Here is a 48,091-nt window from a genome sequence, read left to right as displayed (position 1 = left end):
TCCCCTCAAATATGCCATTCATAACATCTACAGAAATACCTATATACCTCATTGGATTTGACTTATCGCTATCTATTGGAAGCTCCACCTTCTGTATATACTCTCTCTCCTTGCCGTCAAAACCTTTGATTTTTTCTTTTTTAATAATATTTGGATTCTTAGGTTCACCTAAATCAGATTCTCCATTCACCTTGCTTTTAGGTTCAAAATACTGTAATTTAATCACCCTACCAGTATCTGAGCCAATTGTGACACCTTTTAAATCAAAAATCAAACTTTGTTTTCCAGAAGCCACTTTTAATATAGCCAGTCCTTCTATTGCTGCATTACCCATTGAGGTATCATTATTACGATTGAAATGCCTTAACTGAATTGGTACTTCGTACTCACCATCAGCTAAATTTTCTGGTTGCTTTGCAAAATCGGTAGCAATCATCTTTAAATCATTGACTGCAGCCTTAAGTTCTTTAATTGCGACCTTTTTTTCTTCATCACTGGCATCTAGCTTGGATTCAGCATCTTTTATGGCTAAATCCAAAGCTTTTATTGAATCAGTAGTTTTTAATACCCTTGTTACCGGTGATTTAGCATTTGTAAGTTCTTCTAAAAGTTCTAACTTATAACTATCAAAAGTCGTCTTCTTTAGTTCATGAATTTTTTTCTTTAAATCATTTAGTTGATTACGCACATTTTCTTTGTTTGTTTCTTTTTCTATTTCTTTATTAACAGCCTCTGCTTCCCTTTTCAATTTTTCTAATGAATTTTTTTCATAAATCAAGCTGCTATCTTTGCTAGAAAGGAAGGCAATCATTTCAGAATACTCTTTTTTCAAGTCTTCTAAATTTTTATCATCCTCTATTTGTGCTATAACAAACATACCTTTATTATTATTTATATCTAGTATTAGTTTGCTTTCTTCTTTTGAAATATATCTAACACCATTGGCATTACCAATTTTTATCTTTGTAAGTTCTCCGTCCTCACTTACCCTATACATGGCTATTTTTCCACTCTTAAGCTGAATAGGATACAGGTCTCTTCCTTCATTTAAATTGACTGATATATTTAATACATAGTTTCCTTTTCCATCATTAAATGCATCAGTTTTCCAATCCCCTTTCATTTTGGCTAAGCTTCCATTTGAATCAAGTAGTTTGTAGTCCAAAAGGGTAAAATTATGTAGCTTATCTTCGTTTATTTTTTTCTTTACTTTTTCATAAACTGGACCAGAATTAACCTCATCGAGCATAATTTCTGTATCATAATATATACAATTTTTAAATTGTTCAAATATATCGTATACTCCTATAGTAGCTTCATGATATTTTCCATTAAAAAACACTTTTTTCTGTAGAAAGTTACTCGTATTTAGTTGCTCATGTTTAACATTGAGTACAAGTGTATCTGATGGCTCGAATCCATCCGAAAAAGCCTTTACTTTTATTGTTGTGTTCTTTCCATAAAAAAGACTATCGGGCATCTTTCCTAATGGACCAAATTCATCAGGGTCCATACCCTTCATGGAAGCAGATGTATCTAATGCCACACGTCCCTCATTAATTGAAACTTCTCTTGCTGACTCGGATTCCATAGTAGGTTCACTTCCATCTAAAGTAAACTTATAATCTATCCTCTTATCCATATAGTCATTTTCTGTTTTAAAGTTAAAAGAAGCTGGATATCCTATTTTATTAGCATATTCTTTATTATCATTGAAGTCTACACCATATGACTCCTTTGCCTTTATTTTTAACTTTTTAGTACTTGTATTATTTTTATATAAATCTGAATATGCCTTTATCAATTCATCTTTATCCTTATATATTCCTAATGGCCATGTATATTTACTTTCGACAAGTTTATTCAATATAGCCTTATATTCTTCGTATTCTTTTAATTTAACTTCTTTTAACTTATCTTTCTTTATTTTAACAATACCATCACTAGTTTCTATATTATATGTATCTTGAATAGAAGGTTTTTTAATCTCTTTTTCATATATTTCCTTTAATATTGATTCAATCTTATTAGTTTTTTCTTTTGTGTCTGCAATCTTGCTAATTTCTTCTTTTTTAGAATCCAAATTTAGGTCTGAGGCATAGGCACTAGTATCAATTTGTTCAAAGACTACCCTTATTGCCTCTGAACAAACATCAGAAAAACTCTCTTCTACACTATCTTCGTCATCTGGATCTTCTGCAAATATATTTCCTTCTTGTTCTTTTGTAGGTATTTTTATTCTTTCTCCATCTTTTAATAGGATCCCCTTGTATGTTCCTTTCTCTGATAGTGAAATCGCTTTCAGATATTTAATTCCATTAACATACATTCCTCCCAATGGACCATTTAGTGCATCTTGGGCATCTTCCTTGCTAGTATCATCACTTATCAACATTATATGGTCGGAATATTTTTCCCAATTTATTTTTCCTATATTGTTATTCCTAAATTCCATATAGGAGGCTTGATCGTTGGGTATGTCAAGTCTTTGTCCGTCAACTAACAAGGTATTTGGTTTAACCTGAGATATGTTATTATCATTGTCCTCTACATTTTTATGAAGTAATGAAAATATTTGATTTATCTTAACTGAATCAAGGTTACCTATTTGACTCCTTAAATCCTCCATATCTATTATATATTCTGATAGCAACGTTTCTTCGTTACCAACATATGTTGCAGAATATAGAGTCGGTTTACTTTTTATATAAATATGATTTTCTAAGTTATCTAGTTCAATATTGATATTTTTAACTTCATACTTAAACTGTCCGACCTCCTTGTTAAATTCGGTATTTCCCTCCAATTCTAATATATTCTTAGGATATAGTTTCCCTTCAATTTCATCCAGTAGAATGTAATTATTATTTTTTATAACAATTGGTTTTCTTGATCTAAAATTTTGTTCTATCCTACTTGTAACGACCGGTATCTTTATATTATATTTTCCTGATCTATACACCAATTTCCCTTCAAGTGAAAACTCACCCTCTAGACTATTAGGTCCTGACCTCGGACTTCCAGGATTATGTTTCCTTATTTCAGCAACATCATAAGGCATCTTTTTATTATGAATAAAACTATCCTCATGATTTTTCAAATATAGTTTAACGGTGTACTCTTTATTTTCTTCTAATGTAATACTTGGTGTCTTGCCTGAATTATCATCAGCAAATGATACATCTTTTAGATAGACAAGATTAGATAAAACCATTGAAAACATCAAGACTAGTGTGATAATTCTTTTATTAATTTTTTTAACACTATTTTTCACGTACCTTCCCCCCTATTTAAGAATTAAAGGATTAAAGTATAGCTACAAATATTCTTTCATACATTATTCTTTACAACTATTTTTAATATATGATTATTTTTTAGTAAACTTCATAAAGCAATTTACATCTTTATGAATAAATCCCATTAATTCCATCTTTGCAGACACATTTTTAGCTGTAATAACTCCATTTGATTCAGTTAAAATAATATCATCAAAAACAAACAATGGTGCACTAATAGAATTTTTTCCATCTATAGTCATTTCTTTTATTTCTCCACTTACACCCAAATATTTCATTTTTTGAGTTTTAATCTGAAGCCTATATTTACCACTTTCTTTCTTAGTTATTATAGCCTCTACAAATGCTTTATCAACTTTACCCTTCATTGGCTGAGATGTCATATTATGATCATGATAAACATTTATAGTATATGCTCCATCACCTGGGTAAGAATTTCCCTCTGCATATACATTACCTAGAAATGCAAATCCCATTCCTGCAAAAATTAACAGGGCCATCAAACTATTAATTATTTTCTTTTTCATGACGAAACTCCTTTCCTTATCATATATTTGTAACCATGCTTATAATTCCAATTTAATGATATCATATTTTAACTAGAAATAACATTCATTATTTTTAGTTTTTTTCGATGAATTTTACTAAATATAGCTAAATACTTTAAAAAAATCATACTGTTTTCTGCAAATATATTTTTTCACTTGAAAAAAAAAGCGTAGAAGTTTTACTCCTACGCTCTAAAAAACTATATCTTTTATATACCACTCATCTAGACCATCCACATAGTTGCATTTAACAATCTTCTATACATGGATACATAGCCTAATTAGCTAAACATTCCATTCCCTGACAAATTCAATATGATTGACTACCTGGTCCCTACTAGGGCCTCCCAGGGATTGCCTACTTTCCACGCAGGCTTCAATAGCAATATTATCAAATATATCTTCCCCTATAAGGCCACAGTAGGCCTTGTAGTCATCAAGGCTGATATCTTCCAGACCAATGCCCTTTTCTATGCAATCGAAGACTATTTCACCTACTATCCTGTGGGAGTCCCTAAATGTCAACCCCTTTTTAACCAGGTAGTCTGCCAGGTCTGTAGCATTTAGGAAGCCTTGTCTAGTTGCCCTCAACATATTATCCTTCTTTACCTTAAGGGTTTTCATCATTGGCTTGGCAACCATCAGGGCCTTGGTCCATGTCTCTACACCATCAAAAAGTGCTTCCTTGTCTTCCTGCATATCCTTGTTATAGGCCAGTGGCAGGGCCTTCATCATAGACAATACAGTCAAGAGGTCTCCATAGACCCTGCCGGTTTTTCCCCTTATAAGTTCGCAGGCATCTGGATTTTTCTTTTGTGGCATCATGGAACTTCCTGTGCTGTAGGCATCATCCATCTCTATGAAGGCAAATTCCTGGCTAGACCAGATAATCAGCTCCTCACATAGCCTGCTCAAGTGCATCATTCCCACCGAACAAGCTCCAAGTAGGTCTATTACAAAGTCCCTATCACTTACTCCGTCTAGGGAGTTCATACTTGGTATTTCAAAGCCCAAGTCTTTTGCTGTCATATGCCTATCTATAGGAAAACTCGTTCCTGCCAGGGCCCCACTACCGAGTGGCATGGTATTGTGGATAGATTTCCATGATTCTAGCCTAAGTAGGTCCCTCCTGGCCATTTCTACATGGGCCATAAGAAAATGGGCCAGTGATATGGGCTGGGCTCTTTGAAGGTGGGTATAGCCAGGCATTATTGTATCAATATTTTCTTCTGCCATATTTACTAGAATATCTATCCATTCCTTCAATAGGCCTGATAGTTTGTCCACAGAATGCCTGGCATATAGCTTTAAATCCAGGGCTACCTGGTCATTTCTACTTCTTGCAGTGTGTATTTTTTTGCCTACTTGACCTATTTTTTCTATCAAAAGGGCCTCTATATTCATGTGGATATCTTCATGCTTGCTAGTAAATTCCACCAGGCCCTGGTCAATATCAGCTTCTATAGCCTCTAGACCACCAATTATTAGTCCAGCTTCTTCCCTGCTTATTATTCCAGTTTCAGCCAGCATTTTTACATGGGCCTTACTTCCCTCTATATCATAGTGGTAAAGCTTCCAGTCAAAGCCAATAGAAGAATTAAAGTCTTCCATAATGTTGCTAGTCTCAGATTGGAACCTTCCACCCCATAACTTCTTCATCTTAACCTCCTCAGTCAACCTGTCCTTATTTTTCTAACATATATCCCCCACATATGTATTTTGCCTAATTCTTTTTAACTATACTTTTTGGCTTCTTAACCTATATTTCCAGGCCACTTTTTGCCCTCATCCTAGCATTGGTCTTTAGTGGTAGGGAGAATAGGTGTATAAAGCCTTCTGCATCCTTTTGATCGTATACATCATCCTCACCAAAAGTTGCTATTTCTTCACTGTATAGTGAATATGGTGATTTTATTCCGGCTGGTATGCAGTTGCCCTTGTATAGCTTCATCTTTATCTGACCCGTACAAGTCTCCTGTGTTGAGTCTATAAAGGCATCCAGGGCCTGCTTTAGTGGTGTATACCATAGGCCATCATAAAGTAGCTGGGCATATTTAATAGCAATATGAGACTTAAAAGATGCCGTATCCCTGTCCAGAGTCAAGCTTTCCAAAAGTTGGTGGGCTTCCATTAGTAAGGTTCCCCCTGGAGTCTCATATATACCCCTGGACTTCATTCCTACCAGCCTGTTTTCTACCATGTCTAATATACCTATACCATGCTTGGCCCCAATTTCATTGGCCTTTTCAAGTAGGGCTAGTGGCTCATCAAACTTTTGTCCATTTATGGCTACCGGCTGGCCCTTTTCAAAGTCTATAACTATATATTCTGCCTGGTCCGGTGCATCTTCTGGCCTTGTGCATATCAGGCACAGGTCATCGATTGGTTCGTTTTCAGGATTTTCCAGATCTCCACCCTCATGGCTAAGGTGAAGGACATTCCTGTCCATGCTGTAGGGCCTCTTCTTAGTGACTGGTACCTCTATACCATGGTCTTTTGCATAGTCTATGGCATCTTCACGGGACTTGATATCCCATTCACGCCATGGGGCTATTATCTTTGTATCCGGGCTAAGGGCTGCTATTGATACCTCAAACCTAACCTGGTCATTACCCTTGCCTGTGGCTCCATGGCAGATATATTGGGCACCTTCTTTTTTGGCTACATCAACTAGGGCCTTGGCTATTAGTGGTCTAGCAACTGATGTTCCTAGTAGGTACTTGCCTTCATACTTAGAACCTGCCTTTATGACCGGCCAAACGAAGTCTTTGACGAATTCTTTTTTCAGGTCTACTATATAGCACTTACTGGCCCCACTCTTTAGGGCTTTTTCATATACTATTTCCAATTCGTCTCCCTGGCCTACATCACCACAAACTGCTATTACCTGGCAGTTTTGGTAGTTTTCTTTTAGCCATGGTATTATTACCGATGTATCCAGGCCTCCTGAATATGCCAATACTACCTTTGTAATTTCTCCATCATTTACAATTTCCTTATCCTTTGCTATTGCTCCATTATCTATATTTTTCATGTCTTTTCTCCACCCCTTCTTATTGCTTGCTCGCTAAATCTATATTCTTGTTTAAAATTTCCTCGTATTGTCCACTATCCTTTAATGACTTTATAGTCTTGTTGACTATGTCTAAAAGGGACTTGTTGTCTCCCTTTTTAATGGCTATGGCTGCCTCTTCCTTGTTGGCCTGACTTAGGTTGACATCTATTAATTTAAGTCCATCATACTGGTTGGCATTTATTTTTGCTACTACAGTGCTGGCTATGATTCCATCTATATTACCATTTTTCATATCAGCTATTAGGTCTGGTATGGCTGTTAGGGATTTTATTTTTGGAGCCTTCAATACATCCTTTGCATATATTTCCTGGACACTCCCCCTCTGTACTCCTAGGACTATATTTTTTAGGTCATCCTCTTTGCTGATATCCTTACTGAAATTGCTATTTACTATGATGGAATTTGTTCCTTCAAAGTATACATCTGAAAAGTCTACAGATTTTTTTCTTTCTTCCGTTGGTGTCATGGATGTAATTACCATGTCTACCTTGGAAGATTGAAGGGCCATTATAAGGGCATCAAAGTCCATGGCCTTGATTTCTAGCTCTACGCCGATTTCATCTGCTATTTTCTTGGCTAGATCTATATCTGCTCCCACTACCTGGCTTTTCCCTGACTTATTTACAGTGAATTCAAATGGTGGATAGCCTGGTGCAGTACCTACGACTAGCTTACCATTTGCCTTTATTTTACTTAAAACATCTGCCTTATCATTTTCATTAGAATTTTTTGTGGCTGTACACCCCACTACTAGTACTAATGACATTACTAGTAATATTAATTTACTTATATTTTTCTTCATCATACTCACTCCTTTAACAAACAAAAAAGCCTCTTGGGCATTATGCCCAAGAGACGAAAACTTCCGCGTTACCACTCTTGTTGATAGGATATCTATCTGCTAGAAAAATTATACTTTTCTAGCCTCTAAGTAGTTGGCTTGTGCAAAACTCCTATTTGCTATCCGGAATCGCAAATAAAAAAAGTCTCTTGGACAAAAAGTCCAAGAGACGAAAAATTTCCGCGTTACCACTCCTATTGATAGATATACTATCCTCTCAAACCCTTAAGGCGGGGAACCTGCTACAATACTATTATTTCCTATAGCAACCTCAAAAGCTCTCTTCACTTCAAACTTCAATATCGGACTCACACCATACTCCGACTCGCTGAAAATTCATCTGAGCTACTCTCTTTATCATCGGCTTTATTTAGTTGAGTATTATTATATTGCTTCTTGTTAAACTTGTCAACACCTTTTTTATTTTTTTATTATATCCTACTTTCCTATTGATAAAATTTTATAGTTACCCCACTCATCTTGTACCAAGTAAAATGTCCTCATATTTTATCATCTTCATAGGTTTCTAATACCTGTCCTTAGACTCTCTTTCTATCCTTCTCATTGCATCTTTTTTGGCCAGGTCTTGTCTCTTGTCATATAACTTCTTACCCTTGGCTAGCCCTAGCTCTAGCTTGACCCTACCATTTTTCAGGTAGACGCTCATTGGTACCAGCGAGTATCCCTTTATAGTCGTAGCACCAATCAGCTTCCTGATTTCTGCCTTGTGGAGTAGGAGCTTTCTAGTCCTAAGTGGGTCTACATTGAACCTGTTCCCCTGGTCGTAGGGGCTGATATGGACTTGTTTTAAAAAAACTTCACTATTGTCTACAGAGGCATAGCCTTCCTTTAGGTTAATCCTACCCTGTCTGATTGACTTGACCTCAGTCCCCTTTAGTTCTATACCACATTCATAGACCTCATCTATAAAATAGTCGTGTCTAGCCTTCTTGTTAGTTGCTAGAATCTTTTTTCCCGACATTGCTTACCACCTTCTATCATTTCAAAATCTATTTCTCTTGCATCTACATTTACCTTTACTAGCTCAACCTCAACCTTCTGGCCCAGCATAAAGGTCCTGCCTGTTCTTTGACCTACGAGTATACTTGCACTTTCAATATATTCATACATATCCTCAAGTGTTGATAGCCTTATTAGACCCTCAATTCCATTGTCAAGTTCTACAAATATACCAAAGCTAGTGATACTGGATATGTGTCCTTCAAACTTCTGTCCTGTCTTGTCTTCCATGTAGACTGCCTTATAGTAGTCGTCTACATCTCTTTCAGCATCAACGGCCTTCCTTTCCTGGATTGATGATTGGTTGGCTACGGATTCAAGGATTGCTTCATAGTGGGCCCTCCTCTTGTCGTTGAACCTACCATCCAGGTTTTCCTTTATTATCCTGTGTATCTGGAGGTCTGGATACCTCCTTATAGGGGATGTAAAGTGACAGTAGTACTTGGCAGCTAGACCAAAGTGCCCCTCACATGAAGGCGCATACTTGGCCTGCTTTAATGACCTAAGCATGATAGTCCCTATAGCCTGCTTAGTTTCCTTGTCCTCAATCTTGTTTAGGACATCTTGAAGGTCACTTGGCCTCACCTCAGATCTTCCTATACGCATAGAGTAGCCCCTGGCCTGGACAAAGTTTCTAAGAGTTAAAATCTTCTCCAGGTCTGGCTCCTCATGTATCCTGTAGACAAATGGGTACTTGAGCCAGTAGTAGTGCTCTGCTATAGTTTCATTGGCCAAAAGCATAAACTCTTCTATCAACTTATTTGATGTCCTTCTCTCATAAGGGACTATATTTATAGGGATGCCCTGGCTATCTAGCTGGATCTTAGATTCAGGGAAGTCAAAGTCTATTGCACCCCTCTTGAACCTTCTCTTTCTAAGTATTTCAGCTAGGTCACCTGCATTTTTAAAGCTCTCAAGAAAATCCGCGTACTTGACAGTCAGGTCAGAATCATTGTTTTCTAGGATTTCACTGACCTCGTGGTAGGTCAACCTGGCCTTGGACCTGATTACGGACTTGGCTATATCATACTTGACCACCTTGCCATTTTTTGGTTCAACCTCCATAATACAGGACAAACTTAGCCTGTCTACCATAGGATTTAGTGAGCAAATACCATTTGACAGCTTCTTTGGTAGCATAGGTATTACCTTGTCTACTAGGTATACAGATGTCGCCCTCTTTAGGGCCTCCCTATCAAGGGGTGAATTTTCTGTTACGTAGTGGGTAACATCTGCTATATGGACGCCCAGTCTATAGTTACCATTGTCTAAGAGGTCAACACAGATAGCATCGTCAAAGTCCTTAGAATCATCCCCATCTATAGTATATATTAGCTGGTCCCTAAGGTCCTCCCTGCCCTCTATTTCTTCATCTAGGACATGGTCAGGTATATTATCTACCTGGTTGATTACCTTTGGGTTGAAGCCCTCTACTAGACCATGGGCCCTGACTATGGAGTCTATTTCTACATACCTATCCCCCTTTTGGCCTAGCACTTCTATTATCTTGCCCTCTGGCTTCTTGTCCTCTTCCGTAGACCATTCAGTAACCCTACATACCACCTTATCATTGTTTTTTGCCCCACTAAAGTAGTTCTTAGGTATAAATATGTCCATGTCAAACTTCTTGTCATCTACTATGACAAAACCGAAAGACCCGTTGCTAACAAATAGGCCTACAAGGTCTTGCTTGGCCCTCTTTATTATCCTTACAACTAGACCCTCCGCCTTGTTATTTCCTTTGGCTGGCTTGGTTATTTTTACTAGGACCTCATCTCCATTGAAGGCACCCTTTCTAGATTCACCATCAATAAATACATCCTCAAAATCTTGCTTGTTTGAGACTAGAAAGCCAAACCTACTCTTAGTCCCCCTGTATGTCCCCCTTCTAAGATCAAAGGCTTCAAGGCTAGCCACCTTTTTCCTTGTATTTATAAAGAGGTCTCCTTCCTCGTTCATCTGGTCTAGGAGCCTGTAAAATTCTTTTTTATCGTCACGGTGCTCTACAAAAATCTTGGCCAGTTCATCCCTTCTTAAAGGCTTGTAGGATGGGTCATGTATTAAATCTAGCACTCTCTGTCTTAGCATATCTATAATTGCCAACACCTCCTTAGTCAACAACCTAATTTCACTTCTAGTATAACATATATATGGATTTATATACAAAAATATCGGCAACATCAAACTATTGACACTGCCGACCAATCTTCATTCTTATTAATTATTTCATTACCATTACTAGCGCTATTGCATTTATAAAAAATAATACTGAAATTATCTTTGTCATCTTGTTCAAAAAGGCTTCCTTACCCTTTGGCTTGAAATAAGCCTGTGAAGAACTATCTTCTATAAATACCTGAGGCTGGTTCTGCTTACTCTGTTGTGGTAAAACTACAATTATCATCACTATACTTAAAAATATCTGTATAGCCATTAATATATTTCCTAACATCACGTCCTCCTTCGTCATACTCTGCTTCTATAAAATCCAAGATTAATTATAACACATCAAGGGGGTAATTACAATATTTCTTTGACTTTTGATGTTTTTATTATTAATTTGATTCATGCCTAAAGCATATATATGAAACTTTGACCAAAATCAGGGGGCTGGCACTAATATCGGCATTAAAAAGGGGCCTAAATATTAGCCCCTCTTAAAGTTCATATCAAGTTCTTATTACTTGCTTAGGTTGTAGAATGACTTCAACTGTTCGTATCTAGCTGATTCACCAACAATTTCTTCAATTCTTAACAACTGGTTGTACTTAGCAACTCTATCAGTTCTTGATGGAGCACCAGTCTTAATCTGACCTGCATTTACAGCTACAGCTATGTCGGCTATAGTTGTATCTTCTGTTTCACCAGATCTATGAGATATAACTGCTGTATATCCAGCTCTCTTAGCCATTTCTATAGCGTCAAGAGTTTCAGTTAGAGTACCTATCTGGTTAACCTTGATTAGGATTGAGTTAGCCACACCAGCTTCTATACCTCTTTCAAGTCTTTCAGTGTTTGTAACGAACAGGTCGTCACCAACTAGCTGGATTCTCTTACCAAGTCTTTCAGTAAGTAGCTTCCATCCATCCCAGTCCTCTTCGTCTAGACCGTCTTCTATAGTGATGATTGGGAACTCATTTACCCAACCTTCGAATAGGTCTATCATTTCTTCAGAAGAAAGAACCTTTCCTTCTCCCTTTAATTCGTACTTCTTAGTGTCTGCATTGTACATTTCAGATGCAGCAACGTCCATACCTAGCATTATGTCCTTACCTGGCTCAAGACCAGCAGCCTTTATAGCTTCAACAATTAATTCTAGGGCTTCTCTGTTTGATTCAAGGTTTGGAGCGAATCCACCTTCATCACCTACACCACAAGCTAGTCCCTTTTCAGCAAGAACCTTCTTTAATGCGTGGAATACTTCGGCACCCATTCTTAGGCCTTCAGCAAAAGATTCAGCGCCAACTGGTAGGATCATGAATTCCTGTACATCTACGTTGTTGTCTGCATGTTCGCCACCGTTTAGGATGTTCATCATTGGAACTGGTAGCTGCTTAGCATTTACTCCACCTATGTACTGGAATAGTGGTAGTCCTAATTCATCAGCTGCAGCTCTTGCTACTGCTAGAGATACACCTAGTATAGCATTTGCACCTAGCTTACCCTTGTTTGGAGTACCATCTAGTTCTATCATTAGACCGTCTATTCCTGGCTGGTCAAAAGCATCAAGACCTTCAACCTCTGGAGCTATTATTTCATTAACATTGTCAACAGCCTTTAATACACCCTTACCGACGTATCTGCCCTTGTCTCCGTCTCTTAATTCAACTGCTTCAAAGGCTCCTGTAGATGCTCCTGATGGTACTATAGCTCTACCTAGGGCACCACTTTCTAATACTACCTCTACCTCTACTGTAGGGTTACCTCTTGAATCTAGAACTTCTCTTGCATAAACTAATTCAATAGCTGACATATTCTCTCTCCTCTCGTTATCAAAACGCTTATAATTTTTATCACTAATATTATATCACAAACTATTATCGATCACTTAATTTTTACCTAAATATTCGTTACCTTTTGTTTTTATTACAAATAAATTGATGGGTAAATTTGTAAAAGTTTCTCTAAAATATACTGAACGAATTATTTAATCAAAGAATGACCTGTCATTTCTTTTGGCTGGTCCATCTTTAGCATGGCCAGCAAGGTTGGAGCTATATCTGACAGTCTACCACCTGTCAATAGGTCTCTTCCCTTAAATTCATCCCCCACCACTATAAATGGCACTGGATTTGTTGAATGTGATGTAATTGGTCTACCTGTTTCAAGGTCTACCATTAGCTCTGCATTACCGTGGTCAGCAGTGATTATACCACTGCCTCCAAGGCTAATTACCTTTTCAAATAGTCTGCCAACGCATTCGTCAACAGTCTTTATAGCCTTTTCAGTTGCTTCGATGCTACCTGTATGGCCTACCATATCAGGGTTGGCAAAGTTAACAACAATCAGGTCATACTTGTCCTCATCCAAGGCTGCCAATAACTTGTCTAAAAGGTCATAGGCAGACATCTCCGGCTGTAGGTCATAGGTTGCCACCTTTGGAGATGGAATCAAGATCCTGTCTTCACCCTCGTAAGGCTTTTCTTTACCACCATTGAAGAAGAATGTAACGTGGGCATACTTTTCTGTTTCTGCTGCCCTTAGCTGCTTCATTCCCTTATCTGATATATATTGTCCTAATGTATTTACTATATCCTCAGGCCCATAGGCTACCTGGACGTCCTGGATAGTAGCATCGTACGTAGTCATACAAACAAACTTAGTTGGAACTAGGTTTCTCTCAAAGCCTGTAAAGTCTCTGTCTACTATAGCCCTTGTGATTTCCCTGGCCCTGTCTGGTCTAAAGTTGAAGAATACAACTGAGTCTTCAGCCTTAATATTTCCTATAGACCCATCTGGTCCCTCTATCACTGTTGGAACTATAAACTCATCGTTTACACCTTCAGCATATGATGCCTTTACACAGCCTGATGCTGATTTGGCTCTTGGTCCCTGACCTTCAACTATGGCCTGGTAGGCAAGCTTGACCCTTTCCCATCTCTGGTCTCTGTCCATAGCATAGTATCTACCGGCTACTGTGGCAAACCTGCCCAGTCCTAGTTCTTTCATATAGTCTTCTATCTGACCCACATATTCTATTGCACTCTGTGGATCTGTGTCCCTACCGTCTGTAAGGGCATGGACATATACACTTGTTAGACCCCTTCTTTTGGCCATATCTAGTAGGGCCCTTAGGTGGTCTATATGTGAGTGGACTCCACCATCTGACAATAGGCCTAGTATATGTAGGCTCTTGTCCTTGGCATTTTCCATTGCTGCAACCAAGGCTGGATTTTCAAAGAAGTCCCCATCCTCTATTGCCTTTGTTATTCTTGTTAGGTCCTGGTATACTATCCTACCTGCACCAATATTAGTGTGTCCAACCTCTGAATTTCCCATCTGACCGCCTGGTAGACCAACATCTAGTCCACTTGCCTCAATCAATGTATGAGGATACTTGGCAGATAGGGCATCTAGGTGGGGAGTTCCTGCCAAGGCTATGGCGTTACCCTCCTTATTAGGTGTATATCCAAAACCATCCATTATTGTTAATACTACTGGTTTTTTCATAATTATTACCTTCTATCTATTAAAACTTCAATAATCCTAGGAAGTCTGCTGGCTTAAGTGATGCACCACCAACCAAGGCACCATCTATATCAGACTGTCCCATGATTTCTGCTACATTGGCAGGCTTTACACTTCCACCATACTGGATTCTTACCTGGTCAGCAAGGTCTCCGTATACATCTCTTACTACCTGTCTAATATAGGCGATTACTTCGTTTGCCTGTTCAGCTGTAGCAGTCTTTCCTGTACCTATGGCCCAGATTGGTTCATATGCTATTACTACCTTAGCTAGGTCTTCAGCCTTCACACCAGCTAGACCAGCCACTATCTGACCCTTTACCTTGTCCATAGTCTTGTCAGCTTCTCTTTCCTCTAGTGTTTCACCACAGCAAAGAATTGGATTTATTCCTACCTCTATAGCCTTTAAGACCTTCTTGTTACAAGTTTCATCAGTTTCACCATAGTATTCTCTTCTTTCAGAGTGGCCTATGATTACATAGTCCATTCCTATTTCTACTAGGTTTGCTGGTGCAACTTCACCAGTAAAGGCTCCTGAATTTTCGTAATGCATATTCTGAGCACCTACTTTTATATTTGTACCCTTAGTTGCTAGCTTCAAATCCTTTAATAGGGTGAATGGTGCGCAGATTAGTACCTCAACGTCACCTTCTGTCTGCCCCTTTACTTCCTCTATAAATTCAAGACCTTCCTTGATAGTCTTATTCATCTTCCAGTTACCAGCGATTATTGGCTTTCTCATATTTGTCTCCTTATTACCTTTTATTTATTATAAGTATTTATTTACAAAACTTAGCTTGTCCTATTTGTCGTCAAGGGCTACTATACCTGGCAGCTCCTTACCTTCTAAGAATTCTAGCGATGCTCCGCCACCAGTTGATATATGGCTCATCTTGTCACCAAAGCCCATCTGATTTACTGCTGCAGCTGAGTCTCCACCACCTATAATAGTTGTGGCATCTACATCTGCCATAGCCTGGGCAATAGCCTTTGTACCATTTGCAAAGTTTTCGAATTCGAATACTCCCATTGGTCCATTCCATACTATTGTCTTAGATTCTCTTATAGCATTGGAAAATAATTCTCTAGTCTTTGGTCCTATATCTAGTCCCATGCAGTCAGCAGGTATATCCCTACCCTCAGTTATATGAGGCTGGGCATCTTCTGCAAACCTGTCAGCATATACAAAATCAACTGGTAACAATAGGTTTACTCCCTTGGCCTTGGCCTTATCCATCATTTCCTTAGCATAGGCAACCTTGTCTTCCTCTAGTAGGGATGTTCCTATTTCATGACCTAGGGCCTTGATAAATGTATAGGCCATACCACCACCTATGATCAAAGTATCTACCTTTTCTAATAGGTTGTTGATTACGCCTAGCTTGTCGCTAACCTTGGCTCCACCTAGGATAGCTAGGAAAGGTCTAACTGGATTCTCTACTGCTGATCCAAGGAAGTCTAATTCCTTCTGGATTAGGTAACCACAAACTCTTTCCTCTAGAAACTGGCCGGCACCTACTGTTGAGCAGTGGGCTCTATGGGCAGTACCGAAGGCATCATTCACAAAGATTTCAGCTAGTGACGCCAATTCCTTTGAATATCCTTCTTCATTCTTAGTTTCTTCTTTTCTATATCTTGTGTTTTCTAGTAAAACTACATCTCCATCCTTCATTTCAGCCACTGCCTTCTTGGCATTTTCACCTACTACATTGGCATCAGCAGCGAATACAACTTCCTGACCAAGCATTTCAGACAATCTTGTCGCAACTGGTGCAAGTGATAGTTCTGGCTTTGGCTCACCCTTTGGCTTACCAAGGTGTGAGCAAAGTATTACCTTAGCTCCATTTTCTATTAGGTACTTAATTGTAGGCATAGCTCCAACAAGTCTATTTTCATCAGTTATTTTACCATCCTTTAGAGGCACATTAAAATCGCATCTAACTAGGCACTTTTTCCCTCTCACATTGATGTCTTCAATTGTCTTTTTGTTAAGCATTGTCATAGAAATTCTCCTTTAAACTTATTGTGTCATTATCTGACTTATAAATACAAGTCCAGCTTAGTCGATTAAACCGGATAAAAATACATAATTTTTTATAAATATTATATCATATATTCCTATATTGTTTGTATTCATAGACATATTTTTTATAATAATATAACATATTTATTTCAACAAAAAAGTCCGAGGGATTAACCTCGGACTAAAATAACTTGCATCAACGAGGCTTTATCTTCTTAAAAGCCAGGCCTATATTATTTAGTCATACTTCCAACTAAACCTAATGTTCTAACTAACTGAGAAGTATAAGACATTTCGTTGTCATACCATGCAACTGTCTTTACTAACTGCTTGCCAGCTACATCCATTACCTTAGTAAGTGTAGCATCAAATAGTGAACCGTAGCTGATACCTACTATGTCACTTGATACTATTTCATCTTCTGTGTAACCAAATGATTCATTTGCAGCAGCCTTCATTGCAGCGTTGATTTCTTCAACTGTTGTATTCTTTTCAAGTACACAAACTAGTTCAGTTATTGATCCAGTTGTCACTGGAACTCTCTGTGCAGCACCGTCAAGCTTACCGGCCAATTCAGGAATTACTAGGCCGATTGCCTTAGCAGCACCTGTTGTGTTAGGGATGATATTAGCTGCAGCAGCTCTAGCTCTTCTTAGGTCACCCTTCTTGTGAGGACCATCTAGAGTGTTCTGGTCATTTGTGTATGCGTGGATTGTAGTCATTAGACCTTCAACTATACCAAACTTGTCGTTTAGAACCTTAGCCATTGGTGCTAGGCAGTTAGTTGTACAAGATGCACCTGAAACTACTGTTTCGCTTCCATCTAGTATATCTGAGTTTACGTTGTATACTACTGTCTTAAGGTCACCTGTTGCTGGTGCAGATATTAGAACCTTCTTAGCACCTGCTACTATGTGAGCTTCTGCCTTTTCTCTTGATGTGAATAGACCAGTACACTCTAGTACTATATCTACATCAAGGTCTCCCCAAGGAAGATTTTCAGGATTTCTTTCAGATATTACCTTTATTTCATGTCCGTTTACTATGAAGGCACCTTCTTCAACAATAATTTCACCGTTGAATCTACCCTGAGATGAATCATACTTAAACAAGTGTGCTAGCATGTTAGCATCTGTTAAGTCGTTAATAGCAACAACTTCAAACTTGTCAGTTTCTTCCATCATCTTTCTTAAAGCTAGTCTACCTATTCTACCAAAACCATTAATTGCAACTTTTACCATTTTGTTACCTCCAAAAATACTTTTTGTTTTTTATTTTACCTAATTCTACCAAATTTACATCGTCTAATTCTTTTAGAATTAAGATTTTGTCATTTTTACCATAATTTTGTTTTTACTTTTTGTCTTTGCTTTTGTTTTTATTTTTTTGTCTTTGCTTTTGTCTTACTATCTCTGTTTGGACAGCCTACTTATCAATTCCTTAGCACATTCCTCATCTGTTATTAGGTTTAGATTTTTATTCATCTTGTACAAGGCTAGGAATGCATCTACCTTGTCTTTACCTGTAAATACCAGGCTGGCATCCTTCGAATTTTTGTACATATCGATATCTATACCTACCGTCTTTAGCTTCATAGCTATCTGACCATCCTTGTCGAAGTAGTAACCAAAGGCCTCTCCTACTGCTTTTTTTTCCTTTAGTAGGTCTACCTCTGCTTCAGACATTCCCCTTCTCAGGGCCATGACATCCGCCCTTCCTATACTGAAGAATATCTTGTCTGCCTTCTTTAGGTCGTCCAGGGTACGCTTGATATCTGGTACCGACATCAGGGCCTCTCTGGCACTACCATCTAAGTTGTCTGGTATGTAGAGGAACTCGACCTGTGAACCGAGTCTCTTTGCCATAGTTGCTGCTATACTGTTGGCCTGTAGCTCAATTTCTGCACCAACACTTCCTCTTGTAGGCAGGATCTTGACTCCTTCGTAGTCTTGGTCAGTGTCTATATTCTCCGCCAGCTCCTTCATAGTAGATCCACCTGCTATAGCAATGATGTCATATTCATTAATTCTTTTTAAGAGATAATCAGCTGCTGCTTTAGCAACCGACTTGAGATTGTCATCTCCAGTTCTTTTGGCTATCACCACATCCTTTATTTCAAGCAATTCCCTCAACTTATCTTCCATATCACTAATGCCCATTATCTCGCCCATTACAGCCTCTAGATTTTCTAAGAGGTCCTGTCCCTGACTCGTAATGGTCATACCCGAGACATCTATGTTGATAAATTTCTGGTCCTTTAAGAAGTCGATCTCCGTTCTAGTGGTTCTTTCACTTAGATTCAAGACCGAAGAAAGCATCCTCCTGCCAATCGGCTGACTGATATTTATCTGCCTTAGTATGGCGTATCTCTTTTCCATCAAGTCAATAGCCTGAGGAATGATTTTCTTCTGAACTTCTATTAAATTTTTCATAAACCTTCCTCCAATTATCCGGCTATTTGTGTCCCAGATGTATCTTATCCGTCCCACAATTTCATTATAAACTAGTGGGACAAATTTTGCAAGGCTTTTTTAAAAATATTTTTAAATTATTTTTTATCTTTTTGATGTGCCTTGTTAAAGCCCACTTATTTCAACATTTATTCGACTTTTTGAAAAAATAAAAAACAGGGGACATTTTTAGTCCCCTATTATAACTTATTAATTTTTTACAGGGTCCTGGCCATAATTTGTCCCAGTCCTCTTATCTATATAAGACCAAAGTGCCTTAGGGCATATTCTATACCGTCATCATCTATGTCCTTGGTAACAAAGTCGGCTCTTTCCTTTACCGGTGGATTTGCATTTCCCATGGCAACACCCCTACCTACATATTCTAGCATGGATATGTCGTTGCCCCCGTCTCCAAAGGCCATACAATCATCTTTTGATATTCCTAGGTGATTTAGTAGGGCCTCTATACCCTTGTCCTTGCCACCGTCGGCTATAACTATATCTGCAAATTCTGGACACCATCTCATAGCCTTACAATTTGGCATATGAGCCAAAAATTCATCCTCATCCTTTTCATCTATATAGGCCAGAAGCTGGTAGGTCTTATGGCTATATATCCTAGATAGGTCCTCTACATGTGTATCGTAGCCTGTTCCACCAATCTTCTCTCTAAAGGCTAATACCCTATCATTTATAATGTTTATATACATATGACCTTCTTCAACAAATTCACACGATATCTTATTTTCTTCTATATAAGGAATAAGTGGCTCTAGACTCTCCAATGGTATGGCAACATCTCTTAGGACCTGGCCCTCAAATATACAATACTGGCCATTTAGCATTACATAACCATCAAATTTAAAGTCCAACATACCCTCTATAGACCCCAACCAGGCTGGTGACCTACCAGTTGCCAAGAAGAGCTTAATCCCCTTCCTCCTCAATTCTTCTAGGGCCCTCCTAGTAGAATCAGGCACCCTGTGAGTCTTCATACTCAGTAGTGTACCATCGATATCAAAAAAAATTGCCTTTACCATAATCTCCATACCACCTTTACTATAAAATTATATTTCTATCTTTTTACTTCTACTTTCTTGTTTTTACTTTTTGCTTTTTGTTTCTTTCCTTTACACTTTCTTATTTTTACTTTTTATTTTCTGTTTCTTTCCTTTACATTTTCTTATTTTTACTTTTTATTTTCTGTTTCTTTCCTTTACACTTTCTTATTTTTATTCCGCTATTAGATTTTCACATCTATTCAAGCCTCTGGATAAGTTCCTTATTCAGCCTTTAGCTAAGTGTATTTATACATATATCTCACCCTATTGTAGCATATAAATTAACTTTAAAAAAATATTTTTAAAATTGTTGACTAAGCAACTAATATTTAGTAAAATATGTAATTGGTTGACTAAGCAACTAATCCCCCAATATATCTTTAGACCATTCAAATGATATATTGCTTAAAATACAAGAGATAGTCAGGAGATAATAGCTATGAAAAACAATCCAGGACGTATGATATCCATCCTCTACAGGAAGGGAAATATCTATAAAAACGACCACCTTAGATCTATAAATGTAACTGCCTCTGAGCAGCCCTTTTTAAATGCCTTATATGCCAAGAACGGATGCTCGCAAGACGACCTATCTAGTGCCCTTAATATAGACAAGGCATCTACAGCCAGGGTTATCCAATCTCTGCTTGTCAAGGGGCTAGTAGTCAAAACTAGCGACGAAAAAGATAGGAGGGTAAATAGGATCTATCTTACTGACAAGGCCATGGACATCAAGGAGGACCTTCTTTCAGTCCTACATAAGTGGGAAAGTACCCTGACAGACGGCCTTACAGATGATGAAAAGAACCTCCTATATTCCTTCCTATTCAAGATGGTTGAGAATACGGAAAAATATTTTAATGAAAATAGCAAGAAAAAAATTAAGAAAGGAAAGGTGACTAACAATGACTGATAAAAATCAGACACTAGATAATAACATTCTCGGATATGAGAGCATTTTAAAATTATTGTATAAGTTCTCTCTACCTGCCATTATTGGTATGCTTGTCAGTGCCATGTACAACGTGGTAGACAGGATCTTTATCGGTAACAGCCCTGACCTAGGAGCTAATGGTCTGGCAGCCCTTACCATATGCTTCCCAGCCATGATCATCATGATGTCAACTGGTATCCTCTTTGGTCAAGGTGGTGCCACCCTATTTTCAATAAACTTAGGTAAGAAAAACTATGAAAAGTCTGATAGAGTCTTGGGTAATGCAACTGCCCTATTAATTATATTCGGTCTACTGATTACAATCTTTGGCCAAGTCTTTCTTAATAAGCTCCTAATTTGGTTTGGAGCTAGTCCAGCTATACTGCCACACGCCAAGGAATATATGAGGATTATCCTGATAGGTACAGTATTTCAGGTAGTCAGCATGGGTATGAATAACTTTCTAAGAGCTGATGGTAAGCCTAAGATGTCCATGATTACCATGCTGGTTGGTGCTGGTCTAAATGTAATACTTGACCCAATCTTTATCTACGCCTTTAGGATGGGTATGAGTGGGGCAGCCATTGCAACTATAATATCCCAATTTGTGTCAATGGTTTGGAGTATCCACCACTTCCTAAAAAGAGATGCCCTACACAGGATCCAGCTTAGGTACATGAGGCTAGATAGGGACTTGGCACTTGAAATCACAAGCTTGGGTATGCCAGGCTTTTTGATCCAGCTATTTAGTAGTATCCTAAACTTGATTCTGAACAATGCCCTTGTCAGCTATGGTGGTGACATAGCAGTGTCTGGTATGGGTATAGTCACAAGTATAGCAACCCTACTAGTCCTACCAGTCATAGGACTAAACCAGGGTCTCCAGCCAATTGTTAGCTTTAACTATGGTGCCAAAAACTATGAAAGGGTCAACAAGGCTGCTAGACTAGCCATTATTATTGCCACTTGCATGACCAGCTTTGGCTTTATCCTGATTAGGACTGTACCAGTCTTGATGGTATCAATGTTTAACCAGGACAAGGACCTTGTAGAATTCACTGTATATGCCCTGCAAACCTGGCTAATGATCCTTCCTTTCCTGGGCTTCCAGATTATAGGATCAAACTTCTTCCAGGCTATAGGACGACCAAAGAGAGCCATGTTCTTGACCCTACTTAGACAGGTCCTGATACTTATACCATCCATACTAATCCTTTCTAGATTATTTGGTCTAAATGGTATCCTATATGCAGCCCCAATCGCCGACCTGGCTGCTACTATAGTTACCGGAATCCTATTTTTCACCTTTACAAATAGGATGGTAAATCAGGCAAAAAAATAGCCTTAAGCTATATCCCCCTCCTAGTTATCCTCTAGGAGGGTTTTTTATTAGCTCAAGACTATATCATCCACAAAGAGTGTCATCTCATTGTCTTATTTATTTTTCACCACCATTGTTGGCAGACCTCTTGAAGCTGACTATAGCCTTAAATAGGTCCCCATCCAAGTCAATATTAAGGTCTCCACCCTGGACCTGGGCATAGCTCTTTGCTATAGATAGTCCTAGGCCTGAGCCCTCCGTATTCCTGGACTTGTCTCCTCGCCTGAACCTCTCAGTAATCTCTTCCCTGTCATAATCTATTTCACTAGCAGAAATATTTTTAAATACTAGGGACACTACTTCAGGGTCCTCCTCTAGCTCTATATATACTCTAGAACCCTCAAGTGCATACTTCACCATATTAACTAGAAGATTTTCGAATATCCTGTAGGTCTTTTCGCCATCTAGGTAAAGCATAACCTTTTTTTCTGGCAACCTGGTCCTCAAAACTAGCTTGCTTTCATTAAACCTATCCTCTACCTCCCAGATACACTGCTTAATTAACTCGACCACATCTATATAGTTGATATCCAGAGTAATACTGCCTGACTGTGCCTTTGATATTTCAAACATATCCTCTATAAGGACCTTTAGCCTTTCAGACTTTCTTGATATGGTCTCTACATATTCTCTTGACCTTTCTGATAGGTCCTCCTCGTTCTTTAGTAGGTCTGAATAGGATATTATAGAGGTCAAAGGTGTCTTGAGGTCGTGTGAAACGTTCGAAATCAGTTCACTCTTTAGCTTCTGACTCTTTATTTCATCCTCTACACTCTTCTTGTAGGCCTCCTGTATACTTACAAGCTGTCTCTTGAGTTCTTCGTATATACCTACATTTTGACTCATAATATCTATATCAAGATTACCATTGGCTATATTCTCCGTTAGGCCAAATAGGCTATTGTAGTCATCTTCACTCTCTCTTATCTCCCTGACTACCACCTTTTCAAATATGATAATCACCAAGTAGTAGACTGCTATGATAGCAAGCCAGATCAGGTAGCTGTCCACAAATCCACTAAGGATTAAGAATACAGACCCAATGCTGATGATTACTATACCTAGGATGCAGAGCCTGTTGTACCTCCTACTAAAGTCTACATTCATAAACCTCCTTATACCAGAGCTAATCGACCTGTAAATAAGTATGAATAGCCTTATGATAAGACTCTTCTTGGCTAAGTACTTTCTGATACCCGTTGCTAGCACCATCCTAACCCAGACTGCAAATATAAATGTTATCAGAAATACAAGGAACCAGTAGGCTATATTTATACCATTTACCACTTGCTTGGATAACCAAATAGGTACGTTATTGGCCATGACCTCCTTGAGGATATTTCCATTTATGGTCTCTCTGACTACCTTTACTGGTACGTCATTCCTCAATAGGGAATAATCCAGCTCAATAATAATTCCTACCAATATTTCAAAAGGTAACTTGAAGATATTCTTCATACCATAAAATCCTGTCAAGAGCTCCTTAGGCAGGATAAGGGTAATTATGAAGATTGATACAAGTAAAAAGCTGGCTATCTTATCTATCATAGTGAACTTACTTCTCTCTAGCTTGTTTATATACTTGCTAATGGTATCACTGCTAGTATAGAAATTATTATTTAGGACCCTTGGAATTGCGTAGATATAGACCCTATTCTTTATTTGGTTAGTATTATAGCCAAAAAAGTTACTCGGAAGATTTCCATCAAAGCTGTATTCCACCTTCATCTTCCTCTCTGACTCATGCTCTAGCATAAAGTCATTTACTTTTTGCCTGTTGAATCCACTTGTATATATTAGCTTGTACCTGCCATCTTTGTCGTATTCTAAGATGATGCAATTTCTGAAGTTTTTATTTATATTCTTATCTGAAGACCTATAGGCCTCTACTATACTTGCATAATTCTCGTCACTTGACTTGGCTTCCATATACTTCTTGATATTGTTCACCGACTCCTTAAAGTCATAGTTAGAAAAGGCATAGCCAGTCTCTGTATTTATGCAGGAAAACTTTATATTCCCTTCCGACCCCTTGATCATAGGTCCCAGGTCCGTATTTGCTACCTGGTTGAACTCATTTTTAACAGAGTTTGCATCTAGGGTACCTGAATAGTACTCTATGTTGGCACTCTTAATTATCGAGTTTATGGTATCCTCACTCAAAAATATATCTGCAGGTGACAGTTCCTTGTTCTTTTCAGCCTGATAGCTCTTATAGTAAAGATAATAGTTAGAATTGAAGATATCGGATGCATACTCCTCTGTCTCAAAGGGATCGTTCTTTATTTCGGATATCTTTGTCTCTACATAGTGGTACCTCCTAATCATGTTGAAGGCCAAGATCAACATGACAAGTATAACCCCAAGGGTAAATATATGCTTCTTTTGAATTTCGTTAATCTTAAATCTTGTCAATTTTGTATCCAACTCCCCATACTACCTTCAAATACTTGGGTTTTTTAGAGTCAAGCTCTATCTTCTCCCTAATATTTCTTATATGAACCATTACAGTATCGGTATTAATAGCATTTTCATTCCATACCTTCTCATAAATTTCCTCTGAAGAAAAGACCCTGCCTGGATTTTTCATAAGAAGGTTTAGTATCTTAAATTCGATCGGTGTAATCTTGACAGGCTTGTCATCTACACTCACTGTCCTCTTATTCTCATTAAGCTCTAGGCCACCTATAATATAAAGACCTTCATCTTCCTTTTCACCAGCATCATCGTCACTGATATTCATATACTTGGTATACCTTCTTAGCTGGGAATTGACCCTAGCCAAAAGCTCAAGCGGCTTAAAGGGCTTGTTCACATAGTCGTCTGCTCCTATATTTAGGCCCATTATTTGGTCTACCTCTTCAGACTTGGCAGATAGGATAATTACTGGGAAGTTGTGCTTTTCCCTCAGCTTCATTATCATAGTTGCCCCGTCCATTACAGGCATCATCATATCTATAATAGCCAGGTGGATATCTTCCTTGTCTACTATTTTCATACCCTCTAGGCCATTGTTTGCCTTAAAAACCTTATAACCCTGGTTTAATAGGTATATTTCGACGACATCGGCTATCTCCTTTTCGTCATCTACAACTAATATATTATATGATTTCATAGGCACCTCTTTTCCATATAATTTTATTACTTATTTTTGATATTTTTTATAACCAGTATACAGCCGTCCCTTACATTTATGTAGGCATCTTCAGCCAACATCACATTGGAAATACCCCTTGTAACCGAGTATTTAAGGTCTAGCTCCTCAACGCTGTATTCCATATTGGCAAGGGTAATTCCTCTGGCATCACCCTTTACAGGTACGATAGATACAATATCTCCTATACTACCCTTCAGGTTCATTTCTTCATTTCTTAGGATGTATATTTCTTCCCTTTCAGATATGATCCTAGGATACATACCCCTATTCAATATATAGTATAGGAGCTGAATATTAGCTAGCTCGTGGTCAATACGTCCCCCAAGGGCTGCATATATATCTATGCCCAGAAGACCCTCCTCCTCGACCATCCATACTGCCAGTTCAGCATCTGTCTCATCCTTCTTAGTAGGAAATTTCTTAAAGACAACATCTGAGGCCTCATAGTAGCTTCTGATATCATCATCTATTGAGTCTAGGTCGCCCAATATATAGTTGGGCATTATTCCCAGCCTGTATAGGTGGTTTGCACCACCATCTACAGCTATTATTAATTCATATGTATTGTAATCCATGACCTCTCTAATATAGTCATAGTCTTCCAGCTGGCCATTTAGGACCAGGCAGGCAGTCTTGCCATGAATTATATCGCTTATCAGTGTTCCCATTTATTCTCCATCTACTGCTCTTCTTAAATCCATTACGGCCTTGTCAATATCTTCCTTACCAAATATAGCTGAACCCGCTACTAGCACATCAGCACCTGCATCTACCAAAGCCTTGATATTCTCACTTGTAACGCCTCCATCTACCTCGATTTCCACGTCTAGTCCCTTGTCATCAATCATCTTTTTTAGTTCTTTTACCTTGTCTAGGACCTCGGGTATGAACTTCTGTCCACCAAAGCCAGGGTTAACTGACATCAATAGGACCATGTCTAGATCACCTAGGATATGCTTTATCATACAGACTGGTGTAGCTGGGTTTAGGACAACTCCCGCCTTAATACCATATGACTTGATATTCTGTATAGTCCTATGTAGGTGGGTGCAAGTTTCATAGTGGACCGTAATGATGTCACAGCCAGCTGCTGCCAAATCTGGCAAGAACTTGTCCGGATCTGATATCATTAGGTGGGCATCAAACACCATATTTAGGTCCTTTCTCAGACTCTTAATGATTGGAGCCCCAAATGTAATATTTGGTACAAAATGACCGTCCATTACATCTAGGTGTAGGTATTCACAACCTGCTGCCTCTACCCTCTTACATGATTCTAATAGTCTAGCAAAGTCTGCTGACAAAACTGATGGTGCTAATTTCATTATAAATTCCTCCTAAGCTCTCTAATTTTCAAATTATTTATTTCATCTAGTATCTGTAGGTAAGACTTGTACCTACTTTCTGATATTTGTCCTACTTCAAGAGCCTCCTTGACTCCACAGGCAGGCTCATTCTTGTGGATACACTTGTTCCCAAAGCGGCAGTCCTGGTAATTGGCAAACTCTATAAAGTATTCCTGAAGCTCTTCAATTTCTATATCAGTAAGGTCAAAGGAACTGAAGCCTGGTGTGTCCGCAACTATGGCATTTGGACCTAGCTTGTATAGTTGGGAATGCCTAGTTGTATGCTTGCCCCTGCCTAACTTTTGTGAAATTTCTGCAGTTTCGAGCTTGAAGTCCGGCTCTATGGCATTTAGGATACTTGACTTGCCTACACCTGACTGGCCTGCAAATACAGATATACATCCTTCTAGTTCATGCCTAACCTGGTCTATACCCTGGCCTGTTTCAACACTTACAGGTATGACCTTGTAGCCTATTTTCTCATAATCAGAAACTATCCTATCTACTATAGTCCCATCCTTGTCCAGGTCAACCTTGGTCAAAACAATCCTTATATCTAAATTTTCCTTTTCCGAAAAAACTATAAACCTATCTAAAAGAACCATATTTGGACTTGGTTCCTTAACTGAAAAGGTTATTAAGACCTTGTCAATATTTGCTATTGGTGGCCTTACCAGCTCAGTTTTTCTTTCGTATATTTTTTCTATATTACCCTTTTTATCTGTTTCATCTATTATGCTAATTGCAACCCTATCCCCCACAAGAGGGCTAAGTCCCTTTTTTCTGAATATACCACGAGCCTTACATTCGTATAGGTCCTGGCCTACCTCTACATAATAGAATCCACTGATACCCTTGATTATTATTCCGTCTTTCATTCTACCTCCCAGTATCTATCACTACTTATATGATAACACAAGTAACTTGTCAATTAAAGTTCTTTAAATGACAAAACCACCGTTGCTGGCTAGGACCTGGCCCGTAATAAAGTCAGCCCTGTCAGAGGCCAAAAATGAAACCAGATTAGCTATATCTTCAGGCTGGCCCAGCCTCATTAGGGGTGTTTCATCTCTTAGGTAGTCTATATCTGCCTGACCGAAGCCCTTCATCATATCTGTCATGATCACACCTGGGGCAATAGCATTTACCCTTATGCCTGATGGTCCAACCTCCTTGGCCAGGGCCTTTGTAAAACCAATCATACCCGCCTTGGATGCTGAATAGGCAACCTCACATGATGCCCCTACCTGTCCCCACATTGAGGATATATTAATTATTTTACCGTGGTGGTTTGATACCATATAGGCTAGGACTTCCTTGGAGCATAGGAAGACTGACTTGAGATTTATGTCCATTATCCTATCCCAATCTTCCTCCTCCATGTCAGTAAGCAATCCCTCATAGCTGATGCCTGAGTTATTTACCAATACATCTATATGACCAAACCTATCTATGCAAAATTCAAACATGGCCTTGACCTGGTCCTGTTTTGATACATCTGCCTTGAAAACCTCTACCTGGCAGCCTTCTGACCTTAGCAGTTGGCAGGTATCCTGGGCTTCGCTTTTGGATTTGTTGTAGTTTATTAATACCCTATATCCCTCTCTTGCAAGCTGGATGGCTACCTGCCTACCAATTCCCCTGGAGCCTCCAGTTACCAATGCTACCTTGTTCATTAAATCTCCTCCTAAAAACAAGGAGTTACCAGCTAGGCAACTCCTTGTCATAATCTACTTTAGTAATATTGTCTAAATTATCTTAGTTGTTAGTTCCACCAATAATATTTTCGCTTGTAGTACCTCCTGAAGAATCTGAACCATTATCAGGTACTATTATACTACCTCCATTACCACTGTTGTTGCCACTATTATTACCTGACCTGCCATTTGGCCTAGTAATCCTAGATGTCCTGCCTGTAGAAGGGTCTATGTCCCTACCACTGTTGTCATTGATAATAGCCCCGTTATCATTTGAGTCATTATCATCAATTATAGATGGTCTCTCCTGACTTGCCTTCTTACCCTTGCTGACAACTAGGGATACCTTCTGACCTTCATCACTTGAACCACCAACTAGACTCTGGCTTAATACTGTGCCCTCTTCGGCATCATTATATTCGTATTTAACATTTCCTAAGATTAGCTTGTTGTCATTCAATAGCTTTTCTGCCTGAGAAAGCTTTAGGCCCACCACATTTGGTACAGGAACCTTTGAATTACCCTTGCTGACTATTACGCTCACAGAGTCTCCCTTCTTTAGGGTAGTATTCTCACTAGGTGTCTGTGTAATTATCCTATCCTTGCTGACACCATTGCTATACTCCTCTGATTTGACAACTAGCCTTAGACCTGTTCCCTCTAGACTCTTCTGGGCCTCTTCAACAGTCATGTTCACAACGCTAGGCACTGTAACATTTTCTGAATTATCCTTGCTGAATAGTCCAAGTCCAAAGTACTTCATGAAAAAGGCCGCATAGCCTATAAGGATCATTATTAGGATTACTGCAAGTATCTTCAGTCTCCTACGAGCCCTTGGTGTTTCCTTCTTCTTGGCCTTGTTCTTCTTTTCTTGCTTCTTTTCTCTCTTCTTTTCTTTTCTAGACTTAGGCTTTTCTTCATAGTAGTCGTCGTCTATATCTTCATCTTCATAGTAGTAGTCATCGTCCTCATAATAGTCATCTCCATCTTCATCATAGTAGTCATCGTCCTCGTAGTCATCATATTGGACTGGCTTTCTACCATTGAAAATCTCAGGATCTCTCCTATCTACATCAGTCGTAGCGAAGTTATTATAGTCCTTTATATATGGTAGGTCTATATTCCTCTCTACAAATTCTATATCCTCTATCAACTCTTCAGCTGTCTGGTACCTATTAGCAGGTTCCTTCTGTGTCATCTTGCTGATAATTGTCCTTACACTATTTGGAATATTTATCTTATCCTCTTCTGTAAAGGCTATATCCTCATTTATATGCTTCAAGGCTATAGATATAGGGCTATCACCACTAAAAGGTACCCTACCTATAATCATTTCATATAGGACTATACCTAGGGAATATAGGTCTGCATTACTTGTTAGGTGCTTACCCTTGGCCTGCTCAGGTGAAATGTAGTGGACTGACCCAATTACACTTCCCATATTTGTCATAGTCGAGCTGCTGACAGCCTTTGCTATACCAAAGTCTGCAACCTTTACCTGCCTACCATCCTTTGATATCAATATATTATGAGGTTTGATGTCCCTGTGAATTATACCATTCCTATGGGCTGCACTCAGAGCCCTAGCTATCTGCTTGGCTATATCCAAGGCAGTATATTCCTCAAGACGACCTTCATCCTGTATGATTTCCTTTAGATTTTGTCCGTCCACATACTCCATTACTATATAGTGGACCTTTCCATCCTCACCGACATCGTATACGTTCACAATGTTAGGGTGGGATAGGCTGGCTACGGCCTCTGCCTCTCTCTTGAACTTAACCAAAAATTCCTGGTCATCGACAAATTCTGGCCTTAATACCTTTACTGCAACAATCCTATTTAAAAGCTTGTCCCTAGCCTGGTATACAAATGCCATTCCACCGTCGCCAATTTTTCTTAATATCTCGTATCTATTTCCTAATACTGTAGCTCCCATAATAACACCACCTTATACCAAAACTATTATTACAGTAACATTATCTTTGCCCGATGCTTCATTGGCCAGGTCTACTAGGCCTTGGGTAGGATCATCAAGCTCTGTATTCAACAATGTTTGCTCTATATCTTCTCTATCAACAGCCCCAGTCAATCCGTCAGTAGCCAATAATATTTTGTCACCTTCCTCAAGGTCAACATCGTATATGTCTACCAATACAACTGGCTCTGTTCCGACCGCCCTTGTTATCTTGTTTCTATCGGGATGGTTCCTAGCTTCTTCCTCAGTTATTATATTGGCCTTTACATACTCCTCTACTATTGAGTGGTCGTAAGTAATCTTTTCTAGTCTTCCACCATTTTTCAATACATAGCACCTACTATCACCAACATTGGCTATATAGGCCTTATTCTTATAAACAACTGCAAGTGTTAGGGTTGTGCCCATACCATCATAGATTATGTCCTCCTTGGACTTGTCATATACCATAGAGTTGACAGTGTTATAGGCCTGCTTAATTATATCCTCTATATAATCAATTTTTACTACTCCATTTTGTATTAAGTTATCATTAAAAAATTCTATTAAATTTTCTACTGCTAGTTGGCTGGCAACCTCACCCTTGTTGTGGCCACCCATACCATCTGCTATGGCAAAAATTCCTATCTCACTACCATCGCCGACTTCTATTATCTCACCCTTACAATAGTCTTCGTTATTTTTCCTGACCATTCCAATATGAGATTTAAACAAAAAATCCATACGAGTCCTCCTTCACCTCTTACTTACACTCCTCCTTAGCTGACCACAGGCACCACTGATGTCTGCCCCCATGGAGTTTCTAATAGTAACAGGTATACTATTCTTTTCTAAATAAGCTTTAAATTTGTTTATGTATAAAATGTCAGGCTTTTCAAAGTCCCTTTCCTCTATTGGATTTATAGGGATTAGATTAACATGACACAACATTCCCCTCAGTAATCTGACTATCCTCTCTGCTTCCTTTTTGGAGTCATTAACCCCCTTTATCAAGGAATATTCAAAGGTAATCCTCCTGTTGGTCTTGCCAAGATAATAATGACAAGCTTCTATTATTTGATCTATCTTATACTTGTTGGCAACAGGCATTATCTTTTGTCTCTCCTCATCAAAGGGAGAGTGGAGAGATATGGCTAGATTTATTGGAATTTCCAAGTCAGCCAGGTCTCTTATCCTATCGACTATACCACAAGTGGATAGGGTAATATGCCTATTACCAATGTTTAGTCCATTTTCTTCATTTACCAGCTTCAAAAACCTTATAGAGTTTTCATAGTTGTCAAGTGGCTCACCACTTCCCATCATGACTACATTAGACACCCTCTTGCCCAGGTCTTCCTGGACCTTGATAATCTGGTCTAATATCTCCCATGCTTCTAGGTTTCTAGATAAGCCATCTATGGTAGAGGCACAAAATCTACAACCCATCCTACATCCAACCTGGTTGGACACACAAAGAGTCAGCCTCGTATCGTAGTCCATGGCTACTGTTTCAATTATATTACCATCATTTAGCTTAAATAGGTACTTTTTAGTACCATCAATTTTGGAATCTAAACGCAGGTCCTTTTCTATATTTCCTATTATTGCGTGTTCCTCTAGCTTAGCCCTAAGAGACTTAGGTATATTATTCATTTCATCAAAGTCCCTAATGTTCCTGTATAGCCAGGAATATATCTGACTTCCCCTGAACTTTTTTTCTCCTATGGACACTAGAAAATCCTTAAGCTCTTCTTCTGTCAAGTTTTTGAGCACAATCTTTCCTTTATACATTATACCACACCTTTATTGATTTTTAAATTTTTTTCATTCTGCAAATAAAGAATCCATCCATCTCATATTGGTCTGGTAAGATCTTTACTATAGCCTTGTCACCTAGACCCAAAAACTCCTTGATAGACCCTAGCTTGTCTAGGGAAAAGTCCTTGTGGTTGGCTAAGAACTTGTCCACCACATCCATATTTTCCTGCCTAAAAATAGTACAGGTTGAATATATTATCTGGCCTCCCTCCCTTAGGTAGGCACTAGCATTTTCCAAAATCTGGTACTGAAGGCCTGGTAGGTCTAGGACCTCTTCCTCCTTCTTGTACTTGATTTCTGGCTTTCTCCTTACTATTCCCATGCCTGAACAGGGTACATCACATAGGACATAGTCAAACTTGCCTATATAGCCCTCATTAAGTACCAGAGCATCTCCTAGCCTGGCCTCCATATTTTTAAGGCCCAGCCTCCTAGCATAGGTATTCATCAACTTAATCTTGTGGTCAAATATATCCTGTGATATGACCTGACCAGTATTTTCCATGAGCTCTCCAATATGGGTAGACTTGCCACCCGGAGCAGCGCATAGGTCTAAGACCCTTGACTCTCTTTTGGGGTCCATTATCCTAGCTACCAGCATAGAGCTTAAATCCTGAACGCTTACATAACCCTCCCTGAATAGAGGATGCTTGTCTATAGACTTTAGGCCCTTGACCTTTATAGCCTCTTCAATTCCATCTATCCTACTAGTTTCAAGTCCCTGGCCTTTCAGGTCTTCAACTATTGTCCCTACAAGGTCATCCATTGATTGTCCCGGTTTTAGCTTGGTCCTATTTACCCTAAGGTATATACTTGGCTTTTGGGATAGGGCACTTAGTATAGCCTCTGTCCTTTCAAATCCATATTCCTTGACCAGGCCTTCAACTATCCACTTCTCATAGGAATAGTATATAGCTAGGTTGTCTACTGTATTTAGTCTGATAGACTTGATATCACTTAGACTTCTAGAAATATTTCTAAGGACTGCATTTACAAAAGAAGCAGACCTCTTATCTAGTTTTTTGATTAAGTTTACGGACTCATTTATGGCCGCATAGTCAGCTACACCATCCATATGTACCAATTGGTAGGTTCCCATCCTCAGAACCAGCCTGACAGAATGCTGCATCTTCCTGACCTTGATTTTAGATACCTTGTTAATCATATAGTCCAGATACCTCTTCCTCTCAAGTATGCCATATACTAGCTCTGTGACAAAACCCTTGTCCTGGTCATCTAAGTCGGCTTCATTCAGGAACTTATTAAGAGCCATGTTGGAATAGTTTCCGTTGACCTCTATATCAAACAATATCTTATAAGCTATATACCTAGCTGACATATTATCTCCCTTCAAACAGATGTGACTATACACATCTGCATATAGTCACATTACTTTTATATACTGCAGACCTAATCATCACTTCTAGCAAGCAGGACCAACCTCACTAACTGTAAGATCGATGCAAGAGCTGCTGCTACGTATGTTAAGGCTGCTGCATTCAATACCTTTTTGCTTTCCTTATGCTCATCTAGGCCCACTATACCTAGACTTTCCAACTGCTTCAAAGCCCTTGATGAGGCATTGAACTCAACAGGTAAAGTAACTACCTGAAATAAAACTGTAGCTGAAAATAGGACTATTCCTAGCCACAAGAACTGCCTACTTACAAAGAAACCCATCAATATAATTATCCATGATGCAGAAGATGCGAAATTAACTGCTGGAACTATTGCACTTCTAAACATCATAGGCACATAAGACTCTTTGTCCTGGATTGCGTGTCCACACTCATGGGCTGCAACCGAAATCGAAGTGATGGAAGTCCCATAAAATACCTCTTCAGATAGACTGACAGTCTTACCCCTTGGGTCATAGTGGTCAGTCAAGGAACCTGGTACTGGGTTTACAGGTACTGATGATAGTCCATTGGAGTCCAGTATCCTCCTAGCCACCTCCTGGCCTGTCATCCCCTTCATGGCCCTTACCTTAAAATATTTTTTTGTAGTCGAACTTACCTTGAAAGAAGCATACATACTCAGCAATATTGCCGGTATGAGAATCAAGAAAGTCCTGTCCATATATAATCCATAAGGATACATAATTATCCCTCCTATTAAGTCAATACTTTTCCTATTTCTATGGTATTGCCCTTTATATACTCAGATACATGCATCCTCTTCTTGTTTGGCATCTGTATCTCTTCTATCAAAAGCATACCCATTCCACAGGCAACCTCTATACCCTGTTTGCCTACAGAAACAATGGTACCTGGCTCCCTATCAGTCTGTCCTTGGCCAATCCTAGTCTTCCATATCTTTATCTTTCCATAAGGGCTCTCACACCAGGCACCCGGCCATGGTACAGTACCCCTTACAAGGTTATGGATGCTGACTGCTGACTTCTTGAAGTCTATATGGCCAAGATTCCTATCCATCATAGGTGCATAGGTAGACTCATCATCATTTTGCCTTATTCTCTCAGCTGTACCATCCTCTATGGCCTTGACAGTCTGGCTCAAAACATCTGCCCCTTCTTCCATCATGATATCATGTAGCTGGCCTGCATTTATTTCATCGTCCAGTCTAAACTCCCTAGTCTTGATAATGTCTCCTGTGTCTAGGCCCTCATCCATAAACATAGTTGTTACACCTGTTTTTTCTTCGCCATTTATGATTGCCCAGTTTATTGGGGCAGCCCCCCTATACTTAGGCAATAGGGATACGTGAACATTTACACAGCCATACTTGGGTAGGTCTAGGACCTCCTTCCTAAGTATCTGTCCAAAGGCTATCACCACAATAAGGTCCGGATTTAATTCTCTTAGCCTGTCTAAGAAGTCTGGTTGGCTAGCCTTTTCAGGTTGTAGTATTTCTAATTCATGTCTCATGGCAGCTTCCTTGACTGGTGAAAAAGCCAGTTTCTTGCCCCTTCCCTTAGGTCTATCTGGTTGGGTCACTACGGCACACAAATCATGACCATCACTAATCAATCTCTCCAGTGAAGGCACTGCTATCTCAGGAGTTCCCATAAAAACTATACGCATATTATTCACCCTTTTCTGTTTCTTCTACTTTTTCAACAAATAAAATGCCTTCCAAATGGTCTAATTCATGGCAGAAAGCCCTAGCCAAGAAGCCATGTCCTTCTACCTCTATTTCCTTACCATACCTGTCCTGGGCCTTGATCCTTACATAGTTTGGTCTTGTAACCTCTCCTACATAATCAACTACACTTAGGCAACCCTCAAGGTCTGTCTGTTGGCCTGAAGACTCAACTATAACTGGGTTGACAAGCTCTATTAAGCCTTCACCAACATCCACTACAACGGCCCTCCTAAGTACACCTACCTGGGGAGCTGCTAGGCCAACCCCATCCTCCTTGTACATTGTATCTGCCATATCATCTAGTAGGGTATGTAACCTGTCATTGAAGTCTACTACCTGCTTGGATTTTTTATTCAAAATGGGGTCTCCCATCTTTAGTACATTACGTATTGCCATTTCTACTTCCTCCTACACTATATAAAACTATTTGGATTAATCTCAATATTTATATTGATATCCTTGTCGAATATCTGGTCAAACTTGCTGATACAAATATATCTCAGCATGGACTTGATTTCTTTGACGTCCATGACCTCATCCTTTATAATAACCTGCCACCTGTAGCGGTCGTTTATCTTGTTGATTGAGCACTCATTAGGCCCAAGTATACCCTTGACCTCGATTGATCTGGCCTCTAAAAGATACCTGACTGTCTCTATAAACTTTGTGGCATTATTTTTAACTATATTATAGTTATTACCCGAAAAAACCAGTCTGAACATATTATTAAAGGGTTCATATCCAAAGGCCCTTCTAAGCCTGATTTCATCCTTGTAAAAACTCTTGTAATCATAATTTACTGCATGTCTGATAGCAAAGTGGTCCACATTGTAGGTCTGAAGGACTACATGGCCCTTCTTTTGACCCCTTCCTGCCCTGCCTGCCACCTGGGTTATCAGCTGGTAGGTTTGCTCAAAGGACCTGAAGTCCGGATAATTTAGCATCATGTCCGCTGAAATTATACCGACTAGGGTTACATTTTCGAAGTCATGGCCCTTGCTAAGAATTTGAGTTCCTATCAAAATATCTGCTTCCTGTCTATTAAAGTCATCTAGGATAGCTTCAAGCTGGCCCTTCTTGGAGGTCGTGTCCTTGTCTATCCTTAGAGTCCTAAAAGACGGGTACTTTTTATTTATATATTCTTCTATTTTCTCTGTTCCCAAGCCTAAAACACCTATATTTGTACTAGAGCATTCCGGACACATGCTTGGTATGTCCTCCTCATGTCCACAATAGTGGCATATGCCCTTGTTTTTAAACTTGTGGTAGGTTAGTGATATGTCACACCTCTTACACTTAATTACGTGACCACACTCCCTACAGGTTACAGAACTTGCATATCCTCTCCTATTTAGGAAGAGAATTGCCTGGTTACCAGCATTTACAGTCCTTACTATCTCATCCTCCAGGACCCTACTGATTTCCGACCTGTTACCCCTATTTATCTCAGCCTTCATATCAACTATTTCTATCTGGGGCATGGCCCTTTCATTGGCCCTATTATTTAGCTCTAATAGGCTATATTCACCATTGTCAGCCCTGTAGTAGTCTGCCACAGATGGTGTTGCCGACCCCATGACTAGGCATATATTCTGCCTTAGGGACATATACCTGGCCACTTCTATAGTTGAATACTTAGGTGTCATCTCAGAATGGTAGCTCATATCATGCTCTTCATCTATTATTATCAGGCCTAGTGACCTAAATGGCAGGAATAATGCCGACCTAGTCCCTATAGTTACCCTGATATTACCGTTTTTAATTTCCCTGTAAACATCGTGCTTTTGACCTTCTGATAGGCCACTATGGAATACTCCCACTATTTCTCCAAACCTAGCCTTAACCCTGGCTATCATCTGGGGTGTCAAGGCTATCTCCGGTACTAATAAAATACTATCCAAACCTTGATTTAGACTATATTCTATCAACTCCAGATATACCTCGGTCTTACCGCTACCAGTTACACCATGTAGGAGGTAGGGCTTCTTTTCATCAAGGAAAAATCCTTCCTTTATCTGGTCGACCACCTGGACCTGGTCCTTGTTAAGACTTATCTTCTTGATAGGTGACCTAAACCTGGCTTCTGACCGCCTGTAGTAGTTTTCTTCCTTAACTTCTATCAAGTCCTTGTCTACTAGGCTCTTGATAGTTTGGTTGGAAACCCCCAGGATTTCCATTAGGCTCCTTGATTCAACTGACTTGTTAAGTCCTAGGAACTTGATTATATCCACCTGCTTTGGACCCAGTCTATACCTTTTTTCCCCTACTATCCGGTCTATTGTATCCAGGTCATACCTTAGAGATAGGTAGTTTAGCTTTTTTTCGTTCTTCTTATCCTTGTAGGTCCAGACTACCTGGCCATCATCTTCAATCTTTTTTGCTTCTAGCCTATAGCCCTTTGGATAAAAAAGGTTAAGGGCATCCATATAGGTACACATATACCTATTCCTAATCCACATTATTAGGCGGATATTTTCTTTGCTAAGCATGGGCTCAACATCCAGGATTTCAAATATTTCCTTGATCTTGTCCTCTCCAATATCACCAGGTCCTAGTCTATCTCTCTTGGCTACTACAAAGGCCTCTATGGGCTTATTAGACCTACCAAAAGGTAGACTGACCCTATGACCAATCCTGATTTGGTCCTCTAGGTCAGATGGAAGCCTATATGTGAATAGCATATCAGCGAACCTGCTCATATTCCTAAGTATTAAGTCTATATACATCTTCCATCTCCCCCCTTGGTTACTTGTAAAATCGTAAAAATAGCTAAATGGTAAAGGGTCAACATTTACATTTAGCTATCTTCAATCCTACTTATTTTCTAATATATCTCTTACCTTATCCAATATTATGTCTCCTACTTCAGACTTCAGTAGCTTTGGATATTCCTTTATCCTTCCATCGGCTTCAATTATCTTAACTATATTTGTTTCTGTACTAAAGCCAGCCCCCTGCATTGTCAGGTCATTGGCTACTATAAAGTCAAGATTCTTCTTTTTAATCTTCTTGGCCGCATTCTCCAAGACGTCATTTGTTTCGGCAGCAAAGCCAACCAAGACCTTGTTTCCTTTTATCTTGCCTAGTTCCTGGGCTATATCCTTGTTTCTACATAGGTCTATCCTCAGGTCTGAATCTTTCTTTTTTATCTTCTTATCTGAATATGACTTTGGCTTGTAGTCCGCCACAGCAGCACTCTGAATAACAACATCATTAGAGTCAAACTCTCCTACTAGGTTTTCATACAGGTCATCTGCACTCTCAATGCTTATGAACTTTGCAAGTCCCTCTGGAACCTCTAGGTCAGTCTTACCTGATACAAGGGTAACCTGGGCACCTCTGGCAACTGCCCTCTTGGCTATTGCATAGCCCATCTTACCACTAGACCTATTAGTGATATACCTAACTGGGTCAATGGCCTCTATGGTAGGTCCGGCACTTATCATTATCCTCCTGCCAGCCAAGTCTTTAGCTTCAGACTCCTTTTCAAAAAAGTCGACTATAAAGGCTAGAATATCATCTACATCAGCCAGCTTACCCGCACCTATATCTCCACATGCCAATCTTCCTGACGCTGGGTCTATAAACCTATAACCTAGGTCCCCCAGCTTGTCCATATTTGCCTGGACTATCCTATTTGTATACATATTCGTATTCATGGCTGGTGCAATTATCACTGGTGCTCTTGTGGCCATTACCGTAGTAGTAAGCATATCATCAGCTATGCCGGCTGCCAGCTTACCTATAAAATTTGCTGTTGCTGGTACAATCAAAAAGGCATCCGCCTTCTTGGCCAGCTCTATATGCTCGACCTCCCAAGTCTTGGGTTCTTTGAACATATCATTTATAACAAAATTATTACTCAAAGTCTGAAAGGTCATTGGCTGTACGAATTCACAGGCAGACTCAGTCATTATGACATGGATATTTGCATTCAACTTTTTCAATTTACTTACGACATCACAGGCCTTGTAAGCTGCTATGCCGCCTGTAACACCTACTATAATAGTCTTATTACTTAACATATTAATAGACTCCTTTTACATAGTTTTTCATTAAATTTATATAGTTGTTCTGCTGTGATTTTGAAGCAATTGTGTATTCCTGCCCCTATTCACAGCCTGCCTATTAGTCCTGTTCTAATAATTTCTTTTCCTGGGCTAGCTTGTGGGCCAATTCCTTGGCCTCTATTTCATCATCAGTAAGTAGTCTATAGCCTACCTTACCAGCTATTACCTCTTCACTGGCTATTACTACTGGCTTAGCCTTTTCATCAATGTCTATAAGGGCATCTTCCTTGTTAACTAGCTCTCTTGCCCTCTTTGAAACTGTCGCTATTAGGTAGTACCTATTATCTATCTTTTCTACTATATCATTTAATGATGGTTTTAACATTTTTTATCTCCTTCTCAAACATATCTAATATATCTTTTTTGTATCTACTGACCTTGTTCTTTTCAACCTCTAATATATTTAAAATCTCCTCTGAAGACTTCTCCACTATATTGTTAAATATGAAGTAGTCATAGTCCCCAAGGAGCTTAATTTCATCGTAAGCACTGTTAAATCTCTTTTCTATCTGCTCCTCTGTTTCTGTGCCCCTTCCTACTATCCTGTTTCTCAATTCCTGTAGACTCGGTGGCAGTACAAATATAAATACAGCCTGTGGATATACTTCCTTGATCTGCATAGCCCCCTGCATTTCTATCTCTAGAATCACGTCTCTACCCATATCAAGTTCGTCAAAAATAGCCTTCTTAGGCGTACCATAGTAGTTGTCATAAATCATGGCATGTTCCAGGAATTCCCCCCTGTCCACCATGGCTTCAAATTCTTCCTTGGTCTTGAAGAAATAGCTTTTGCCCTCTACTTCACCAACCCTAGGATTTCTAGTGGTTGCTGATATAGATAGGTTGATATCCTCATGTTTGGCAACTATATCCTTACATATAGTTCCTTTTCCAGTCCCGCTTGGACCAGATACAACAAGTAATAAACCCTTTTTATTAATCATATTATCCCCCAAACTACTCTATATTCTGGACCTGTTCCCTGATTTTTTCTAATTCAGCCTTCATATTGATAACCAGGTTGGCTATAGAGACATCGGATGATTTTGATCCCATGGTATTTACTTCCCTATTCATTTCTTGAATTAGGAAGTCCATCTTCCTACCAACAGATTCATCTGCTGTCACAGTATCTCTCAACTGGTTTATATGGCTCTTAAATCTAACTATTTCCTCTGTAATATTTGACTTGTCAGCATATATAGCCACTTCTTGGGCTAGCCTATACTCGTCTACCACCTTAGGATCGTCTAAGAGCTCGCTTATTCTGGCATACAGCTTGTCCTTGTATTCTTTTTCAATAGTAGCAGTATACTTTTCTAGGTCACATACAGCCCTTTCCAATAGGTCTGCCCTAGCAAGTATATCCTTTTCTAGCTTCTTTCCCTCTATAATCCTCATATTGCATAGGTTTTCTAGGGCCTTGTTGGCAGCGTCAGACAACATATTCCATAATATTTCCTCATCGTCCTCAGCCTCTGTAATCTTTACTACATCTGGGAACTTAGCTATATCAACAGGACTAATAGGCTCTTCCAAGCCAAAGTCACTCTTGATATTCTTAAGAATATGGTAGTACTGCTTAGCTAATTCAGCATCATATACTAGTTGGGACCCGACAGAAGTAACAGTCTCGAACTTAACAAATATATCAACCCTACCTCTTCCAAGGTGGTCCTTGATTAAAAATCTCAGCTTATCTTCTAAAAAAGATAGCTTCCTAGGTATCCTAAGATTTATGTCTAAATACTTGTGATTTATTGTTTTGCATTCAACCGAAAGATTGTAGTATTGGTCCTTAAATTCGCCTATACCAAATCCTGTCATACTTTTCGCCATAACTAATCTCCAATCTAATATAAAATTGCTACTAACCTTTATTATAACATATTGAACAGCCCCTAACAACACATAAAACCTCTTGACTGGTCAATTAAACCAATCAAGAGGTCATCATTTCCTATATTATATTTTGGGCCTATGAAAACTATAATCTAGCTTCTAATCTTGCCTTTTCTTCCTCATAGCCTGGCTTACCTAGTAGGGCGAACATATTTTTCTTGTAGTCCTCTACTCCTGGCTGGTTAAATGGGTTAACTCCTAGGATGACACCGCCTATACCACAAGCCTTTTCAAAGAAGTATACCATCTGGCCAAATGTGTATTCATCTAGTCTAGCAATGTTTAAGACTAAGTTTGGCACATCACCATCAGTATGGGCTAGTAGTGTTCCCTGGAAGGCCTTGTGGTTTACAAAGTCCACAGTTCTGCCTGCTAGGTAGTTAAGGCCGTCTAAGTCATCCTTGTCTAACTTTATTTCTATGTCTCTTCTTGGGCTTTCTACATTGATTACAGTTTCAAAGATAAATCTTCTACCATCCTGTATATACTGACCCATTGAGTGTAGGTCAGTTGAGAAATTTACTGATGCTGGGAATATCCCCCTCTGGTCCTTACCTTCACTCTCACCAAATAGCTGCTTCCACCACTCAGCGAAGTACTGTAGCTGTGGTTCGTAGTTTACCAATAGCTCGGTTTCCTTACCCTTTCTCTGTAAAACTGTCCTTGCAACAGCATATTGGTAGGCCTGGTTCTTTTCAAGATCCTTGACAGAGTATTCCTCTCTGGCATCTGCTGCCCCCTTCATCATGGCATCTATATCAAAGCCTGCCGCAGCAATTGGAAGTAGTCCAACTGCAGTTAAAACTGAAAATCTACCACCTACATCATCTGGTATTACAAATGTTTCATAACCCTCTGCTTCAGCTAGGCTCCTTAGAGCCCCCCTCTTTGCATCTGTAGTTGCATATATTCTCTTGGCTGCACCTTCCTTACCATACCTCTTTTCTAGGTCTTCCTTGAAAATTCTAAAGGCAAGGGCTGGCTCAGTTGTAGTACCAGACTTAGATATTACATTTACAGAATAGTCCCTATCCCTTACTAGGTCTAACAGGTCTAGTAGGTAGGAAGAACTAATACTGTTACCTGCGAAGTATATTTCTGGAGCCTGTCTCTCTTCCTTACTCAGATTGTTCTTGAAATTTTTACCCAACATTTCTATGGCTGCCTTGGCACCTAGGTAAGAACCACCTATACCTATTACTACCAATACCTCTGAATCAGACTTAATCTTGTCTGCAGCCTTCTTAATTCTGGCAAATTCATCCTTGTCATAGTTAACTGGAAGGTCAATCCAACCAATGTAGTCATTACCTAAAGACCTACCCTCATGCAATAGGTCATGTGCTAGGTCAACAAATGGTTGCATAGCCTCTACCTCTCTCTTAGCTAAAAATTTCTCAGCCTTACTGTAATCAAATTTAATATTACTCATATTGCCTCCTCTATTACCTTTTATTTATTAGACGACTCTACCACAGCCGTTTTATTACCATAATAAAAAATCTATTATTTCTATTATACCACTAGTCACCATTTTTGGTATCTAAAGGCGAATATTTTTCAATTATTTTTTCTGCACACTTTATACCATCGACTGCGGCAGTTACTATGCCACCTGCATAGCCTGCCCCCTCACCACAGGGGTAAAGGTTGCTTATATTTAAGGACTTGAGACTATTCCTGTCCCTATTTATCCTAACTGGGGCTGATGACCTAGTCTCCACACCGGTAAGGACTGCATCCGACATGGCAAAGCCCTTGAGCCTCTTGTCCATATCCAAAATACCCATTCTCATAGCCTCCACTACGAAGTCCGGCAGACAAAGGGCTAGGTCAGTAGGCCTTACACCTGGCTTATAAGATGGCCTTACACTAGCAAGTTCCACAGATGGTCTCCCCGCTAAAAAGTCTCCAACTAGCTGGCAAGGGGCCTGGTAATTGCTGCCCCCAAGTTCAAAGGCCATAGCCTCATATTTTTCCTGAAAATCTATACCTGCTAGAGGGTGGTCTGATTCATAGTCATCTGTTGTGATGTTGACCAAAAGTCCACTATTGGCATTTTCTAGGTCCCTAGCATGCTCACTCATACCGTTTGTAACAAGGTGTCCCTGACTACTAGCTGAGGCTATTACACTTCCTCCCGGACACATACAAAAAGTATACACACTTCTACCATTTTCTACCTGACTAGTCAGCCTATAGTCTGCTGCACCCAGCCTTTCATGTCCTGCAAATTTTCCGTATTGAGCTTTGTTGATTAGGTCTTGGGGATGCTCGATCCTAGCCCCGATTGCAAAGGGCTTCTGCTCCATATATATTCCTCTTGAATTTAGCATCCTATAGGTATCTCTGGCACTATGGCCTGTTGCGAGTATTAGTTCTTGGCAGGCTAGGTCTTCATGGTCATTTACTCTTATAGACACTAGCTTGTCAGCCTCTAGCCTTATATCAGTCAACTGGCTAGAAAATCTAACCTGCCCACCTAGACGGATTATTTCCGCCCTAATATTTTTCACAACATTTTTTAATATATCTGTGCCAACATGTGGCTTGTGGGAATAAAGTATATCCTCTGGTGCTCCTGCTAGTACGAACTCTCTTAAGACCTTTTCACTCCTGATATCCTTTATCCTAGTTGTCAACTTACCATCAGAAAAGGTACCTGCCCCTCCTTCGCCGAACTGGACATTGGACCTATCATTTAGGATGCCCGTCTCCCAAAACTTGTCTATGTCGGCAGTCCTAGTATCAACATCCTGGCCCCTTTCCAACAAGATTGGCCTATAGCCTCTCTGGGCTAGAACTAAGCTGGCAAAAAGTCCTGCTGGTCCCGCACCGACTACAAGGGGTGGATTTTCCATGTTTTCTCGGCCTGATTTAACATCTTGGTACCTGTTTGACTCTATAAATACTGTATCTTTTGGCTTTCTTGCCAAGATTTTTTTCTCTGATTTAAGACTTACATCTACGGTATAGACAAAGCTAATCTGGTCTTTTTTTCTGGCATCGATTGATTCCTTGTAGATGCTGTAGTCAATAATATCAGAATCATGGATTCTTAGTTTTTTGCACAGCTTGGACCTGACTAGGTCTATTGGCTGGTCTATATCAATTTTTATATTAGATACTCTTAACATACTTCCTCCTTGTCCGGTCGCGGACTATTGGTCTAGCAAGCTTAAAATAGGCTGGCTATACCTAAATACTGACCTTCCAAAATATATAAAAAAGACTAAATCACAAAAGAAATACTGTAATTTAGTCTTATCATCTCATTGATTTGGCTTAGTCCTTAGTAATCAAGCCTCTTATAACCTTCATATTATTGAATATCTTCTCAATAAAGTTTTCAGCTATTTCATCGTCAAGCAGCTTGATTTCAAGATTTTCATTGTCTTCAATGCCCTTGTCCCTACAATACTGATTGGCTATATCTATTATAGCGCCCTTGTTGTCAGGTGCCAGTGAGTATTCCTTGTAGTCAACTATCACATACTGAAGAACTTCCTGTCTACCATCCTTATTGTATCCAATTTCTATATGGTAGATAACAGCAAATAGGTTTTCTATACTCTCCTCACCATTGTAAACTGGTATAGCTGGATGTGATTTTATAAAATTAGTAGATACCGGTATACTATTCCCTACTTTTAACTGCATATTTCCTCCTATTCACCTTCAACAACTGCCAGTATTTCCTTATTTCTCTTGGCTAGGGTACTAGTGCTAACATCATACTTCTGAGCTATAGAGTTTTGGGTAATACTCTGGCCTATAGACTTCCTATAATAGTATTCAAGTCCTGAAGCCCATCCATTTTCTGCCCCTGCTAAATTTAGCTTGGATGAAATTTCTGACCATAGGTCCATTACACTTGCTAGGATATCTTCCTCTTCAATCTTTGACCTAAGCAGGTCCTCTAGGTTTGAAGCTGACCCAGCTTCTTCATCAGACTCTAGGTCATGTAGGCTTTCTTCCATCATGTCATCCTTATAGTCACTCATCTGTAACAGGTTCAGCATATGCTTATAGAAGTATAGGGAATTTATAGATACAAAGTAGTCTATATTAGCTATGTTGTTCACATCACCCTTGTACTCCTTCATTACATCATTATAGATGTAGTCCTTTGCATCCTCCTGTATTCTGATAGTTAAATCAGTCAATACGTATATATTTCCAACCCTTACTGGCCTAGCCAATAGGTATTGGCCAACTTCAAATCCTGCCAATATTTCTGCATCAAGAGTATAGTACTGGATACCAGTAAAGACATCCCTAATAACCACCTCTAGACCCTCAAAGCTATCAATAACAAACAAGCTTGGATGAGAGTTAAGGCAGTTAACTACTATTTCCCTATCACTTTTACTAAATTTCTTATGACCTAATACATACATGGCAGGTGTATTTTCACCATCAACCATATAGTCGTATGAGAAGTATGAGGCAAAGAACCTGTTTGATGCTATATTGTTGACAATCATATTATCAAAGAATATATTTCTTGCTTCCTCTTCCTTGCTGGCAAAGTTCTCATCTCTCTCAATTAGGTCCTCCAGAGACTCACTAAGTCCAATAATCGCTCTTGAGTATGCCTCGTTTGCCTTCTGCTTTTTGTCGTGCAGAGTCTTCTGGCCCAAGACCATCCTGTGGTCTGCCAGATCCTTGTCCATACAACACTTTTTATATTTTTTACCACTTCCACAATGGCACAAATCGTTTCTATTCAACATATGCAACTGCTCCCTACTTTTTTCTATTAAAAGACATTTCACACATAAATATTGCTTTATTAAATATATACGAACACAAGTCCTACTACAAAATAATAAACAATACTTTAAATTATATCACAGTCAATTTAATCTGACAATATAGTCTTAATTATATTAATTACTAGATATCTTCTAATCAAAAAAATGCAGCTTTATTACATATTTAGATTGGCCCTGACCATCGTAGGAAATACTGTCTACAACCAGCCTCTTGTCCATTGTTTCTAGACCCTGGACAAACTTCAAAAGTGAGTCTCCCTTGCCAGATAGGCTTATTTCATACTGCCTGTATTCATTTCCCTCTATGACATCCATAGACTCAATAGAAAGGTCCTTGCTGGATATTTCATATAGGCCAAGGTCCCTAGCCATATCAGACCCCTTCTTCGACCTCCTAATAGACCTCGCCATATCCTGGTCATCAGGACTATCATTATTTTTTATGCTTTCTATCTGGAGGGCCAAGTCCCTATTTTCTTCCTTCATGGGGCTTATTAGAAGGCTGTTAACTATGAGCATAAGTCCAAAAAATGCCAGTATGTACAATATGTTTTTATCTATTCTCATCCTTATCCTCCTATGGCATCCTGTCCCAAGAGTCAGTTCCTTATTTCTAGTTTGACTAGGTACTTGTAGGCCTTTTTCTTTACCTTTTCCTTGACTATTTCATACTTATCCTCTGGCTTGGTATTGATATCCTGGCCATCCTGGTCCTGGCTGTCCTGACCGGGGTCTGGCTTTCTTTCCTTCTTGCGTTCAACTTCCTTTTCCACATAGTATTCCAGCTTGCTAATTGAAAGGATGCTGGCCTTATCAAAGAGCTTGTCATTCCTGAGTCCACTTACCTTTGACCTATCATCTAGCTCTAGGTCTACAAGGAGCCTATACTTGTCATAATCCATCTTTTTCACCGTGTTTCCTAGCTTTTTATGGATTTCGTATACCTTGATGATATCGAGCCCGTATATATTTTTATCAATTTTCTTAGGTCTGTCAGTCCTGCTTGCCTCCCTGGATATAGATTGGGACCTGGCCTCTTCCAGTTCTCTATATAGGCTCCTCTTGTCCATAAGTGTCCTGACCCCCATAAGTACAAATAGGACTAATACAAGTACCATGAATCTCATCATGTAGATATTTAGCCTTGACCCTCTCACACTTTCTAGGTAATGGTCTACCAGACCTCCCTTCTTGGACTTCCCCCCTATCAGGGACTGGCCCTTGTAGGCTAGGATTTTCCCATAAATATTAGGCCTATAATCATCTAGGGTCTCCATATTTGTAAGCGTCCCTATTAGGTCCTTAAACCTTTGGCCCCTGTAGTCACCAAATACCAATATCCTGCCCTGGCTATTTAGGTAGGCTATAAAGTTTTCATCCCTGTAGGACTGGTCAACAACTATAGAACTCTTGATACCTTCCCCCTCGAGAATGGTTAAGACTAGGTCCTCCTCCCTGACCTCCATCAGGGCAAAGTAGTTGTCCTTAGCCTCTATAAAGTGGCTTGCCAGCTGGTAGTTGCTGTATATAGCCTTACACCTTAGCTTGGCATTTTTTTCTATAGCCCTTACTATACTGTATAAATAATTCGGAAATAGGCAAACCTCTAGGTCAACCATGTCGTTTTCATCCACCTGTCCCCTCTTATATATTAGGCTGTACCTATCCTTATTTAAATTTAATAATTCCATTATTTCTATATCTACTACAAGGTCTATATCCTTCCTCTTAGAATCTTTAAGGACCTCAATTTTTCTTACAACTAGATGATTATTTTGGCATAGCACGTAAAAGCACTTAAACTTTACCCCAAGCTTTTTTTCAATGAAGGCAATGTCTTCGCACAGCTTGTAGGCAATTTCATTTTCCTTATCAAACATTGATCCCATGTCTATATCAAGGGGGTAGTACTGGTCAAACAGGATTGCTGACTCTCC

The 48,091-nt window shown here is 39.3% G+C and carries 41 protein-coding genes and 1 other annotated feature; of the genes, 2 read left to right on the top strand and 39 right to left on the bottom strand.

From position 1 onward, the window contains the following. The 15 genes from ACW6OJ_RS00765 to ACW6OJ_RS00695 all read right to left on the bottom strand — a co-directional run. On the bottom strand, positions 1-3,274 hold a 3,274-nt coding region (locus tag ACW6OJ_RS00765), incomplete at its 3' end, for a hypothetical protein (protein WP_456095479.1). Positions 3,275-3,367: 93 nt separating this feature from the next. Continuing rightward, complete coding sequence (locus ACW6OJ_RS00760) at positions 3,368-3,823, bottom strand: hypothetical protein (protein ID WP_455103619.1); 456 nt, start codon at positions 3,821-3,823, stop codon at positions 3,368-3,370. Positions 3,824-4,129: 306 nt separating this feature from the next. Then, positions 4,130-5,503, bottom strand: coding sequence for an argininosuccinate lyase (gene argH, locus ACW6OJ_RS00755; RefSeq protein WP_456095478.1), 1,374 nt, complete (start codon positions 5,501-5,503; stop codon positions 4,130-4,132). Positions 5,504-5,603: 100 nt separating this feature from the next. Continuing rightward, positions 5,604-6,878, bottom strand: coding sequence for an argininosuccinate synthase (locus ACW6OJ_RS00750; RefSeq protein WP_456095477.1), 1,275 nt, complete (start codon positions 6,876-6,878; stop codon positions 5,604-5,606). A gap of 19 nt (positions 6,879-6,897) precedes the next feature. After that, complete coding sequence (locus tag ACW6OJ_RS00745; RefSeq protein WP_456095476.1) at positions 6,898-7,725, bottom strand: ABC transporter substrate-binding protein; 828 nt, start codon at positions 7,723-7,725, stop codon at positions 6,898-6,900. A 198-nt stretch (positions 7,726-7,923) separates the two neighbouring features. After that, positions 7,924-8,131: a binding site (T-box leader), on the bottom strand. Positions 8,132-8,287: 156 nt separating this feature from the next. Continuing rightward, complete coding sequence (gene smpB / locus ACW6OJ_RS00740; protein WP_293426221.1) at positions 8,288-8,743, bottom strand: SsrA-binding protein SmpB; 456 nt, start codon at positions 8,741-8,743, stop codon at positions 8,288-8,290. After that, on the bottom strand, positions 8,722-10,878 hold the full coding sequence (rnr, locus tag ACW6OJ_RS00735) for a ribonuclease R (protein ID WP_456095481.1): 2,157 nt from the start codon (positions 10,876-10,878) through the stop codon (positions 8,722-8,724). Before rnr ends, smpB begins: the two co-directional genes overlap by 22 nt. A gap of 124 nt (positions 10,879-11,002) precedes the next feature. Next, positions 11,003-11,233, bottom strand: coding sequence for a preprotein translocase subunit SecG (secG, locus tag ACW6OJ_RS00730; protein ID WP_293426223.1), 231 nt, complete (start codon positions 11,231-11,233; stop codon positions 11,003-11,005). 228 nt (positions 11,234-11,461) lie between these two features. Then, positions 11,462-12,754, bottom strand: a complete 1,293-nt coding sequence (eno, locus tag ACW6OJ_RS00725; RefSeq protein WP_304083350.1) for a phosphopyruvate hydratase — start codon at positions 12,752-12,754, stop codon at positions 11,462-11,464. A gap of 170 nt (positions 12,755-12,924) precedes the next feature. Beyond that, on the bottom strand, positions 12,925-14,451 hold the full coding sequence (gpmI, locus tag ACW6OJ_RS00720) for a 2,3-bisphosphoglycerate-independent phosphoglycerate mutase (RefSeq protein WP_456095475.1): 1,527 nt from the start codon (positions 14,449-14,451) through the stop codon (positions 12,925-12,927). Positions 14,452-14,470: 19 nt separating this feature from the next. Continuing rightward, positions 14,471-15,211 carry a triose-phosphate isomerase gene (tpiA, locus tag ACW6OJ_RS00715; RefSeq protein WP_293426229.1) on the bottom strand — a complete coding sequence of 247 codons (741 nt, stop codon included), beginning with the start codon at positions 15,209-15,211 and terminating at the stop codon, positions 14,471-14,473. Between the two features lie 60 nt (positions 15,212-15,271). After that, positions 15,272-16,471 (bottom strand): phosphoglycerate kinase, encoded by a 1,200-nt coding sequence (locus tag ACW6OJ_RS00710; RefSeq protein WP_456095474.1) that lies wholly within the window; start codon positions 16,469-16,471, stop codon positions 15,272-15,274. 254 nt (positions 16,472-16,725) lie between these two features. Continuing rightward, on the bottom strand, positions 16,726-17,733 hold the full coding sequence (gene gap / locus ACW6OJ_RS00705) for a type I glyceraldehyde-3-phosphate dehydrogenase (RefSeq protein ID WP_293426233.1): 1,008 nt from the start codon (positions 17,731-17,733) through the stop codon (positions 16,726-16,728). 165 nt (positions 17,734-17,898) lie between these two features. Beyond that, positions 17,899-18,924: a sugar-binding transcriptional regulator gene (locus tag ACW6OJ_RS00700; protein WP_456095473.1), complete on the bottom strand. Its 1,026-nt coding sequence runs from the start codon at positions 18,922-18,924 to the stop codon at positions 17,899-17,901. A 275-nt stretch (positions 18,925-19,199) separates the two neighbouring features. Then, positions 19,200-19,985 carry a Cof-type HAD-IIB family hydrolase gene (locus ACW6OJ_RS00695; RefSeq protein ID WP_456095472.1) on the bottom strand — a complete coding sequence of 262 codons (786 nt, stop codon included), beginning with the start codon at positions 19,983-19,985 and terminating at the stop codon, positions 19,200-19,202. Positions 19,986-20,445: 460 nt separating this feature from the next. Between ACW6OJ_RS00695 and ACW6OJ_RS00690 the strand changes: the two genes are divergently transcribed. Continuing rightward, positions 20,446-20,919, top strand: coding sequence for a MarR family winged helix-turn-helix transcriptional regulator (locus ACW6OJ_RS00690; protein WP_456095471.1), 474 nt, complete (start codon positions 20,446-20,448; stop codon positions 20,917-20,919). Then, entirely contained in the window at positions 20,912-22,282 is a 1,371-nt protein-coding gene (locus ACW6OJ_RS00685; protein ID WP_456095470.1) for an MATE family efflux transporter, read from the top strand. The genes ACW6OJ_RS00690 and ACW6OJ_RS00685 overlap by 8 nt, the downstream gene beginning before the upstream one ends. Before the next feature lie 96 nt (positions 22,283-22,378). On the opposite strand, the gene ACW6OJ_RS00680 is transcribed toward ACW6OJ_RS00685, so the two are convergent. From ACW6OJ_RS00680 to ACW6OJ_RS00565, 24 genes are all read right to left on the bottom strand, one after another. Continuing rightward, positions 22,379-24,736, bottom strand: a complete 2,358-nt coding sequence (locus ACW6OJ_RS00680) for a sensor histidine kinase (protein WP_456095469.1) — start codon at positions 24,734-24,736, stop codon at positions 22,379-22,381. Next, positions 24,723-25,436 carry a response regulator transcription factor gene (locus ACW6OJ_RS00675; protein WP_293433847.1) on the bottom strand — a complete coding sequence of 238 codons (714 nt, stop codon included), beginning with the start codon at positions 25,434-25,436 and terminating at the stop codon, positions 24,723-24,725. The genes ACW6OJ_RS00680 and ACW6OJ_RS00675 overlap by 14 nt, the downstream gene beginning before the upstream one ends. A gap of 26 nt (positions 25,437-25,462) precedes the next feature. Next, a complete protein-coding gene (locus ACW6OJ_RS00670) occupies positions 25,463-26,146 on the bottom strand; it encodes a thiamine diphosphokinase (RefSeq protein ID WP_456095468.1) in 684 nt (227 codons plus the stop codon). Further along, positions 26,147-26,806 carry a ribulose-phosphate 3-epimerase gene (gene rpe, locus ACW6OJ_RS00665; protein WP_456095480.1) on the bottom strand — a complete coding sequence of 220 codons (660 nt, stop codon included), beginning with the start codon at positions 26,804-26,806 and terminating at the stop codon, positions 26,147-26,149. Continuing rightward, positions 26,803-27,702 carry a ribosome small subunit-dependent GTPase A gene (gene rsgA, locus ACW6OJ_RS00660; protein ID WP_455104729.1) on the bottom strand — a complete coding sequence of 300 codons (900 nt, stop codon included), beginning with the start codon at positions 27,700-27,702 and terminating at the stop codon, positions 26,803-26,805. Before rsgA ends, rpe begins: the two co-directional genes overlap by 4 nt. A gap of 63 nt (positions 27,703-27,765) precedes the next feature. After that, the gene (ymfI, locus tag ACW6OJ_RS00655) at positions 27,766-28,500 is read right to left on the bottom strand and encodes an elongation factor P 5-aminopentanone reductase (RefSeq protein WP_456095467.1); all 735 of its coding nucleotides are present in this window, start codon (positions 28,498-28,500) and stop codon (positions 27,766-27,768) included. A gap of 82 nt (positions 28,501-28,582) precedes the next feature. After that, complete coding sequence (gene pknB, locus ACW6OJ_RS00650; protein WP_456095466.1) at positions 28,583-30,460, bottom strand: Stk1 family PASTA domain-containing Ser/Thr kinase; 1,878 nt, start codon at positions 30,458-30,460, stop codon at positions 28,583-28,585. Positions 30,461-30,472: 12 nt separating this feature from the next. After that, on the bottom strand, positions 30,473-31,222 hold the full coding sequence (locus ACW6OJ_RS00645) for a Stp1/IreP family PP2C-type Ser/Thr phosphatase (protein ID WP_293426255.1): 750 nt from the start codon (positions 31,220-31,222) through the stop codon (positions 30,473-30,475). Between the two features lie 12 nt (positions 31,223-31,234). Continuing rightward, complete coding sequence (rlmN, locus tag ACW6OJ_RS00640) at positions 31,235-32,272, bottom strand: 23S rRNA (adenine(2503)-C(2))-methyltransferase RlmN (protein ID WP_455104730.1); 1,038 nt, start codon at positions 32,270-32,272, stop codon at positions 31,235-31,237. 22 nt (positions 32,273-32,294) lie between these two features. Next, a complete protein-coding gene (rsmB, locus tag ACW6OJ_RS00635) occupies positions 32,295-33,638 on the bottom strand; it encodes a 16S rRNA (cytosine(967)-C(5))-methyltransferase RsmB (RefSeq protein ID WP_456095465.1) in 1,344 nt (447 codons plus the stop codon). Positions 33,639-33,709: 71 nt separating this feature from the next. After that, the gene (locus tag ACW6OJ_RS00630; protein WP_455103636.1) at positions 33,710-34,399 is read right to left on the bottom strand and encodes a zinc metallopeptidase; all 690 of its coding nucleotides are present in this window, start codon (positions 34,397-34,399) and stop codon (positions 33,710-33,712) included. Between the two features lie 14 nt (positions 34,400-34,413). Then, entirely contained in the window at positions 34,414-35,343 is a 930-nt protein-coding gene (fmt, locus tag ACW6OJ_RS00625; protein WP_314494910.1) for a methionyl-tRNA formyltransferase, read from the bottom strand. A gap of 1 nt (position 35,344) precedes the next feature. Further along, positions 35,345-35,800: a peptide deformylase gene (gene def, locus ACW6OJ_RS00620; RefSeq protein ID WP_314494908.1), complete on the bottom strand. Its 456-nt coding sequence runs from the start codon at positions 35,798-35,800 to the stop codon at positions 35,345-35,347. 17 nt (positions 35,801-35,817) lie between these two features. Further along, complete coding sequence (gene priA / locus ACW6OJ_RS00615; RefSeq protein ID WP_456095464.1) at positions 35,818-38,130, bottom strand: replication restart helicase PriA; 2,313 nt, start codon at positions 38,128-38,130, stop codon at positions 35,818-35,820. 87 nt (positions 38,131-38,217) lie between these two features. Next, positions 38,218-39,429: a bifunctional phosphopantothenoylcysteine decarboxylase/phosphopantothenate--cysteine ligase CoaBC gene (gene coaBC / locus ACW6OJ_RS00610; RefSeq protein ID WP_293432059.1), complete on the bottom strand. Its 1,212-nt coding sequence runs from the start codon at positions 39,427-39,429 to the stop codon at positions 38,218-38,220. A 103-nt stretch (positions 39,430-39,532) separates the two neighbouring features. Further along, complete coding sequence (rpoZ, locus tag ACW6OJ_RS00605) at positions 39,533-39,799, bottom strand: DNA-directed RNA polymerase subunit omega (RefSeq protein WP_293426270.1); 267 nt, start codon at positions 39,797-39,799, stop codon at positions 39,533-39,535. Continuing rightward, positions 39,777-40,418, bottom strand: a complete 642-nt coding sequence (gene gmk / locus ACW6OJ_RS00600) for a guanylate kinase (RefSeq protein ID WP_293426272.1) — start codon at positions 40,416-40,418, stop codon at positions 39,777-39,779. The genes rpoZ and gmk overlap by 23 nt, the downstream gene beginning before the upstream one ends. 13 nt (positions 40,419-40,431) lie before the next feature. Beyond that, a complete protein-coding gene (locus ACW6OJ_RS00595; RefSeq protein ID WP_456095463.1) occupies positions 40,432-41,313 on the bottom strand; it encodes a YicC/YloC family endoribonuclease in 882 nt (293 codons plus the stop codon). Between the two features lie 148 nt (positions 41,314-41,461). Beyond that, a complete protein-coding gene (locus tag ACW6OJ_RS00590) occupies positions 41,462-42,808 on the bottom strand; it encodes a glucose-6-phosphate isomerase (protein ID WP_293436474.1) in 1,347 nt (448 codons plus the stop codon). A 91-nt stretch (positions 42,809-42,899) separates the two neighbouring features. Then, positions 42,900-44,513: an NAD(P)/FAD-dependent oxidoreductase gene (locus ACW6OJ_RS00585; protein ID WP_456095462.1), complete on the bottom strand. Its 1,614-nt coding sequence runs from the start codon at positions 44,511-44,513 to the stop codon at positions 42,900-42,902. Between the two features lie 148 nt (positions 44,514-44,661). Continuing rightward, on the bottom strand, positions 44,662-45,036 hold the full coding sequence (locus tag ACW6OJ_RS00580) for a hypothetical protein (RefSeq protein WP_314494895.1): 375 nt from the start codon (positions 45,034-45,036) through the stop codon (positions 44,662-44,664). A gap of 8 nt (positions 45,037-45,044) precedes the next feature. Beyond that, positions 45,045-46,112 (bottom strand): SEC-C domain-containing protein, encoded by a 1,068-nt coding sequence (locus ACW6OJ_RS00575; RefSeq protein ID WP_455103642.1) that lies wholly within the window; start codon positions 46,110-46,112, stop codon positions 45,045-45,047. A gap of 174 nt (positions 46,113-46,286) precedes the next feature. Continuing rightward, positions 46,287-46,721: a hypothetical protein gene (locus ACW6OJ_RS00570; RefSeq protein WP_455103643.1), complete on the bottom strand. Its 435-nt coding sequence runs from the start codon at positions 46,719-46,721 to the stop codon at positions 46,287-46,289. A 32-nt stretch (positions 46,722-46,753) separates the two neighbouring features. Then, on the bottom strand, positions 46,754-48,091 hold a 1,338-nt coding region (locus ACW6OJ_RS00565; protein WP_456095461.1), incomplete at its 5' end, for a hypothetical protein.

The sequence above is a fragment of the Peptostreptococcus sp. genome, assembly GCF_977045075.1.
The sequence above is the reverse complement of the archived record's forward strand: the minus strand, read 5'-3'. Positions and strand labels throughout refer to the sequence as shown.

Excerpts from the sequence above, each read along its gene's own strand:
- ACW6OJ_RS00760 (WP_455103619.1), bottom strand. The coding sequence starts at position 3,823 with ATGAAAAAGAAAATAATTAATAGTTTGATGGCCCTGTTAATTTTTGCA.
- argH (WP_456095478.1), bottom strand. The coding sequence starts at position 5,503 with ATGAAGAAGTTATGGGGTGGAAGGTTCCAATCTGAGACTAGCAACATT.
- ACW6OJ_RS00750 (WP_456095477.1), bottom strand. The coding sequence starts at position 6,878 with ATGAAAAATATAGATAATGGAGCAATAGCAAAGGATAAGGAAATTGTA.
- ACW6OJ_RS00745 (WP_456095476.1), bottom strand. The coding sequence starts at position 7,725 with ATGATGAAGAAAAATATAAGTAAATTAATATTACTAGTAATGTCATTA.
- smpB (WP_293426221.1), bottom strand. The coding sequence starts at position 8,743 with ATGTCGGGAAAAAAGATTCTAGCAACTAACAAGAAGGCTAGACACGAC.
- secG (WP_293426223.1), bottom strand. The coding sequence starts at position 11,233 with ATGTTAGGAAATATATTAATGGCTATACAGATATTTTTAAGTATAGTG.
- eno (WP_304083350.1), bottom strand. The coding sequence starts at position 12,754 with ATGTCAGCTATTGAATTAGTTTATGCAAGAGAAGTTCTAGATTCAAGA.
- gpmI (WP_456095475.1), bottom strand. The coding sequence starts at position 14,451 with ATGAAAAAACCAGTAGTATTAACAATAATGGATGGTTTTGGATATACA.
- tpiA (WP_293426229.1), bottom strand. The coding sequence starts at position 15,211 with ATGAGAAAGCCAATAATCGCTGGTAACTGGAAGATGAATAAGACTATC.
- ACW6OJ_RS00710 (WP_456095474.1), bottom strand. The coding sequence starts at position 16,471 with ATGACAATGCTTAACAAAAAGACAATTGAAGACATCAATGTGAGAGGG.
- gap (WP_293426233.1), bottom strand. The coding sequence starts at position 17,733 with ATGGTAAAAGTTGCAATTAATGGTTTTGGTAGAATAGGTAGACTAGCT.
- ACW6OJ_RS00700 (WP_456095473.1), bottom strand. The coding sequence starts at position 18,924 with ATGAAAAATTTAATAGAAGTTCAGAAGAAAATCATTCCTCAGGCTATT.
- ACW6OJ_RS00695 (WP_456095472.1), bottom strand. The coding sequence starts at position 19,985 with ATGGTAAAGGCAATTTTTTTTGATATCGATGGTACACTACTGAGTATG.
- ACW6OJ_RS00690 (WP_456095471.1), top strand. The coding sequence starts at position 20,446 with ATGAAAAACAATCCAGGACGTATGATATCCATCCTCTACAGGAAGGGA.
- ACW6OJ_RS00685 (WP_456095470.1), top strand. The coding sequence starts at position 20,912 with ATGACTGATAAAAATCAGACACTAGATAATAACATTCTCGGATATGAG.
- ACW6OJ_RS00675 (WP_293433847.1), bottom strand. The coding sequence starts at position 25,436 with ATGAAATCATATAATATATTAGTTGTAGATGACGAAAAGGAGATAGCC.
- ACW6OJ_RS00670 (WP_456095468.1), bottom strand. The coding sequence starts at position 26,146 with ATGGGAACACTGATAAGCGATATAATTCATGGCAAGACTGCCTGCCTG.
- rsgA (WP_455104729.1), bottom strand. The coding sequence starts at position 27,702 with ATGAAAGACGGAATAATAATCAAGGGTATCAGTGGATTCTATTATGTA.
- ymfI (WP_456095467.1), bottom strand. The coding sequence starts at position 28,500 with ATGAACAAGGTAGCATTGGTAACTGGAGGCTCCAGGGGAATTGGTAGG.
- pknB (WP_456095466.1), bottom strand. The coding sequence starts at position 30,460 with ATGGGAGCTACAGTATTAGGAAATAGATACGAGATATTAAGAAAAATT.
- ACW6OJ_RS00645 (WP_293426255.1), bottom strand. The coding sequence starts at position 31,222 with ATGGATTTTTTGTTTAAATCTCATATTGGAATGGTCAGGAAAAATAAC.
- rlmN (WP_455104730.1), bottom strand. The coding sequence starts at position 32,272 with ATGTATAAAGGAAAGATTGTGCTCAAAAACTTGACAGAAGAAGAGCTT.
- rsmB (WP_456095465.1), bottom strand. The coding sequence starts at position 33,638 with ATGTCAGCTAGGTATATAGCTTATAAGATATTGTTTGATATAGAGGTC.
- ACW6OJ_RS00630 (WP_455103636.1), bottom strand. The coding sequence starts at position 34,399 with ATGTATCCTTATGGATTATATATGGACAGGACTTTCTTGATTCTCATA.
- fmt (WP_314494910.1), bottom strand. The coding sequence starts at position 35,343 with ATGCGTATAGTTTTTATGGGAACTCCTGAGATAGCAGTGCCTTCACTG.
- def (WP_314494908.1), bottom strand. The coding sequence starts at position 35,800 with ATGGCAATACGTAATGTACTAAAGATGGGAGACCCCATTTTGAATAAA.
- priA (WP_456095464.1), bottom strand. The coding sequence starts at position 38,130 with ATGTATATAGACTTAATACTTAGGAATATGAGCAGGTTCGCTGATATG.
- coaBC (WP_293432059.1), bottom strand. The coding sequence starts at position 39,429 with ATGTTAAGTAATAAGACTATTATAGTAGGTGTTACAGGCGGCATAGCA.
- rpoZ (WP_293426270.1), bottom strand. The coding sequence starts at position 39,799 with ATGTTAAAACCATCATTAAATGATATAGTAGAAAAGATAGATAATAGG.
- gmk (WP_293426272.1), bottom strand. The coding sequence starts at position 40,418 with ATGATTAATAAAAAGGGTTTATTACTTGTTGTATCTGGTCCAAGCGGG.
- ACW6OJ_RS00595 (WP_456095463.1), bottom strand. The coding sequence starts at position 41,313 with ATGGCGAAAAGTATGACAGGATTTGGTATAGGCGAATTTAAGGACCAA.
- ACW6OJ_RS00590 (WP_293436474.1), bottom strand. The coding sequence starts at position 42,808 with ATGAGTAATATTAAATTTGATTACAGTAAGGCTGAGAAATTTTTAGCT.
- ACW6OJ_RS00585 (WP_456095462.1), bottom strand. The coding sequence starts at position 44,513 with ATGTTAAGAGTATCTAATATAAAAATTGATATAGACCAGCCAATAGAC.
- ACW6OJ_RS00580 (WP_314494895.1), bottom strand. The coding sequence starts at position 45,036 with ATGCAGTTAAAAGTAGGGAATAGTATACCGGTATCTACTAATTTTATA.
- ACW6OJ_RS00575 (WP_455103642.1), bottom strand. The coding sequence starts at position 46,112 with ATGTTGAATAGAAACGATTTGTGCCATTGTGGAAGTGGTAAAAAATAT.
- ACW6OJ_RS00570 (WP_455103643.1), bottom strand. The coding sequence starts at position 46,721 with ATGAGAATAGATAAAAACATATTGTACATACTGGCATTTTTTGGACTT.